Below are 57,671 nucleotides of genomic sequence, written 5' to 3' on the forward strand. Positions count from 1 at the left end.
TCATGAGTATTTGCCTATCCTTGACTCTCTATAGAGTACGTGTTGATAAGCAGTTACACAAAATTAGTTACAGTCTCCGCCATCAATATTATCTTATAACCGCAAAAGACATGAGGTTATTAAGCTTGAGCATATTCATATTGAGAGTCAGGTTGCTTATTCAATAATGAATTAATCACTTCTTGCTGACTAACCAACAACTTGCCATTTTCTTCATTGTATTGCTGACTTTCTTTCGCCAAGGTTAATAAATGACGCCACAGCAAAGAGACTTGCTTTTGACTAGCTTGAGGCAGTTTAGTAATTAAACTTTCCATGCCTTTGCTATTACCATTAAACCCAAGCGACACCAAAGTAATTGAGCGGTTTTTAGCACGTTCCATCAAGATATCAATTAATGATGTTTGTTCAATATTATGACGTTGCAAGCCATTATTATCGCGGCATTTCATCAACTCACGTTGACGAATTAATAATACTTTTAATTGCTTATAACCTTCAATATCTTGACGAACGCCACTCACTAAGCCCTGCACTTTTTCACGTGTAGTTTGTTGTTCACTCGTATTAGCCATGGTTTTGCTTCATCGCCTCTGCAATTTTTGCTATATCAAGACTAAAAGAGCCCTCTTTTAATGCTTGGCGTAATTCGGCCACTTTATCAGCATCAAAATCACTCACTTGTGCCAGTTGAGGTTGAGTTTTCTCAATTAATTGCCAGTCGTCACTCACTGCATTAGGCGTTGGCATTTGACGGGGTTTTAATTCTGCAACTTCTGGTTGAGGCGTATTACTTGCCTTACTTTTAGTCGTCCCCATATCTGCTGTGACTGGACTTGATATTTTGTTGATATCCATTATGGTTCACCATTAATGTCGTCGATAGTTCTAAAAGGCGACATCATGGTTTGGATACTGAAATAAAAAGCTTAGAAATGTGTACTCACTCTTCCTGGAGATATGGGATAAGCATGAATAACTTTACCAGAACTCAAATTACGTACTCTAATTGTCGCCCCTTCACCGCCAGACTCTAATGCTTCACCCGTCATATTGGCATAAAAGCCATTCAGCTTAGCCTCAATAACAACCCTATCGCCAATATTGACCCATTGTGGAGAGGTGATTTGAGAAACTTTAATTGCCCGATATCGCCTGACTTTATGACTAACTTGATTGCCTATTAATTGTTGGGATTGGGTAATTAAATCTCTATCTGACGCGGTGAGCTTTAGCCATTGTAATTCGATGTCTCCAGCAGCAATATGCTCACCTCTTGCTAATGGCCGATTGGCTACTGGGACTTTAGCGTTAACAGTCACTCGAGCACGAATAAATAAACTCCAACCTAGTGCCTCACAGCTCGCGCGTCGTTGCACATTTCCAAAAGGTAAGCGAGTACCAACCCCAATTGAAACCTGATTTGGACAGGCCGCTAATCGGCTTGCTCCTGAAGGTATGGTGACCTTAATAGATTGTTTAATCGAAGCTAATCCAGCTTGTCGCTGCCATTGCTGCAATTCAGCATCCAACACCTGTAATAATGCCATTTTTAATTGGTTGGTTGCATCCGTGTGATCTTGCGCACTGACCCATTGCGGAAACAAACAGGAACACACTAGCACCATGTAGGAAACACCAGTTCCGATCTTATGCACAAACCTACTGCAAATCATTGAAAAGCCTTTGATAAAATTGTTGGCACGTAAATTGGATAGATAAGACATATATTGAAATCATACACACCATACTAGGAGTTTTAATGGCTATCAACCTCGACGCCGCCTTAGGTATTCATCCTCAAACATTAGATTTTAGGGTCGAACGCAGCAAGATGCTCGCAGGCAATTTAGCCAATGCTGAAACCCCTGGATATAAAGCAAAAGATTTAGATTTCAAAGCAGTCATGAGCCAAATTAATGCGGGTATGGATGTCGGCCAAGAGTATCAAACGGCCTATCGCGTGCCTTATCAAACCTCTGCGGATCAAAACACCGTTGAGCTAGGTAAAGAGCAAGCAAGGTTCGCACAAAATGCCATGGATTATCAAACCAGCTTAACCTTTTTAAATATGAAAATTTCCGGCTTACGCACAGCCATTGAAGGACAATAGGACCCCATATGTCATTTGGTGAAATTTATAATATTGCTGGCGCGGGTATGAATGCGCAAACCATTCGTTTAAACACTGTCGCCAGTAACCTTGCCAACGCAGGTGCTGCCGCAGAGACGCCAGATCAAGCATACCGTGCTTTAAAACCTGTATTTTCGACTATCTACAATGAAGCACAGCAAGGCAAAGCAATGGGTGCCCAGGTTGAGATCACTGCGATTGTTGAAACTGATGCGCCACTTGATATGCGCTATGAACCTGACCATCCATTTTCAGATGAGCAAGGCTACGTTGCCTACTCAAATGTGAATACCGTTGAAGAAATGGCCGACATGATGGCAGCGAGTCGCTCCTTTGAAACCAATGTTGAAGTGATGAACCGTGCTCGCTCAATGCAGCAAGGTTTACTCCAGTTAGGAAACAAATAATGAACGTCACCCCAGCCAGTAATGCTACGGCATCAACAACTAGCACCTCAACCCCAGATGTAATGACATCGCCAGGTAATGACGCCTCATCGATTCGTAACGAATTTATGACCTTGATGATTGCACAAATTCAAAACCAAGACCCTACTAACCCAATTGATGGTACTGAATATGTCAGTCAGCTGGCACAGTTTTCCCAAGTAGAAAGTCTTGAATATATGCGAGCCAACCAAGCCACCAGCATGGTGATGATGGAAAACCTTGCCATTGTGCAATCAGCACAGCTTGTTGGAAAAACCGCCATGGTGCCAGCATCTGAACTGGAACTAGATGATGTTGCTGTGGAAGGTAAAGTTTACTTAGAAAATTCAGCTGAATCGCTCAGCATCGATATCTTAGATGATCAAGGCGAAGTGGTGCGCACCATAGAGCTGGGGTCTCAAGAAGCGGGTGATGTTGCCTTTACTATCGACCCTGAAGCATTAGAACTACCCGCTGGCGAGTACAGCATCGAAGCCAATATCACCGCTGATGACGTGACTGAAACAGCAGACACCTTCATTGCCGCCACCATTGAAAAAGTACACTTTGTCAGCGCATCAGGCGTCATGATGGCAGAGCTAGCTAATGGACTCGGTACTGTATCAGTGCTTGAAATTTCTGAAGTCTCATAACTAACAATAATTAGGATTAACCATGTCATTTAATATTGCCCTAAGTGGATTACAAGCAACAACTCAAGACTTAAACACCATCAGTAATAACATTGCTAACTCATCAACTGTGGGGTTTCGCAGTGGTCGTAGTGAGTTTTCAGCAATTTACAACGGCGGCCAACCAGGTGGGGTGAACACCATGTCCACCAGCCAGAATTTCTCAATGGGTGGCAGCTTAACCTACACCGGCCGCGATTTAGATATGGGCGTACAAGGCGATGGTTTTTTTGTGTTAAGTGGCCAAGATGGTAGCACCATGTATTCACGTGCCGGCATGTTTAACCAGGATGCTAATGGTTATATTACTGACCCTTCAGGTAACCGCTTACAAGGTTACGGTGTTGGCACAGCTGGCCAACTGCAAAACGGTAATGTGACAGACTTGAAAGTTCAAGCAGGCTCTTTACCAGCAAAAGCAACCTCTGATATTGGCTTAGTGTCTAACCTTGATGGCCGTGTTGATGCCATTGACCAAACTGCAACGCCTTTTGATGCTGAAGATGCTTCGACTTATCACTCATCAAGCACTGTCACTACCTATGACTCACAAGGTAATGAACATGCCTTAACTCAGTATTACGTCAAAACAGATGATAACGAATGGCAAGTGCATTACATGGTGGGCGATGAAGATGTAACCCCAGCAGGCGGGCATTCACTGGAATTTGACCAAGATGGCCTTCTAACTGCTGGCGCAGAATTTGATTTAGACATTCCAGCAAGTATTACAGGTGGTGCAGCGGCGATGACACTTGCGCTTAGCTATGACAAAAGCACGCAATACGCGGCTGATTACAGTAACTCAAGCCTAAGCCAGAATGGTTACACCTCAGGCGAGTTAAACGGCATTCGTTTAGATGATTCAGGTAACTTATACGGCACCTACACCAATGGCCAAGAACAAGTACAAGGTCAAGTGGTGTTAGCTGATTTCACCAATCCAAATGGTTTAAATCCAGTAGGTCAAAATGCTTGGGTGGCAACCAATAACGCAGGACAACCTATGATAGGCGCACCTTCAACCGGCACCCTAGGTTCTATTAACGCTGGTTACCTAGAAAGCTCAAACGTCGATACCACAGCTGAAATGGTCAACATCATGTCTGCGCAGCGTAACTATCAATCCAACGCTAAAGTATTGGATGCTAACTCAACCATGCAACAAGCATTACTTAACGTAATTTAAGGCTGAATCATGGATAAGATGCTTTACACCGCAGCTGCTGGCGCAACAAGAATTATGGAGGCGCAAGCTATACGCGCCAATAACCTTGCCAACGCGGATACTACTGGCTTCAAAGCTGATTTAGAACGCGTCAATGCTAAAGCGATTACCGCAACAGGTAACAGCTTACAAACCCGCGTATTAGCGCAAACTGAAAGCAGTGGTTTCAGTCAGCAATCTGGCGTACTCAACCCTACGGGCCGCACATTAGATTTGGCCATCAGTGACCAAGGCTTATTCAGTGTCATGACTGCGGACGGTGAAGCATATACTCGCTCAGGTGTCGTTGTTCCTGATGCGCAGGGGCAACTCTCCATCGATGGACGCCTAGTCATGGGTGTAGATGGACCGATTGCTTTACCTGAATACCGCGAACTCTTTGTCGGTGATGATGGCCGAATTAGCATAATTGCAGATCAAAACGGTATTACAGAAGAAGTGGGCCAGCTCAAACTGGTAAATCCAGATCTAGACCAATTATCAAAAAGCCAAGATGGCTTATTTTACGGCGTTGATGGGCAACCACTACCGGCAGACAACACAGTGCAAGTGCGTAGTGGCTATCTTGAATCAAGCAACGTGCAAGCAGTGAGTGAATTGATTGCATCGATGGATTTAACTCGCCAGTTTGAAGTGCAAGTCAAACTGATGCAAAGCGCTGAAAAGCTTGCTGAAACCGGTAATCGCTTATTGCGCGACACTTAATGCTTCTTGATAAATAAAGTCGCATTAACCGCAGTTCAATTATCTCGAAAAGAATTTTAAAGGAACAACCTCATGCAGTCTGCATTATGGGTAAGTAAAACAGGTCTGGCCGCTCAAGACACCAAAATGACCACCATTGCCAACAACTTGGCAAACGTTAACACCACAGGTTTTAAACGAGACCGCGTGGCATTTAACGACCTGTTCTATCAAGTGCAACGCCAACCGGGTGGCCAAGTCGATGAGCAAAACGAACTGCCTTCAGGCCTACAATTAGGTACGGGTACACGTGTTGCTGGCACTCAAAAAGTATTTACCACAGGCGACATGTTGACCACTGGCCAGCAACTTGACTTAGCCATTCAAGGTCAAGGTTTCTTCCAAATTGAAGAAGCTAACGGTGATTTAGGCTTTACCCGTGACGGTCAGTTTTTCCGCAGCAGCGATGGTTTAATGGTGACATCACAAGGGTTACCTTTGGTGCCAAATATTGAAATTCCAGATGAAGCATTAACGGTCACTATCGCCAATGACGGTCAAGTATCGGCGCAAATGGCAGGTCAAGCAGAAACCCAAGAGTTAGGTCAAATTACCTTGGTTAATTTCACTAACCCTGCAGGTTTAGAAGCGCGCGGCGATAACTTATACCGTGAGACAGGTGCCTCAGGCGCTGCAATTGAAGGTATTGCTGGCGATGAAGCCATTGGCCAAATTCGTCAAGGTTCTCTTGAAGGCGCAAACGTCAATGTAGTTGAAGAAATGGTCGAAATGATTTCAACCCAACGTGCTTATGAAATGAATGCCAAAGTGGTCTCGTCAGCTGATGACATGTTGAAATTCTTGAACCAAGCACTGTAATCATATTTAGCTATTGAACCCGCACACTGATTGAATAAGGAATAACATGCGACATTGTTGGATAGCCATTGCACTGCTGCTTTCGGGTTGTGCATCACACTTCCCGGAACCAGAAACGGCGCCAGGCAAGCCTGAATGGGCACCACCAGAAATTGACTACAGTTTACCTGAAGCCAGTAATGGCAGTGTTTACCGTCAAGGTTATATGTTGACCTTATTCAAAGATAAACGCGCCTTTCGTGAAGGCGATATTTTAACGGTTTCATTAGAGGAAAAAACCTACTCCAGTAAGAAGGCTGACACCTCAACAAGTAAAGCAAGCTCGGGAGGTCTAAGTCTTGGTGCTTCCAATGGTAGTAGCTCTATTAGCGGCGATGGCAGCGTTGATTCTGGTCGCTCTTTTAATGGCACAGGTTCAAGCACCCAGCAAAACCAATTAACGGGTTCTATTACAGTGACGGTGGCAAAAGTATTACCTAATGGCGCACTGCTTATCCGTGGTGAAAAATGGCTACGCTTAAATCAAGGCGATGAGTTTTTGCGTTTGTTAGGCCTGATCCGTACCGAAGATATTGGTAATGACAACACCATTTCATCACAACGTATTGCAGACGCCAGAATTATTTATGGTGGTCAGGGCGCAATTTCAGACAGCAACCAAATGGGCTGGGCATCGCGTTACTTCAGCAGCCCATGGTTCCCGTTATGAAGCTAACTCACAATATACAGTCACACCAAATACTGACACTGCAAGAACACATTGCCTGTATTAACCGACAGGCAAGGAGCACAACATGAAACAAGCCATCGCGTTTTGCGCTAGCTTAATGATAGCGGTACTGTCATTTCAGCAAACCGCAGTCGCTCAAACAGAGCAGACGGTTCAACATCGTTATCTAATGGATATTGTCGATGTACAAGGTATCCGTGATAACCAATTAGTCGGCTATGGACTTGTGGTGGGTTTAGATGGCAGTGGTGATCGCAACCAAGTGAAATTTACCAGCCAATCTATTGTCAACATGCTGAAACAGTTTGGCGTACAAATTGATGATAAAACCGACCCTAAATTAAAAAACGTTGCCGCCGTTGCAGTGCACGCCAATATTCCACCATTGGCTAGCCCAGGCCAAAGCATTGACGTCACAGTGTCATCCCTGGGTGATGCTAAAAGTTTACGTGGCGGTACGCTATTAATGACCCCTATGCGTGCTATCGATGGTGAAGTCTATGCCGTAGCCCAGGGTAACTTGGTCGTTGGTGGTATTTCAGCTGAAGGCCGAAATGGCACCTCCATGACCATCAATGTACCTACGGTAGGTAAAATACCTAACGGGGCATTATTAGAAGCTGAAATTCACAGTAACTTCAATGAAGGTGAGCATATTGTACTTAACCTGCGTGAGCCCAGTTTTAAAACTGCCCGCAATATTGAGCGCGCCGTAAACGACTTATTCGGCCCCAATGTTGCTGAAGCAGATAACAGTGCCAAGGTGTTAGTCAGAGCGCCACAGTCAAACCGCGAACGCGTAACCTTCATGTCGATTTTAGAAGAGTTACAAATAGAGCAAGGGCGTAAGTCGCCTCGGGTTGTGTTTAATAGCCGTACTGGCACCGTCGTGATGGGCGGTAATGTCGTAGTGCGTAAAGCCGCGGTCAGTCATGGCAATTTAGTAGTTTCTATTGTTGAAAGTGAATTTGTCAGCCAACCTAATGCACCGTTTATGGGTCAAGGCCAAGGCGAGACCGTCGTGGGTAGCGACAGCGAAATCAATATCGATACCGGTGATGGACACATGTTTGTGTGGCCAGAAGGTATCGCACTCAACGATGTTGTTAGAGCGGTGAATAGCTTAGGCGCCTCACCAATGGATTTAATGGCCATCTTACAAGCGCTCAAAGAAGCGGGCGCCCTTGAAGCCGAATTAGTGGTGATTTAATGAAATTAGATAATAATCACGGTTACTTAAATAACCTCAATGCTGCAGAACTGATTGAAGCCAACGGTGAACTTGGTGCGCTTGAAGCTGTCAGTCAGCAATTTGAAACCCAGTTTTTACAAACAGTGCTCAAGCAAATGCGTTCAGCATCTGATGTCATGGCAGATAAAGACAGCCCGTTATCATCACAAAATGATGGCATGTATCGTGACTGGCATGATGCCGAATTAGCCGGCCGCTTAAGCCAACTACAAAGCACAGGTCTTGCCAGTGTGATGACCAAACAATTATCTGCCGGACTTCAGTCTGGTGCTGATGTTGTCGCTTCTAATAACCACATTAAGCCAATGAATACTTCTGCTGAAAATAGCGCAGAAAATACGCTTAAGCCAGTGGTCAATACCACGGCAATGCAGCCAGCACTAAATATTCCAGTGATGGCAAAATCGGCAAAATAGTGTCTACCCCCTAGAACGCGATAATCAGCCTTAAAAGGCGTGAAATAAGGATTACATCAATGAGCATGCTCAATATTGGTATGACAGGCATTAATGCCAGTATGGCATCGTTAAATGCCACATCTAATAACATTGCTAATGCAATGGTACCTGGCTATTCACGTCAGCAAGTGATGATGAGCTCAATCGGCGGCACCGCCTATGGCGGGGGTGCTGGTGTTATGGTCGATGGCGTTCGTCGTATTTCAGATCAATATGAAGTGGCTCAATTATGGAAGACCACCAGTGACGTAGGCTTTTCAAATGTTCAAGCCAGCTATTTTACTCAAGCAGAACAAATTTTTGGCTCTGAAGGTAATAATATTTCCGCCGGATTAGACTTATTGTTTGCTTCATTAAACTCAGCCATGGAGCAACCGAATGAGATTGCCCATCGTCAAAGTGTATTAAATGAATCACGCGCCCTCAGCCAACGTTTTAATTCAATTAGTGATGGTTTGAATGCGCAAATCAATCAAGTTGAAGGTCAAATTGGCGCATCAACCAAAGAGGTCAACGCATTACTGGATACGATATCCAGCTATAATGCCGACATCCAATCTGCTGGCAGTAACCCACCACTATCGTTACTTGATGCACGTGATGCCGCCATTGATGATTTAGCGGTCATCGTCGATATCCGCGTGGTTGAAGATTCACAAGGGATGAAAAATATATCCTTATCCGAAGGCCAACCTTTGGTTGCGGGGACAAAGTCGTCAACGCTTAGCACCACGCCAGACCCTGCTAATCCGCAATTTAGCCAAGTAAGTATTCAGTTTGGCCAATCATCATTCCCTATTGACGCAAGTACTGGCGGTAGTTTGGGGGCGATGCTGGATTATCGCGAAAGCAGCTTAGCTGAATCAACAGAATTTATTAATGAATTAGCGCAAACCTTTGCAGATGAATTCAATGACGTTTTACGTCAAGGTACAGATTTAAATGGTAATACCCCAACAATCGACTTATTCAGCTACGACCCATCAAACCCGGCAGGTACCATAAAGATCAGCAGCGATTTTACCGCTGAGATGCTGGCATTTGGTAAAGATGGTACCCCAGGTGATAACGACAACTTAAAAGACTTAGTTGAACTGGCCGATAAAGAGTTCACCTTTGACTCGATGGGCGTCACGACCAACATGGGAGATGCGTTTGCCAGTAAGATTGGCCAGTTAGGCTCAGCGTCACGTCAAGCGCAAATGGAGCAAGAAACGGCGGCAAAATTGCAAATGGAAGCGCAATCACAATGGGCCAGTACCAGCGGCGTCAGCATGGATGAAGAAGGGGTTAACTTGATCATCTATCAGCAGTCTTATCAAGCCAATGCCAAGGTCATTTCAACGTCTGACCAATTGTTTCAAACTTTATTAAACTCTATCTAATTAAAGGGAGTCGGTTATGCGCGTTAGCATGATGAATATGTACAGCAACAACCTGCAAAGCATGCAGCATCTAACCAGTGATGTTGCTAAGGTTAACCAGCAAATGGCCACGGGTAAGTCGATACTACGTCCATCAGACGACCCGATTGGCGCCGCTAAGGTGGTAACGACTCAACGTGACTTGGCTTCAACCTCTCAGTACTTGAAAAATACTGAATCGTTAAGTACCAGCCTAGACCGCTCTGAAACGTATCTTTCAAGCATGACTAACCTACAATCAAGAATGCGTGAAATTACCATTGGTGCCAATAATGGTTCGCTTTCACCTGAAGACAGAGCAGCGTATGCCGCTGAATTAGAAGAACTATTAGAATCATTTGTGGATGTCACCAATGCCAAAGATGATGGCGGCAACTACTTATTTTCAGGTAACAAGACCGATACTCCACCCATTGGTGTTGATGCAAATGGCGACTATTTCTATCAAGGTGATGATTCACAACGTGAAGTACAAATTTCAGGGTCATCATGGATGGCTGGTAATGTCACCGCAGCAGACTTTATGTTCTCTACTGGTGGCACTGATATTTTAAACCAAACTAAGCAGTTTATTGATGTGCTTAATGACCCTAGTTTAGCCCCAGGCGACCCCGCATTTGGTGATGCTGCTGATGACATGATGCAAGCATTAGATGACTCATTAGCCGGAGTCAGTGGCGCTATTACTGACATTGGTGGCAAGCAAAACGCGATAGCGTTAATGCAAACCTCTCACAACGAGCGGATTTTATTCAATGAAGAAGTCATTGGTGAGACCGAAGGCTTAGATTATGCCCAAGCCACCGCTGAATTTAATTTGAAGTTGACCACACTCCAAGTAACCCAACAATCATTTGTACAGGTAAGTCAGTTATCATTGTTCAACCACATCTAAATTAGCTAGAAGACACAATGCTTAAAGGAATTTCGGAAAGCCTCAACGTACTGCAGCGCAACCAAACGGTCGCGCCTGCACCTACTGCTGTGTCTGATAGTCAACCGGCTAGGACTGCACCTAGCCCTTCAATATCGAGTCACCGTTTAGCCAGTTACCAAAAGTGGGCTAAAGTGACTCAAGGTCAACATGCGATTTCGGCTAACCAAGTGGCAGAGCAAGGCTTAATTAAAGTGTCGCAATTACTGAAAAAGCTGCAACAACCATTACAAAAGTCTAGCAGTCAAACCGGCTTAAATGAATCCCAAAGTGAGAGTGCTAAGCAAATTCAACAGCAATTAATCGCCGTTGATATTAGCTACCAACAGCAACCCTTAGTGGATCATCAGTTCAACCTGATTAATGCTAATCGCCCAGCTGCGAAACATTACTTTCAGCTAAAATCAGTGGATTTGCTTGGGGTTAAAACCCGAGATGAACGTATCACAGTACAATATGGCGACCAGCACGCACGGGCACATTTACCTGCCCATCAAAATAGTTTGTATCTTGCTAAGCAATTAACCACCGCCTTTAAAGACATCGGCATTGCTGTCCAAGCGCCTGCGCGCGATTCGGCCATGCTAAGCACTAACCACCAGAACTGGCAGCAAATTCAATCTGGCTTACTCATGTCAGGCCAAGGACAGCGCTTACCCGCAGGCGATGCGAGAACCGTTAAAGTGGTCGAAATACTCTCATGGCAAGACCCCAAAGAGTGGCGCTTTAACACCCCACAAGACATTAAACAAACCACCGCTAAAGTGGCTAAAACCCAGCAAAAAGTCAACCAACAAATTGGTGAGCTGCGCTCCAGTCAGCTCAATATTCAGCAGCAACTTAAACGCGCCCATCAGCATCAGCTGCAACAAGGCTCTGTTGAGCACAGCATGGCCAAATTAAACCAATTAATGCAGCCAACGCCATTTTATTCACAAGTTACTTCACTGATGGCGCAAGCCAATGTCAGTCGCGACCATGTGTCTTCAATATTAAAGGACTAATCCTTTAGGTCTCACTGCTTTTAAGTGGCTTAATGATTCATTAATCAAGCCACTCACATCAAATAAATAGCCTTAGGTTAACTATCGGCTCATACATTATCATAGTTCAGACTCTTTACTCATTGAATAATATTTGTTTATAAATCATCAACTCAAGGCACTGATTTTATTAGGTAATAAAAAAAGTAATGTGATATTTTTCAAGTTTGATTCAGTTTCGATTTATAGGGTCGTTTTAATTATTTAGAGCAACAACACAACCTGAAACTTTTAAGGAATGAATCATGTTATCTGTACATACCAATAACGCTTCAAACATCGCGCAAAACTCTATCTCTAATAACAACAACTTAATGACTAACGCGATGGAGCGTTTATCGACAGGTCTGCGTATCAACAGCGCATCTGATGATGCTGCGGGTCTGCAAATTGCTACTCGTTTAAACGCTAACGTAACCGGTATGGAGCAAGCGAGCCGTAACGTTAACGATGCAAGCTCTATGCTACAAACTGCTGATGGGGCACTTGAAGAGCTAACTAACATCGCCATGCGTCAAAAAGAACTGGTTACTCAAGGTTCAAACGGTGTTAACTCATCAAGTGATTTAGCTGCAATTGCGGACGAATACAATCAATTGAATGCTGAAACGGCACGTATTCTCGACGACACTGAATACTCAGGACAGTCATTATTTACTGCTTTAGAAACTGGTGTTAAATTCCAAATCGGCGCTGGCGCTGGTGAAGAATTAACAGTATCACTTAATGCTATTACCAGCTTAGCTGATATCGCTACTGGTGGTACTTTCGGCTCAGCACAAATCCGTGCTGTCGATGACTTTATTGATGCTGTCGGTGCTGAGCGCTCAACTTTAGGTGCTAACATTAACCGCTTAAGCCACACTTCAGCTAACCTTGCTAACGTGACTGAAAACACCAAAGAAGCAGCAGGTCGTATTATGGATGCCGATTTCGCAGTTGAATCAGCCAACATGACTAAAAACCAGTTATTAGTACAAGCAGGTACTACAGTACTGTCTAACGCTAACCAAAACACTGGTTTAGTAATGGGTCTGCTATAATAACCTTAGAGTAAACCTAAGATTATTATAATAAAAGTGCCAACAGTGATACTGTTGGCTTTTTTATTACTTGATTAAGTCAATAAATCCATTTTGGTATTAATCGCTTGCAATAGCGCCACTAAATCATACTGGATATAGTCGGCCATGCCGCACCAGTCTCTTCTTTCATGGGCTTCGGTTATCCGTAACAGGGCATTAGTAAGCAATGCTAACAGGCTAGTTTGCACCTGAGCTTGTAATTCACTTTGTTTAATCACTTCACCCAGTTCTAGAAATCGCTCATTGGCATAATTCTTAATTTCCATTAAGCCTTCCATTTCACGGCCAATCCGCAAATCATTACCGATGTTGATTAATTGTTCGATTAAAGCGTCTTCAGCTAACATCTCCATTTATATGCACTCCTTAAATTGACTACCGGAAATTTTTGCGCCTTTTAAACTTGCTTGAAAATAGCGCACGTTAGGCGTTTGATGGATGTAATATTCTAAGCTACGCAAATACCCTCGAAAATTAAGATCTGTCCCAACTCTCTCACCGAAACCATTAATGACCCAGTGCTTTTTCTCAGTTTTAGCACTAGGCCCCAGTGCACCATCTTCCCAGTGGGCATGGGTTTTATTATCGGGATAACAAAAATCGGCGCCGAATAAGGTGATCTTTTTAGCCCCCAATTTAACCGCAAGATCCACTGCAGGATGAATAACACTGCCATTGGTATATAAACGCATTTTGTTGTGCTGCTGGCAAAGATCGTCAAACAAAGGCAGTTGCGAATAAGCCATATATTGTGGCCCCGGCCAGTTTGCCAGTAAATCGGTGGTTACGGTAGGAAGGCTGACAAGAATGGTTTTTTTATCAATATGCTCAGGAAAATGTCCCATGCTAATTAATGCATCCATACTAACCACAATATCAGGTATTACCCCATTGTGAGCCAAGGCCATATAGGCGGTATCTACCGCTATCAGCAGTGGTTTATTGTGTTTTAATGCTTGTTGCTTTTTTAGGAAATCGTAGCTGTCTTCTAATGTTGGCCCTGCACCAATAACAAACACTTTTTTAGCTTTATGGGTTTTGAGTAATAATGCCGCATCATCCATTTGCTCAATAAAGGTCGCATTGTCGTTAAAACGCTGCAGGGTTTCTGGCAATTTTTTATCATGATATTGATTATTGTACGCGCGAACATTGTCAGACACGAGGACATCTCTTATTGCAGCATGCGCATCATCAACCAACTCTAAATCAGGGGTAATGGCAATCCGCGGCCTCTTCAAACCGATAGAATTATCAGCAAATATCAGTGATACTCTCTTATCCATCAGCCATTGGCTTTGATCGGTATAAGTGATTAGCATCGCAAATAAGGCATAATTTAACGGATGCACATCTATTTGTTCGACATCTGTGAGTAACAGTACTGTCGGTACGTCCCCCATACCGAGGCCATAAACCGCCACCTTTTTTTGCGAAGAGAGTTGATAATGCTCAATCAACAATTTGGCTTCACCGACTCTGTCATAACAGCTGCTAAGCTGAATACCATTGACCCGAATGGTTTGTTCAGTTGCACTCACTAGATTTGTTTCTAAATGCGCAAATGATTGTTTGGATATAACCGCGGCGATGGCAGGCCAACGCTTGTTAATGACCTGCATGTTTTTCGCAAATAATTCTGACATCTACCTTACCTTTGTGCTTAGTGCTCATTACTCGTACTGGGGTTAACGCATGCTATTGCGCTATCGCGGCTTATAGCCATTGAACTCCTGTAGGGCGACCATAAACGGTTTTTGCTGAAATTTTCGAGAACGTTTACGCCGATTTAAATCATTGCAAATGCTTCAGTCACCCCCTTTTAGAGTCGCCTTCAATGTTTAACTACAGCTCACTAGCAAGAGTAACTGTCGTAGCGAGCTTGCATTGCGGAAAAGTGCGTTCCATACCGCTCAAGGAGCCGGAACCTACCCTTCCGCAAAATATAAACAACACTTTATTAAACAACATCTTAATTGTTGGCACAAAGATTGCCATTCATAAAGATAGACTATAGGAGTTGCCATGATTTCAGGTATGAGTGCCGCATCATTTGCTGAGCAATTAGTGTCTGCAGACCGAATGGGAAAAGATGCCCTGTTCAAAACCAATTTAGATAACAGCAATTCACAAATTGATGCTTATAAAATTCTTGAAACCACCTTAAGTAAGATGACCACTAACCTGGACAAATTAAATGGTGATGGTTTTGACGGTAAAGATTCTGAGATCAGTGATGGTAGTGCCGTTATTACCGTGGATAATGATGCGCCTACAGGGGTGTACGACCTCCATGTTAAGCAGCTAGCCCAAGCCCATCAAATCAGTCAGAGCTATGCTAGCGAAGATGAACTGTTGCCGACCACGGGTATTTTCAGCCTTGATGTCGATGGCGAAAGCATTGAAATTGATATGGCCGATCTTAACGCCAGTGGTAGAGCCACCGTAGCCGACCTGCGTGATGCGATTAACAAACACCCTGATAACCCTGGCGTGCAAGCTTCACTGGTGAGAACCGGTGGCAATGTTGAGCTGATGCTGACATCCACAGAAACAGGCAAAGACTTTGAAATAGATGCACAAATGGATGGCGCAGCTTGGGGCACTGAACGCGTGTCAGCCCAAGATGCTCAGTTCACCCTCAATGGCATCGACATTAGCAGTAATTCAAACTATCTCGAAAATGTCATCGATGGCGTCAACATCGAACTTAAAAAAGCGCACGCCGTGGGTGAAAGTGCCACCATTACTATTGCCTCTGACACCGAAGGTGCTGAAGGCGCGGTAAACGACTTTGTTGACTCTTTTAATGATTTGATGACCAAACTGAATGAGCTTACCCGCTCGATGGGCAGCTCGGTTTTAGACGATATCAATAAAGACAAAGACGATGATAAGGATGACGATGATGACGATGATGACGATGATGACGATAAAGACTCATCGGTCGGCGAAGATCAGATTGGTATTTTAAAAGGCGATTCAAGCCTAAGAATGCTCCAAGGCAACATTCGCAATGCTGTTTTTAAAACCGCGCCAAATGGCATGCGTTTATCTGATATTGGTATTGAAATGGGCCGTGATGGTCAACTTTCAATTGATGACGAAAAGCTGTCTCAAGCCATCTTAAGCGACCCTGACAGCGTGAAAGAGATGTTCACTGGTGATGGCAGCATCGTTGACACCATTAACACCAGCATAGACCCATTTACTAAATCAAATGGCTACATCGATTTAAAACAAAAAAACCTCGACTCAAAAGTAGAAGGCATTGAAGACAGTATGTCACGTCATGACAACTTGATGTCACAGCGTTACCAAATCTACCTCGGTCAATTCACTGCCATGGAAAATACTATTAGCAAGCTCAGCTCTGCCAGTACTCTTTTTTACTAGGAATTAAATATTAAATGTTGAACGAATACGATCCTTTTAACGCATACAAGCAAACGACCCTTGATGCCCGCGTTGCAGCGGCAAACCCACATGAAATGGTGCGTATGCTGCTGGACGGACTGCTAGAAGAAGTACAAAGAAGCAGTGGTTTTATGGAGCGCCGTAGTTTTGAGGACAAGGGCAAAAGTATCAATAAATGCCTCAACATTATTCATGGTTTAGATTCAATGTTAGACCTTGAAAATGGCGGTGAAGTCGCCACCACACTTAACCGTTTATATGACTATTGCAGCCGTCAATTGGTGACTGCCAGCGTTGAAAACAGCATTGAAGCACTTACTCCCGTTATTAAGGTAATTACAGATGTCAGAGCCGGTTGGGCCAACCTCAACTAATCAATGGCACCAATTTGAAGTGGCATTGCTGAAATATGCACAGCTTAAAGATTGGCAAAAAGTTGAAAAAGTGAATGAGTTAATGATGTTGGCGCTAAGTGCTCAAGGGAAACCTAAAACACAGCAGCAACTACTTGCACGTCGTTCTCTAGCAAAAGTGCATCAAAAGGTCATCGGCATCGCAACCGCTGAAAAACAAGCCATTGCCACTGAAATGAAACAGTTTCACGCGCAACAAGATGGCCTTGCTGCATACGAGTTAACCAATATCAGCGGAAACGTTTATGATAAATAATATGGCGAGTTTTGCAGCTGGGAACAGCTCAATATATCACTCAGCAAACAATCCGCAGCAAAATAACGCCGACACTCAAGGTGATGAACTTGGGATTATAGGTTTTGTGATGCCGACGGTTGAAGCAAGACCCGAAAGTGCCAATACTAGTGCGCCCTTAAACCAAGGAGTACAGTCTTTTAGTGGCACATTTTTGGCTTCTGACTTACCTGCAAATGTACTGACTGAGTTAAAGCAACATCCGCAGCTAAAAGGAATGTTAACCCAAGATAGCAGTGGTCAATTACAGTTCCAATTACCTGCAGATGCAGATACTGCGTCTAAAGCGGTTAACTCAGATGCACAAGCGTTATTGGCGTTAATTCAGCAGTTTGCTGAAAAAGCGACGACTCAAGCCGGTGACTCGGTCAATAATACAAATGCCCAAATTGGCGCTTCAATATCAACAACGGCTGTGCCCATTGCGCCGCTATCAATGCAACAGTCAACGCCAATATCAACACAAAAGTCATCGACACCATTATCAAGCTCGCCAATGTTACAACAAGCGTCGGCACCTGCATCACACTCTCCGATGTTGCAGCAAGCGTACAGCCCTGCAATAGAGCCACCAATATCAGCAACCAGCTTTGCTGCTATTCAGCCTGTTACTACCGAGGCGGCTAACAGCGATATTGATAGTATTAATCAAGTCATTCAGCAGTTAACTGCCACCACCCAAAAAAGCCAAAATCCGGTGAGCCAATGGGGCCCTGTATCGGTCACCCAATCAGCCCCTTTATTGCATCAAGCAAATGAAATGATGTCGCCTTTACGGGACCAGTTACGTTTTCAAATTGATCAGCAAATTAAGCACGCTGAGCTGCGCTTAGACCCACCAGAGCTTGGCAAGGTTGAACTTAACATTCGACTAGATGGAGACCGTTTACATGTACAAATGCACGCTGCAAACCCTGCAGTAAGAGATGCATTACTGATGGGCTTAGACCGTCTGCGAATGGAGTTAGAAATGGATCATGGTGGTCAGGTGGATATTGATATGGGCCAGCAGCAATCTGAGCAACATGCTCAACAGCCGCTACCACTGACCAACGCTGAATCAGCTATTGAACATCAAGCAAGTGAGCAACAACAAACGGCTCATCGCACGCAACAAGATCAAGTTGACTTGCTCGCCTAACCAAGGAATACAAGATGGCTATTGGAAAAAGTAAAATAATTAAAATTAGTATATTCGCAACTCTATTTTGTGGTTGGTCTGCGGGTATGTTTTGGGTTGGTTGGAAGTCACCAGAATTGATTGGAAGCCCTTTCAGCGAGTACGAACCTGCGCCAAAAGTGGCCAGTTATTACCCGCTGGAAAAGTTTGTATTTTCTATTTCTGGCAAAGAAACCAACCATTATTTGTTATTGGAGATGGCGCTTAAAAGTACTTCTGAAGATGCTAAAGAAACACTCACAAGTGCTGACCCACTGATTAAAAATACCCTTATGAAAATGTTTTCTCAAAAAGACTTCGAGCAACTTAGCGCCAGTAATCAGCTTGATATTTTACAAACTGAGGCTCAGGTATTACTCGCGACAGTACTTAACGAGAATAACTTCACCATCGAACTTGATGACGTACTGTTCACTAAAATGGTTATTCAATAAAGAGAAATTGTCATATGCAATCAGGTCAACTCGCTTATCAAGCCACTTTTGATGATCAAAGTGTCAATCGTTTAACCGAAGCGCAAGTTATGCAGCAATATTTGCCATTAGTGAAGAAATCGGTATCACACCTTAGAACTCACTGTGGTGCTGCACTGGCGATCGAGGACATGGAGCAAATAGGGTTAATGGCATTGCTGGAGTCTTCAAGGCGCTACCCTGGTGAATATGACAATGGTTTTCTCTCTTTTGCAGGACAACGCATCCGCGGCGCGATTCTCGATGAATTGCGCCGTCAGGATTGGCGTCCACGTCCTGTAAGACAACAAGCACATCAACTCAATGATGCGGTTCGTAAGTTGATTCGAGAGCTTGGTCGTGAACCCACTGATACGGAAGTTGCTGAAAGTTTAGGTTTATCCAAAGACCAATATCGAGATCGCTTATTTGCAACACAATCAGAATCAATGAAAAGTTTGGATGAACTCCTCGAAGATGGTGCTAATTTCAAAGACAAAAGTTGTTTTATTGAGCAAATAACCAATAAAGACACCTTATTCAAAGCAATTTCGAAATTAAACAAAAGAGAACAAGTAATTCTGTCGCTTTATTATCAGCATGAACTTAATTTAAAAGAGATCGCTGCAACCCTAGGATTAACTGAAACGCGCATTTGTCAGCTGCATAAGCAGGCTGTGGTGAGCCTTCAGCAAATCTATCAACAGTGGGAGCGATAAAACCAGGCAGGAAATATGAGCAAGTTAGTAGGTATATCAATCATTCTTTTCTCAGTATTTGGTGGATATATTTGGGCAGGAGGCATCCTAGCTGCTTTATGGCAACCTGCTGAGCTTTTGATCATTTTTGGCGCAGGATTCGGCGCTATTATTATCGCTTGTCCAAAAGCAGTTTTAATGGACATGATTGAGCAAATTAAAGAAGTTTTTACCAAAGAATCTGAAGACCCCGAGTTATACCCGCAGTTATTTGGCTTAATGAATATGCTGATGACTCAAATTCAATCACAAGGCTTAAAAGTCCTTGATGAGCATATCGATAAACCCAACGAAAGCTCACTCTTCCTGATGTATCCAGCAGTACTTGATCACCCCAAGGTAATGCAATTTTTAATCGATAACTTGCGTATGCAGTCAATGGGTAAGATTGCTCCCCACGATTTAGAACATATCCTCGATGAAGAAATCGAGCGTATTGAAGAAGACAGCTTACGCCCCTCTCATGCAATTGGAAAAACGGCAGAAGCCATGCCTGGTTTCGGTATTCTCGCTGCAGTGTTGGGTATTATCGTTACCATGTCACACATTGACGGTCCTATCACCATGATTGGGGTAAAAGTGGCCGCTGCCTTGGTGGGAACCTTTATTGGTATTTTCGCCTGTTACTGCTTTTTTGACCCATTAGCAAAGTCACTTGAACACCTTGTGGAGAGAAAGAGCGCCCAACTTCGTTGCGTTGCCGCAGGATTAGTTTCCTTTGCCAAAGGCAAGCCACCGATGTTGGCACTTGATGCAGGCCGCAAACAAATTCAATCAGAAAACCGCCCTTCATTTATCGAGCTTGAACGCTGGATTGAGGAGCAACGCGGCTAATGGCTATTCATCAAGAACAAATAATTATCAACCGTAAGAAACGCAAAAAAAAGCATGCGGCCCATGGCGGTGCTTGGAAAGTCGCCTTTGCTGATTTTACCTTAGCCATGATGGCGTTATTTATGGTGTTGTGGATCATGCAGGTTGCCGATCAAAAAGAGCGCACCCTAATTGTGCAGTACCTTAAAGGCGATATGAATTCATCGGGTCCACTCAACCCGTTTGATTTAAGTCACCCATCTTCAATTATTGATCTTGATGGCAGCTTATCTATTGAAACATCTGTAATGCCTATTGCTGGCCAAGGTAAAAACACACTCTCAGTCAATAAGCGCCATGCGCTTGGTGAGCAGGACTCAGCAGCAGGCACAGGTAATAAACTCAATTCATTGTTACCAGGTGAATTTGAAACCCAAATACAACTTGAAGTGCTTGCTCGAGAAATTGAGGAAATTATTACAAATGAAGACATGAACGCCAATGTGAATTTGCAAATTGTTCCCCAAGGTATTCGTATTCTGGTTCATGACAATGTGGAGCAATTTATGTTTACCCGTGGCAGTGCTAACGTGCAAACTTATTTTGAAGATCTGTTACTGGCATTAGGAAAGTTACTTGGACAAATTAATAATGGTTTGAGTATTTCAGGGCATACAGATTCTTTGCAATTTGCTGGTACGAGTTTTACCAACTGGGAGCTATCTAGCCAGCGAGCATTATTGGCCAGACGAATACTAGAAGCCGGCGGGGTTCGCTACAAACAAGTCGTGCAAGTAACAGGAATGGCAGACCAATCACCTTATATATTAGATGACTCTGCAGCTGCAGCCAATAGACGTATAGAGCTGTTAGTCCTCACAAAAGAAGCAGAAAAAAGTCTCCGCATGATGACAGGCTTACAAAGTAGACATAGCGAAGGCAATAGCCAAATCAACAACAAAGTCGATAAAGCAATTCAAGCGGCTGAAGATAATATCCCTCGAGCACGGTATTCCATTAATGACTGAAGAATACAAAGAAGTGGGCCAGTTTGCACCGCGTGAAAGCCGTAAAGAGCTAGCAGAAACAGCCACTGTAGATCATCGCGAACATGCACGAATAAGCCTTAGAGAGTCCCAAGAGGAGCTATCAAGAGCCTGTGATGGCATCAGTGTCAAATTACACCAGAAAAGCTGGTTTCTTATGGAAGAGTTAGGCATTGCCAATATTAAAGATATCAGCCTAAGTGGTGTCGGTTTAATAACGCCATTAACTCTTGAATTAGAATCCATCGTTTGGGTCGAGATTAAACAGCAGTTTTTTGAATTCGCCATCAAGCGACAATATCCCATTAATCAAAGATTAACTTTCATTGGTGGCCAATGGATCTCTGACAATCAAGCTAAGCTCACCAAGCTGCTAGCTGAGATCAATAATCTAAAAATCACGAATGATTTAACTGAATAATATTATTCAACAAAATAATAATATTCAGTGAAGTAATAGGGACATTAATATGCAAACCAGAGATAAAAGAAAAGGGCCAGATGGTTTACAAAAGCTATTTCTGTACTTGATTTTGATCGAATGGTTTTTGCTGATCTACACAACAACGACAATCAGTAGAATGACTTTTCGCCAAGGCTTAATGACCCTAACACTGCTACTGGGTTTTAATTTAATACTCGCAAAACTAGGCAGAAAACGCGCTAAGCGATCAACCGATGGTTATATTATTTATCCCATTCTCTGTGGTGGTTTACTGTCTTTTATATTACTAATTTATTTTATTTTTTAGCCGTAACATCAAATAATAATGTTAAGCCATTGTTTAACTTAAACTTAATAAGCAGTCTTTATTTTACTATTCTTGGTGATGATTGCTTCTTTATCGATGCAAACCTTACCCTTTTCAGCGCAAGCCTGTAGCGTCACTTCAACACTTGAGGTGGTTTGATGCTTATTAATGGTTAAGCCATGAGCTAAAGCCAAGTTTGACATAGCTTGATAGGCTTGCGTTTCAGTTGAACTAAATTGGAAGCTATCGCCACTAGTAAGTAATGACGTTCCAGTCATTGATAGTTGATTATTGCTATCTTGCAGCGTTAACACGTTAAAATGTAAACGCTGCTCACTATCAAAGCCGCTAACGACCGAAGTTAACCTCGACTCATCTGCAAATTCAAATAAAATATCCGGCGATAAGTTAACAATAGGCGTATTCAAATCTCTTCCTTTGATATACGCCTCGAACCACATTTTTTTAAATTGGTAATAAGTTATGTTGCGTTTCCAATCAACATGAATTTGCGCCATATCCTCTTTAGAATTCACCAATGCCCATGCGGTAGCGGCTATTTCAGCGCTCACTTTTATTTGCTGTGGTTGAAAGAAATTCAGCTGATATAAATGCTCTGCATAAGCTATAAACTTTTCAAACTCAATATTTTGCATAACTAAAGGGATAATGGTAGAACGGTCTTCTAACTGGCACACGCCTTGGCTGGCAGAATGATTGTAGTCACTGCACACTTCAACCATTAGCTTACTGATTTCAAACTTCCGTATCTCAAGTGGGCTAAAATTCACCACATTAATATAAGCATGTTGCCGATTAACTAACGCTGACAGTGCCTTCGCTTGATATTGTTGTTCTGAGCGGCACTCGTTACATTGCAGGTTTATGGTGCCAATTTTATTCTCTTCCGAAAAAGCATTACCAGTGGTAAACATTAACATTGATAACACTGCTAATCGGTTTAAAAATCCATTTTTCAAACTAATCCATCTCTATATAAAATTGTACATATAAAAGCGCTTGATTAAGCCTGTATTAACTCAAATCAATCACTCAACAAGCTATCTAACAGCCAGCAATATCTTTCTCTATGAGAGGCTGCTCAATAGCATTTAAAGGTTCTGAATACCGAATTTCACAATCGTTAACCGAGTAATCAGCTGCAGGTCGTATACGTAAGCCACTGCGACCTGCTGAGGTAAAAGTGGTAATTTTAAAATCATCGCCGTCAACAATGTTTATCGCTCTAGCAATGCCGGCTTCTGTATGGCGAGGATAACCATATGCGAGAGTAATTCGCTCCCCTTGAACCACAATCGTGTTAGTCCCTGACGGCGCAGCCGTTGAATCACAATCTTGGCTTATGATGCAAGCTGAATGAACTAACTCTTTGGCGCTACCTATAGCTCCTGATACACCTCGCATTTGGCCAACATATGCGTCTGCTTTTAAACTGGTAAATTTGGGGGCTGCAATGACAGCCAATATGGCCAAAACAATAATAACCACAACGAGTTCAATTAAGGTAAAACCTTGCACTACTTTTTTAGATGTTGTTTTAGACATACTGATAGTCGATTCTTTTGTCATATGAGCTCAATCACATTTTTCACACGTAAAATAAATTCCCTCTAAATAGCGCAAAGAGATTCGATATTTTCAACATCAACTAAGCCAAGACATTGATTGCAAATGAAACATTATTGTCACATGTGTTTTAATTTTGTTCAACAACAAAGCGAGATAAGGTTACTATTAATATTGCCTTTTATCTCATATCAGCTGGTAACCGCGTTAGTTTCAAACTCAGTTTATATAGTGCTTACCATTTATTCGTTCAATAATTTGAGTGGCGGTTAAGTCATGTACCACATTAATGACGGTCGACGCTGCATCGGTAATTGCCCCTAATACCACTAAAATAGGGATCACTTCGACGGGTAAACCTAAGGTGGTCACAATGAAAATCTCCCCTAAAAATGCTCCGCCCGGCACACCTCCAATAACAAATGCTGACAGCACTGATATCAAAATGGTTAGCATGAATATTTCACTGGTAAATTCCAGCCCAAGCAATGAATAGATAAACACGATTTTAAGCGCGGTAATCATTGCTGCGCCGCCTTTATTTAAATTTACCAGTAACGGCAAGCTAATCTCTGAGATTTGCTCATTTAAGCCCATTTTACTGGCTGTACGGATATTTACCGGCAATGTGGCTAACGATGAACTGGTTCCAAGAGCTGTTACAGCAGGTGTTAACATATGCTGCCAAAAGTTTTTCACCCCTTTGACACCGCCACCAAGCCAAGCATAAAAGCTTGAGCCTAGGGTCAAATAAAGAAAACTAGCAACCAAAAATATTGCCACTGCTCGGGCAAATGTGCCCATTAACTCAGCATCTTGACTGGCCATAGTTGCGGCAAAATAAGCCCCTAAGCCAATTGGTGCTAAGTACATTAAGATGGCTATGATTTTCATGATCACGGTATTAAAGCTATCCAATAATGCCGAAACTTTGAGGCCGTCTTCACCTGATTGACCAATCGCTATTCCGGTGATCAGCGACATAATGATCAGCGCTAAAATATTCGATTTAGACATTAAGCCCACAAAATCATTGGTGGTTAATAAGCTCACAAAATCCATACTGCCAGTGGTTTCAACGGTATCGGCTAAATCAAGTGTCACTCCTTGGGCAGGGTCAAATGCTAGCGCCAACAAGGTAATGCCTACAGCGGGGATCATCGCCATGACAATGGACACGCCCATGATGGTGGCAAGTATGGAGCCAAGCTTTTTTAAATCGGTCATTTTGGCAATGGATGACATCACGCTAACGGCCACCAAAGGCACAATAATCATAAACAACAAGTTGAGAAATATTTGCCCTATGGGTTTAAGTTTAATGGCAAACTCAGGGGCAACTAAGCCCAACATGCCGCCCAGCATCAGGGCTGTGAGTAAAATAATCGATGAGCGATACGCGCGAAGGGCATTCCACATGGTGAGGTTCCAATAATTAAGATCTAGTGAGCATATGCTGATTTTTAATCATAGCCGAAAAGCCGTTACTATGAAGGCTGGGCTTACTGCAGCGCATTGATGACGAGTAACTTATCTGCTGTAAACTTGACTCTGAACTAATGCGCCCAAGCAAAGCCCGCGACTGCGGGCTTTGGCTAAATTGCGATAAACAGCTATCTTCCTCTGCTTCGCCCTTCTCTGGTCATTCCTGACTGACGCGCTTGTCGAGAACGATTCAGACTTTGATGATCTATGCTACTCGAGCGAGTTCGATTAATTGAGTGACTCATATTACTCGACTGATTACGGCTCGGTTGGCTGTGGCTAGTTTGATTTCGACTCGGTTGAATCGAGGTTGATGGCCGCGTACTTGTAACAGGACGAGTATTATTGGCGGGACGGGTATTACTCGCCGGACGAGTAGTGCTAGATGGCCGTGTCGAAGGAAAACTACTACTATTGCCCTTTGACGGTTTATTTACATTGCTAGGTTTAGACCCTTGAGCTTTTGATGGCACATTATTCCACTTACCATCGCTACGATTTTCCCACTTGCCTTTATTATCACGGGCAACATTACCGTGCTTATCGGCAAACACATCATTAGTGCGCTTTTTATTTACCTTCGCTTTATTAAAATGCTTATTGGCTACACTTGGGCTGGCTAAGCGTTTACGATTCGCCTCGCGATGGTAAAGGTTATTGGGTCTAGCGCGATTATTAGCTAATTTGTTCGAACGCATATGATTATGCATTTTAGTGCGATTACCGACACTGATACTGTTACCAATATTGATACGACCGGTATTGATCACCACTGGTCGTCTATAGCCACCGCCATAATAGCCACCACAGCATGGGCGACGATAACCATAACCGCCTCCCCATACCACACCAGCATTGAAAAAGCCGTTGCTCCAGCTCACGCCAACATTCCAACCTGTCCACGGATTATAACCAACATGTAATCCCCAGGTCGGTGGGCGAGGATAATAATAACGGCCTCGATACGGTGGGTAATACCAGCCGGTACCGTAAATTGGCACCCCATAATAAGGGTATGACCACATATAACCCGGCGTATAACCTACGTAAACCACTTCAGGGGTTGAATCATAAACCTGCACGTAAGTGGTGTTATAAACCGGCGAACTTGCGGGTATCTTGGCAATTTCTTCATCAGGAATATTATCAGCAACAATCCACGGGCCTTTGGCAGTTTTTGAGGTAAACCACACCCCATTATCAACAGCGTAATAAGCTTGATTTATCAACAATACTTGTGTGGCGGTATTAACAGCATAGGAGACTGATGTTCCTGTTACCGCTTCAAATTTAGGCTCGCCATCGTATTCAACCTCCAGTGTGGCTTCATCACGCTTAATCGCTGCAGTTTGCGGGATTTGCGCATCTAGCACTGCTTGATTGGCTTCATCAGTGCCTGCAACTGAGACACGTAAGCCACCAATATCAGATTCGGGAGGGATATCGTTAAAGCTTTCAGGCAGTTTGTCAGCCCTAACAAACTGCCAAGGTCCGGCCTGCTTTTTAGATTTAAACCAACGCCCAGATAAAAGCACATACATATCGCCAGAGGAGGTCTCTCTTACCCATGGGGTTTCGGTATTGGTGACATAAAGTAACTTACCATCAATCAGGCTTTGCCAATTGGGTGAGCCATCAGTGGCCACTAACTCAGTCGGTTCATTAGTGGTAATAATCTGCGGCGCATTGACGGTGCTTTTAGCGGCTTCATCCTCGGTATTCACCATGCTGACCAAATCTTCAGGAGGATACAATGTGACTTGCCATGGCCCCATAGGATCATCTGCCACATACCAAAAGGTACCACTGCTTAAATACAGCTTGTTCGTTTGCGTATTACGGGCAACGGCAAAAGGGGTATTTAACACTCGCTCATAGGGACTATTTTCAATTTCACTAAATTGTGGCTCACCATCATAGGACAGCAACACGCTCAAGTTATTACTGAAGACGATTTCTGGCGCATCGTTGTTAATATTATCTAAGCTGCGTTTTACCTGCTCAGCATTTTCAAGGCTGGCTGATAAGCGCTCCATGGAAATTTCGAAGCTAGTTGTCGCTAGCGCTTCTGAGACTGTATCGGTGAACGTTTGCTGGTCTTCGGCAGTGGATGATGGCCAGCGCACTTCGGTCACTTCAATATTACGCACCAATGCGACATCGTCATCGGTATCAACTCTAGCGCTAAACCAAAAAGCGCCAAATACAGGGTCGTCTTGACCTTCCACTTCAAATGACATCGCAGCGCGGCTCATCAAGATATTGCCATCTAACGATTCTGGCTGCGGCTGATAAACCACTAAGGTGCCGAGTTTCGTTTCAACATCTTGCGGCCATTCAATTGCTACTGCCGAAAAGGGTAATAGCAACAATGCTATCCATACAGTTAGCACTTGCAGCCAGAGACGTTTGATATTGGTTATCATCATGAGTCCTTATTTTGCAATCATTTGCTATTAATCATGCGCGACTAATAATTAAAAGCGTGTATTTAAGTATATGTAGTAAAATCCATTTATTGCCAATTTGGTCATGATTAACAAGTTAGCATCTATTTGTTCATTTAATATACCGACAAACACATTGAATTTGTAAAATAGATTGTAGAAAAATCAAACAGCCACTTTGCTAAATATCCATCCACCCTGCCGTTTTATGAATATGCAAAGATCAAAAAAGCCCTTACTGGAAACCAGTAAGGGCTTTTTACTAACTGTTATTTACTACTATAAAAGCGGTCTATAAAGACGTCTTATAGTGAGTAGTAAAGTTCAAATTCAACTGGGTGAGTAGTACGTGCAACACGCTCTGCTTCACCTTGCTTGATAGCAATATATGAATCGATAAAGTCATTAGTGAATACTTCACCTTTAACTAAGAACTCACGGTCCGCATCTAAGCTTGCAAGTGCATCTTCTAGTGAAGTCGCAACTTGTGGGATCTCAGCCGCTTCTTCTGCTGGTAAGTCGTATAAATCTTTATCCATAGCTTCACCTGGGTGAATCTTGTTTTGGATACCGTCTAGACCTGCCATTAATAGCGCAGCAAAACCTAAATATGGGTTTGCATGTGGATCAGGGAAACGTGTTTCAATACGACGACCTTTAGGGCTTGGTACCACTGGGATACGGATAGAAGCACTACGGTTACGTGCAGAGTATGCAAGCATGACAGGCGCTTCGAAATGTGGCACAAGACGCTTGTAAGAGTTTGTGCTTGGGTTAGTAAATGCATTCAACGCTTTAGCATGCTTGATGATGCCACCAATGTAGTAAAGAGCAGTTTCACTTAAACCAGCGTACTTGTCGCCTGCGAATAAGTTAACGCCATCTTTAGCTAAAGATTGGTGAACGTGCATACCACTACCGTTATCGCCCATTACTGGCTTAGGCATAAATGTCGCTGTTTTACCGTATGCGTGTGCCATGTTATGCACAACATACTTAAGGATCTGAACTTCATCAGCTTTAGCAGTTAGCGTGTTAAAGCGTGTCGCGATTTCGTTTTGACCGGCTGTAGCAACTTCATGGTGATGCGCTTCAACAACTTGACCCATTTCTTCAAGTACTAAACACATAGCACTACGTAAGTCTTGTGATGAATCAACTGGTGCTACTGGGAAGTAACCACCTTTAACGAATGGACGGTGACCAGTGTTACCATCTTCATAGCCAGTACCTGAGTTCCATGCCGCTTCTTTTGCATCAACTTTAGCAAAACAACCTGACATGTCAGCACCAAACTTAACATCGTCAAATAAGAAGAACTCTGGCTCTGGACCAATTAATACTGTGTCAGCAATACCAGTAGACGTTAAGTATTCTTCAGCTTTTTTAGCAATAGAACGTGGGTCACGGTTGTAACCTGTCATTGTGCCTGGCTCTAAGATGTCACAACGGATTAGTGCAGTTGTTTCTTCTGTGAAAGGGTCAAGAACAAACGTGCTCGCATCTGGCATAAGTACCATGTCAGATTCGTTAATGCCTTTCCAACCCGTAATAGACGAACCATCGAACATTTTGCCGTCTTCAAAAAAATCTTCATCAACCTGATGAGATGGGATAGAAACGTGTTGTTCTTTACCTCTGGTATCGGTAAAGCGTAAATCAACAAACTTAACTTCCAATTCTTTAAGTTGCGTTAAAACAGATTCAGCTGACATTCTTAAGCCTCCGGTAGAGTAAGGGTATTCCCTTTTATAATTCAAGTTCACCACTATACTACGACATTAAAGACGCGTATGTGTCGAAATATCACATAATTGACAATCTTAAAGCTATTACCATGCCAACTAAATAAGTATATGATTTTTATATATTTGACTTAATAGCCAATTATCGAAAACACAATTTTGCATCATTTTAGTGCAAGCGCACGCACTATTATGGTTCAACTTCTATTTTGGTGCGCGGCTAAAAACACTGCGCTGATTGTTTGTCACATTTCTGAATCGTTACTATTATATGATGCTATAAATGCCAAAATTGATGGTTATTTTTTAGCTAATCACAAAGTGTACAAAAATAATCCTATCCGCAAAGCGTCTCGTGGAGTAGAATGGCACGCTTTTTTATGGTGGCTAAACTTAATGCCGCTATAAACTCCTATTTATTTGTTTGATGGTATAGAGGTTTTATCCGTGTTAGAGAATTTACGTAACATCGCCATTATTGCTCACGTCGACCATGGCAAAACGACCTTGGTAGACAAGCTTTTGGCACAGTCAGGCACCCTTGAAAGTCGAGGCGAAGCCGCAGAACGTGTAATGGATTCTAACGATCTTGAAAAAGAACGTGGTATCACCATTTTGGCTAAAAATACCGCCATCAAATGGAACGACTACCGTATTAATATCGTAGACACTCCTGGTCACGCCGATTTCGGTGGTGAAGTTGAACGTGTTCTATCTATGGTAGATTCAGTATTACTTTTAGTTGATGCAGTTGATGGCCCAATGCCACAAACTCGCTTCGTAACTAAAAAAGCGTTTGCTCAAGGCCTTAAGCCAATTGTTGTAATCAACAAGATTGACCGTCCAGGCGCTCGTCCTGATTGGGTTATTGACCAAGTATTCGATTTATTCGACAACTTAGGTGCAACTGACGAACAGTTAGATTTCCCTATCGTTTATGCTTCTGCATTAAATGGTTTCGCGACCCTTGATCCAGACGAAACTAGCGAAGACATGACACCTTTATTCCAAGCAATTGTTGAAAAGGTTTCTTTCCCTGATGCTGATGCTGAAGGTGAATGTCAAATGCAAATTTCTCAAATCGATTACAACTCATACGTAGGTGTTATCGGTATTGGTCGTGTTAAACGTGGTAGCGTTAAGCCTAACCAACAAGTAACTATTGTTGGTGCAGACGGTAAGACACGTAACGGTAAAGTTGGCCAAGTATTAGGTTACATGGGTCTTGACCGTCACGAAGTTGCTGAAGCTAACGCTGGCGACATCGTTGCAATTACCGGTCTTGGTGAGCTAAAAATTTCTGACACTATTTGTGCTCCAGGCGCTGTTGAAGCCTTGCCTGCTCTTTCTGTTGACGAACCAACGCTAACCATGACTTTCCAAGTAAACACTTCTCCGTTTGCTGGTAAAGAAGGTAAGTATGTTACTTCACGTAATATCCTTGAGCGTTTAGAGCAAGAGCTAATTCATAACGTTGCATTACGTGTTGAAGAAACTGAATCTCCAGATCGTTTCCGTGTTTCAGGCCGTGGTGAATTACACTTAGGTATCCTAATTGAAAACATGCGTCGTGAAGGTTACGAGCTAGCGGTATCACGTCCAGAAGTAATCGTTAAAGAAATTGACGGTGAAATGTGCGAGCCATTTGAAACCTTAACCGTTGATGTTGAAGAAGAACATCAAGGTGCTGTAATTGAAAAATTAGGTACACGTAAAGGTGACATGAAAGACATGCAGCTAGACGGTAAAGGTCGTGTACGTATCGACTTTATCATTCCTAGCCGTGGCTTAATCGGTTTCCAAACTGAATTCATGACAGCGACTTCTGGTACTGGTCTTATCTACCATTCATTCGACCATTACGGTCCAGTGAAAGGCGGTGACATTGGTCAACGTGCTCGTGGTGTATTGATTTCAAACGCTACTGGTAAAGCACTGACTTTCGCATTGTTCGGTTTACAAGAACGTGGTCGTCTATTCATCGGCCATGCTGCTGAAGTATATGAAGGTCAAGTTGTTGGTTTACACGCTCGTGCAAACGATTTAACAGTTAACTGTTTGAAAGGTAAGCAACTTACAAACATGCGTGCATCAGGTACTGATGAAGCACAAGTACTGACTCCGCATATCGAAATGACCCTTGAGCAAGCGCTTGAGTTCATCGATGATGACGAATTAGTAGAAGTAACTCCTGATAACATCCGTGTTCGTAAGCGTTACTTAACTGAAAACGAGCGTAAGCGTCATAACCGTAGCGCTAAGTAATCGTTTTGATTAGTTAACGATTTCAAATTTTGAGAACCAAAAAACCCGCTTATGGCGGGTTTTTTATTGGCTAAATATACTTAGCCGCAAAACAGCACATGACTTAATTTCACTTTTAACTCACTTAAATCGACTATATATTTTCTCTCAATAATTAATCAACAGAGAATAATATGACCGTCATTAATCACGTTAACGTAGCCAAGCAAGCCAATGTTTATTTTGAAGGTAAAGTCATCAGTCGTACCATTCATTTTAATGACGGAAGCCAGCAGACTCTCGGAGTAGTGTTGCCGGGCGAATACATCTTTGACACTGCTGTCGCTGAAATCATGAATGTGACTTCAGGTTCATTTGAGGTGCTATTACCCAACAAGAGTGAATGGCAAACCGTTCCAGCAGGTCAACTGTTTACACTTGATGCGAAAGTCACCTTTAAAATTCGTACCCATGAAATTAGCGAATATTGCTGCGAGTACAAGTAATTAGCCTATGTTAATCAGCAGTTAATACTGATCTTTGATTCAAAAGAGGCTAATATTATAAAGTTTAAAGCTGAAGGTGAAGGAACCCCAAATGCGTTTAACCTTATTAATAACTCTTATTTTATGCAGTGTTATCTTTTCTATCAGTCATGCCACCGTGTATCGCTGGGTTGATGAACAAGGAAATGTACATTACAGCGACCAACCACGAGAAAATGCTGAACAAGTAGAATTGAGTGAAAATACCCAAAACAGTGTTGCTGCGCCCACCGTCATAGAAACAGACAGCAGCCCAAAAGAAGCTAAACCAGTAGAGTATCGGGTACGTATTGTTAATCCGACCCAAGAAGAAACCATTCGCAATAACAATGGCAACTTTACTGTGGTTGCCAGTGCTGCACCAGAATTACCCAGTGGCTTTTTAATGGCGCTGTATATCGACGACTTACTTTATGGTCAGCCGCAATCAAGCAGTATTTTTAATGTTACCGAAGTGAATCGCGGTGAACATAATCTCGTGGTTAAAGTTTTGACCCAAAACGGCAAAGTCCTTGCATCAAGTTCTCCAAGAAAGATATTTCTACACCAAGCATCTGTTTTCTCAATCGCAAAGCCTCGACCTTTGCCAAGTAAAAAGTGATATATATCAAAAAGATAAATATTATAAATTTGAGATTGTTTTAACAAGTTGCCAGTGTAGAACAAGTTGCGCATCGCACCGTATTGGTGCAACATAGTAGTGCAACTCTACTTTGCAGGACACTTGATGGACATGAACAATCTGCTGAATCATTTGGTTACCGCTGTATTCGTTATCGATAACGAATTACGGCCGCGTTATGCCAATGCTGCAGCTGAACAACTTCTTGGTATTGGCAGCAATAAATTACTAGAGCAGCGTTTACCTGAGCTATATCAGTTCATGGGCGTTGAAGCCGAGCTCCTCCAAGACTCGGTTAACGCAAATCAAGGGATCACCGTCAACACTGCGGCGTTAATTACTCTTGATGGCGTGCACCACATCATCGATATCACCCTGATACCGATGGAAAGTGAAGACAACATCAGCCTGCTAGAACTACGTCAAGTTGATCAACAACATCGTATTCATCAACAACTTAATTTAGATGCTCAGCAACAGGCGGCACAATTTTTAGTGCGTAACCTCGCCCATGAAATTAAAAACCCATTAGGTGGCTTAAGAGGCGCGGCGCAACTATTATCTCGGGAACTAGAAGACCCAAGCCTTAAAGAATTTACCGATCTGATTATTGAGCAAGCCGATAGACTACGAAATTTAGTTGATAAACTATTGGGCCCTCAGCGCCCGACTCAACATGAAACCCACAATATTCATCAAATAGTTCAAAAAGTGCTGCGCTTAGTCGAGCTAACCCTACCAAGCAATATCCGCTTGGAGCGAGATTATGACCCTTCAATCCCCGATATGGACATGGATGCTGATCAATTACAGCAAGCGGTGCTCAATGTGGTGCAAAATGCCGCGCAAGCATTAGATCCTAATGGCGGAGAAATACTCATCCGCACTCGCACCCAGCATCAAGTCACCATAGGCACTAAGCGTTTTAAGCTGGTACTGGCATTGTCGATTATCGATAACGGCCCAGGGATCCCTGCAGACCTATTAGATACCTTGTTTTATCCCATGGTCACCGGCCGTGAGGAGGGCTCAGGATTAGGATTATCCATCGCCCATAATATTGCACGATTACATGGAGGTCGGATTGATTGTATATCGGCACCAGGACAAACAGAATTTACGATTATTTTGCCATTACAATAATTTGCCAATGATGGCTCAAGAGGAAGTGATATGAACATAAGCGAGCAAGTTTGGATCCTTGATGACGACAGCTCGATTCGCTGGGTTTTAGAAAGAGCCTTAGCGGGAGCTAAACTGACAACGGCAAGTTTTGCCGCTGCAGAGTCGTTATGGCAAGCCTTAGAAATATCTCAGCCTATTGTCATCGTATCTGATATCCGTATGCCGGGTACCGATGGCTTAACCTTGCTTGATCGCTTGCAAATGCACTATCCGCATATTCCGGTGATCATCATGACGGCTCATTCGGATCTGGATAGTGCCGTCAGTGCCTATCAAGCAGGGGCATTTGAATATTTGCCAAAGCCTTTTGATATTGATGAAGCCATTGCGCTGGTAGAGCGCGCACTGACCCATGCAACAGAGCAAGTACCGCCGCCTGTAGCTGAGCCAGAAAAGCTTAAAACACCAGAAATTATTGGTGAAGCGCCTTCAATGCAGGAGGTGTTTCGCGCTATTGGCCGTTTATCTCGCTCATCAATTAGTGTGCTTATTAACGGTCAGTCTGGTACCGGTAAAGAGTTAGTTGCTGGGGCGCTGCATAAACATAGCCCCCGTAAAGAAAACCCTTTTATTGCCCTTAACATGGCAGCAATCCCCAAAGATTTGATTGAATCTGAATTATTTGGTCATGAAAAAGGTGCCTTCACCGGTGCCGCTAATGTGCGCCAAGGGCGCTTTGAGCAAGCCAATGGCGGCACACTATTCTTAGATGAAATTGGTGATATGCCATTAGATGTGCAAACCCGTCTATTGCGGGTATTGGCTGATGGGCAATTTTATCGGGTTGGTGGTCACATTGCCGTGCAAGTTGATGTACGTATTATTGCCGCAACCCACCAAGACTTAGAATTATTGGTGCAAAAAGGCGATTTCCGTGAAGATTTATTTCATCGTCTCAATGTTATAAGAGTACATTTACCACCGCTTTCTCAGCGCCGTGAGGATATTACTCAGTTAGCAAGCCATTTCCTTGCCACTGCCGCCAAAGAAATCGGCGTTGAGCCTAAAATTCTCACTAAAGAAACCGCTAAAAAACTTGAGCAACTGCCGTGGCCGGGTAATGTGCGTCAGCTTGAAAATACCTGCCGCTGGTTAACAGTGATGGCATCGGGGCAAGAAATCCTGCCTCAGGATTTACCGCCTGAGCTGCTAAAAGATCCCATCAGTGCCAGCGAGCGTGTTAATGGTGTTTCTGATTGGCAAATGGCGCTGACCCAATGGATTGATGAAAAGCTCTCTGCCGGTGAAAGTGATTTATTAACTGAAGTGCAACCTGCCTTTGAGCGAATTTTACTTGAAACCGCACTAAAGCATACTCAAGGCCATAAACAAGAAGCCGCTAAACGTTTAGGCTGGGGGCGTAATACCCTCACCCGCAAGCTAAAAGAGCTTGAAATGGATTAAAGTCCTGCTGATTTCAGCCTAAAAGGAGTCCTATTTCGATAATGAAATGACTCCTTTTTTATGACTATATTGATTTAGTTTTGTAGTTTAAGCACTATTAACTCAGAGTATAAGCATTATTCAGAGCTTCGAATATGGAGCGAGTAACAACCCTCAATTACCACAAACACATGAGCTGTAAAGCTGCGAAGTATATCGCTCAACATAACTGCAAGGACTGAAAATGGCCGCAAAAAGCATTATTGTCATGGGCGTATGTGCCAGCGGAAAAAGTAGCATTGCTGCGCGCTTAGCTGCTGTTATCAAGGCTAAGTTTATTGACGGTGACGATCTACATCCTAAAGCCAATATCATCAAAATGGCCAAGGGCGAAGCGCTCAATGATACCGACCGCGCCCCTTGGCTTGAGCGCATAAGGGATGCTGCATTTAGCATTGAACAAAAAAACGAAACTGCAGTGATTGTCTGTTCAGCATTAAAACAAAGCTATCGCGAGCAAATACGCGAGGGCAATAATCATGTGGTATTTCTGTATCTTGAAGGCAGTTACCAACTAATTTTAAAAAGAATTCAAGCCCGTCATGGCCATTTTATGAAAGCTGACATGCTTGATAGTCAATTTGCCACCTTAGAAGATCCAAGCAATGAGCCTGACGTGATCACTGTCAATATTGATAATTCTATTGAAGCCATTGTCCAGCAAGCTTTAAAAGCTTTAACCGAGTTAGAATCAAGTTAATTTCGACCGCAACATTATCAAAAACGCACTCATCACTTGGCTGCAGATGTAAAAAAGCCTTAACTGCATATAACAGTTAAGGCTTTTTATTTGGCTAATATTGCCCTTGATAGCAACAGTATTATTAACTGCGGTATCAACTGCAATTGATGTCATCAGCCATTAAATCGGGTCTTGGTGAATAATCACTTCGGCATCTTCAAACTCTGCCCGTAAGCGATCTTCAGTGCCATCAGTAATTTCGTGGGCTTCAAGTAATAACAGTTGCCCATTTAATTCAATATGAAATTGAATGAAGGTGGTTTTACCGGCCTGACGCGTCCGTAAATCATGAATACCATTCACCCGCGGATCCGCGGTGGCAATGGCAACAATCTGCGCCCGAGTCTCTTCATCCAGCTCCCTGTCTAATAACGACTGAACCGAGCGATACGCTAAATCAAATGCTTGATGACCAATGTATAAGGCAATCAATACTGCAAACAAGCCATCAGCCCACCACCAGCCATATTGTGCTAATACCAATGCCAGCAATACTGCACCGTTTAAAAATAAATCTGATTTATAATGCAATGAATCCGCTTCGACTATGGTGCTGTTGGTCTTGGCTAAGGCTTTTTTCTGCAGTATCACCAAGGCAAAAGTCATGACTAAGGCAATAATGGAGACAATGACCCCAAGGCCTGCATGGGCCACTTCTACCGGATTAATTAACCGTTCGCCACCATAAAACATCAACAAAAATGCTGAGCCTAAGATGAAAGCAGATTGGGCAAGTGATGCAAGAGGTTCGGCTTTACCATGACCATATCGATGGTCGTCATCAGCGGGTAAAATGGCATAGCGAATAGCTATGAAATTCACTATGGATGCTAAGGCATCAGCAAAGGAGTCAGTAAGGGAAGCTAACATACTCGCCGACCCTGAATAGAGCCAAGCGAGTAGTTTTATCACGATCAGGATTAATGCTGTTGCCACCGCGGCTCGGCTGGCAAGTTTTACCCAAAAATCGTATTCAGATTCTGCAGTCATAATAGAGAAAACACTAGTAATTAAGCCATTTAGTTAATCTCTATTATAGCGGAGTCTTGGTTTATTTAACGAGAACCTTTACCTTTTACCTTGGTAAAGCGTGATTCAAATTTCTGTTGCTGCTCTTCTGTCAAAATTTGATAGATTTCATTTTGCATTTTGAAGAAATTCATCATTTGTTGTGTTTGCTTCGCCTGCTTAGCAGCAATGATTTGCTCAGCTTGAGACTCATTAAAGTTGGCATCAGTAATTAACGCTAACATGTCTGCTTTATGTGCACTGCGCTCTTCTGCTGAAGGACGCTCGCCTTTTTCAGCTTTGTACTTAGCCATAATCGCTTTAACGTCAGTCTTTTGCGCTTCGGTAAGATCTAAAGAACGTAGCATTTTACGTACGCCTTTATGCATGCTTTTACCGTGATGTTTGCCGCCGTGAGCACGTTCACCTTTTTGGGTTTGCTCAGTTTTAACTGAGGTATCTGCAGGCTCTGCGGCATAAAGTTGACCAGCTAATAATGCTGATGATGCTACTAGAGCTAAAACGCTGCTTTTCATCTTTAATCGTGTTTTCATAATCTCACCTTTTATCTCAAGTTATTGAACCCGCTAAGACCGACGGTTAACCATTTAATCCATCAAATGTAACCAATCAAAAACTCACCTTAGGCTCAAAATCGTTTGTGTTGTCAGCATGAAAATGAACATCGCACTGATAACGGGATCTGGGGTCACCTACATACTGTTTCGTAGGAATGAAACAAGTTTAGCGAATGCAATGTCAATGAGGGTGTTGGCTCAGTAAAAAAATGTAAAGACCATTTTTTAATCAACACACATCTTGTTATTCAATAAAATTGCCCATAATCACGACCTCGATGCAGAGAATGGGAGCAAGCTCACGTATTAAAGGTTTGATCATTTTCATAATGAACAAAGTTACACTTGTAACATCAAAGTTAGCGCTAAGTAGTTAACATTATGAGACATTAGCTTTATAGCGAGTGCGACTTATCAGAGATAATTTAAGCGCATGTGACAAAAGACTGCAGCTAAGAGTGAATGACTGATGTTATGAGTGACGAAATGCGGTAAATGATTGAATTGAGGTTATGGATGAACAAAGTTGTCAGCAATATCATTTTTATTAGTAGTTTATTATTTTCTGTCTGTGGTTTTGCACAAAGTAACGTGACACCCAGTCCTCACGAACCCAATGCCAGTATTTGGGTTAATCAAACCCAAGCCGGCCCCGAGATTAACTTACACTTTTTTTGGTCTGCGACCTGCCCACATTGTAAGGAGGCTCACCCTTTTATAGATGCCTTAGCAGAGCGCTATAGCTGGATTCATTTACAAGATTACCTTATTAGCGAGCCTGGCAGTGTCGACAAACTCATGGCCGTGGGCGAATTAACCGGGGTTGAACCCAAGTCAGTGCCTTATGTCGCCGTCTGTGGCGAAGCCATTACTGGCTACAACAGCCATGATGTCACCGGACGCTATATTCTGCAGCGCCTAGAGGCTTGTTATCAACGAAATGCAGGCAGCTTGCCAAGCAAAGACTTAATGGCTGATTTCTATACCGAAAAAACCACTGCTAGTAGCCCGCTTTTTGAAACCTGTGCTGATGATTCAGATCCAAATAACCCCAGCACTTGTGGGATGAACTTTAGTACGACTACTAGCGAACAAGCAAAGCTCGATTCAACGCCACATATCCAGCCCGTTGATATTCCGTTAATTGGTGCAGTACAACCAGAGCAAATGTCACTTCCTGTGTTGACCTTAGTCCTCGCCGGCGTCGATGCCTTTAACCCTTGTGCCTTCTTCGTATTGCTATTTTTGCTTAGCATTATGGTGAATGCCGGTAGTCGTGGCCGCATGTTATTAGTGGGCGGTATCTTTGTGTTTTTCTCGGGCTTTATTTACTTTATCTTTATGAGCGCGTGGCTAAACTTATTCCAGTTACTTGGCGGTGGTGATGGCGGCTGGATAATTACTAGCGCAGGAGTTATCGCACTGGTGGCGGCAGTAGTGAATATTAAAGATTTCTTTTTTGGTAAAGGCGATGTCAGTTTGTCTATGTCAGTTGAAAACCGCGGCAGCTTAATCAAACGCATGGGCAAATTATCTAAAGCTAGCTCTTTACCAAGCTTAATATTGGGTTCGGCATTACTGGCAATTATGGCCAATGCTTACGAGCTACTCTGCACCGCGGGTTTCCCGATGATTTACACCTCAGTGTTATCAATCTCAGGGGTAGATACCGTGCAGCGCTATTTATACCTCATCGCTTATAACCTTATCTATATCATTCCATTAGCGACGATTGTCATTGTTTTTGCTGCCACATTAGGTAAACGTAAGCTCACTGAAAAAGAAGGTGAAGTACTTAAGTTAATGTCTGGGATCATGATGCTAGGCTTAGGCAGCATGTTGGTCCTTAACCCTATGGCACTGCAAAACGTGGTGTTCTCTGTTGGGTTAATTGCCGGCTCAATTTTACTTACCTATATTGTGGTAAAAATTAAGCGCTATAAGCAAAAAGCCGTCTAATTTTTTATCTGGTAACATTATCAATGCGAGTGCTATTAAGTGGCACTCGCTATTGGCTATTTTGATTAGACTGACCAGCTTGGTTTATTGCTTGTTCCAGCCCATTTATAGCTATCACTAAACAATAACCACAGCTTAGTTGGCCAATATGTAAAAGAGTGCAATGTTGCTAAACTTGGCTATTCATTCGTTATATAGTGAATGCTTATTATTGAGCGAGGATCCCATGAGTCGAATTTTATTAGTCGATGATGACGCAGGTTTATCAGAGTTATTAGCCCAGCTTTTAGAGCTAGAAGGCTTTGAATTAACTCAAGCATTTGATGGTCAGCAAGGGCTAGACTTTGCGCAGAATCAAGATTTTGATTTAATCTTATTAGACGTCATGCTGCCAAAACTCAATGGTTTTGAAGTGCTGCGCGCCCTGCGCACCCAAAAGCAAACTCCAGTGCTGATGCTTACCGCCAGAGGCGATGAAATTGACCGAGTAGTAGGGTTAGAAATTGGCGCTGATGACTACCTGCCAAAACCGTTTAACGATCGTGAATTAGTGGCCCGTATACGCGCTATTTTACGCCGTTCTAGCCTCACTCAAGCAGATGCAGGCGCCCAAGATACCATTAGCTTTGGTGATTTAAGCTTAGATCAAGCCAGACAAGAGCTGTACTGTAATGATCAGCTTATTATTCTTACCGGCACTGAATTCTCATTGCTTCATAGCTTGATCACTCAAGCAGGCGATTTGGTCACTAAAGAGCAGCTCAGTGAAACCGTTTTGGGTAAAAAACTGATGCCATTTGACCGCAGTTTAGACATGCATTTATCCAATCTGCGCAAAAAATTACCTGAACGTCACGATGGTCGCCCTCGAGTAAAAACCATCCGTGGTAAAGGCTATATCTGGATCCCATAATGATTAAGCTATCTTCGTTAAATCGTTTATTTGTCAAATTACTGCTGGGCTTTTGGCTTGGCAGCTCTTTAATTATTGGCTTTGTGGCTGTACTGCCTTTATTGCAGCAAAACCACGACAAACAGCCAATGACAGCCAAGCAGCAACAGCTACTTAAACGCACAGCTAAACCATTTATTGAAGATCCTAAATTACTCGAAGATCACAAAGCTTTAAAACGCTTGCATCGCCATCGCAGTCCAAATGGCAAAATGATTAAGTTCTATATCACCAATGACCAAGACCTTGTGATTAATAGCAGGCAAGTCCCTAGAACCTTTAGAGAGTTCTTGCTGATTAGTGAAGAGTTTAACGCGCCAATGAGCCATCAGTTCCGTGATGAATTGATTTTTGGACCTTACACTTTTACTGCTGGGGAACAAGAATATCGCATCTACAGTCGCGTACCAGATAACCACCCTAGACCTTGGTTCTTTTTCTTTAATGACCATAAATTATTAACCACTATTATCGCCATGATCTTATCTGGCATATTATGTGGCTTTTTAGCATGGTATTTAGGCAAACCACTTCGCTCACTCAAGCATAGCTCTAACGCTCTTGCTAGCGGCGATTTAAGCGCTCGAGTCGATGACAGTATTGCCGCCAGAGGCGATGAAATGGGCGAGTTAGCACAAGCATTCAATACCATGGCGCAATCCATTGAAACCATGATGCATAACCAGCAGCGCCTAATGGGTGATATCTCCCATGAACTGCGTACCCCCTTAACGCGCTTACAACTCTCTTTAGCGCTGGCTCGCAAAAAACAACAAAGCAGCGTCGAGATTGAGCGCATTGGCTATGAAGCTGAGCAGCTAGAAGCTTTGATTGCAGAATTGCTGACCTTATCGCGAGTGACCATCAGTAATACTGAAAATAAAGTCCACTTAGAACTTGCCGAGTCTCTCAGTCAAATTCTTGATGATGCTGAATTTGAAGCCGAGCAACAACAGAAAAGATTACTCATTGATATACCAGAAAACATTAGCCTAGATCACTACCCCAAAGCGCTTTCTCGGGCGATTGAAAATGTACTGCGTAATGGCATTCGCTATGCCAATAGTGACATTTCAATCACTGCAATAAAGCAACACCAACAGGTCGTCATTACCATTAAAGACGATGGTCCTGGTATTGAAGACGTTGAGTTAGAGAAAATATTTAAGCCTTTTTATCGCCCTGATAGTTCAAGAGACAGAGAATCAGGTGGTTGGGGCTTAGGTCTGGCGATTACCCAAGCCGCCATCAAGCTCAATAAAGGCGAGATACATGCCAGCAATATTGCCCCCCATGGGCTCAAGGTGGTGATTAGCCTGCCTGAGCGGATCTGCCGTTCGAATTGAACATTGTGAATTGATTACCACCAGCAGCTGGTTTTGCGTATAATTCCCAGCTCAATCAATGAAGGTAGCTATCCATGTTCCATATTGCGCTTTATGAACCAGAAATTGCCCCTAATACCGGTAACATTATCCGTCTTTGTGCCAATAATGGCGCTAAGCTACATTTAATAGAGCCATTAGGTTTTGATTTAGAAGAGAAAAAACTTCGACGCGCCGGCTTAGATTACTCAGACTTAACCAATATCACCCGTCATAAAGATTTTGCAGCCTTCCTTGACGTCATGGCAGGTAAACGTATTATGGCCTGCACCACCAAAGGTAGTCGTCCTCATACTGAGCTGTCGTTCGCTGCTGATGATGTATTGTTATTTGGGCCCGAAACCCGTGGCTTACCTATGGATGTCATTGAGTCGATTCCCACTGAGCAGCGCTTACGTATTCCGATGACGGCTAACAGTCGCAGCTTAAACCTGTCTAACTCAGTGGCGATTATTAGCTATGAAGCTTGGCGTCAATTGGACTTTGCTGGCGCCAGCTAGGTTTTAGGTTTTAGGTTTTAGGTTTTAACCACGGTAAGTTTCAAACATCAATCTGGCTTAAGTGGTTCAGACTAAGTGGTTCATCCCAATCACATAATGCAGCCAACAAAAAGCCTCGCAATAATGCGAGGCTTGTTTATTTAACCTGTTCCGCGCTGAGATAGCTTATTGGCCAAAGCCCACATCGGTAATATTCACCTTAGTAACCTCACCATACTCTTTGGCAATATCGGCAATCTGAGCCGCGTTACCAACAAGCACATACTGCAAATTGTCTTTTGGAAAGTAACGGTTAATGAGACGCTGGGTTTCGGCTAATGTCAGCCCATCGACCTTGGCTTGAAACTCATTAATAAATGCATCATCAAAGTTATAGATATACATATCAGCCAGTAACTCGCCCAGTTGGCCACCGGTTTCAAACTTAGGAGGGTACTGACCTTTGACATAAGCTTTGGCTGAATCTAGGGTTTGTTGATCAATGCCTTGCTCCCATAAACGGCCATAGGTTTTTAAAGCTAAATCCATGGCTTCTTTGGTGGTGCTGGTTTTAGTAAAGGTGCTGATAGAGAACACCCCTGCAGCAGAATAGGCACTAAAGCCAGAACGCGCCCCATAAGTGAGCCCGGCGTTAACCCGTAACTCATCATTAAGCCATGAGGTAAAACGGCCCCCTAAAATGGTATTTACTACCGTTAGCCCCACATAATCAGGGTTATCGCGCTTAATCCCCAAACCGCCAATAACAAAAGTGGTTTCAATGGCATCGGGTTTATCAACTAATAACACCTTACTGGCAGTTAATGGCGCTAGCCCTTGTGTTAAATCAGGCTGCACCGCAGTGTCAGTGTTTTTCCAGCCACCAAATGCCGTTGTCAGCTTGGCTTTCATGGTTGCGATATCAAAGTCACCCACCACGTTAATGGCGGTATTTTTAGGCTGAAAATAACTTTGATGAAAGGCCCGTAGCTGAGTGACATTAATATCAGCTAATGACTTACTGTTGCCTGATATCGGATTGGCGTAAGGATGCTCACCAAATATCAACTTATTGTAGTAACGACCGATTACCGCCCGTGGGCTTTCTTTCGCTTGTGACAAGCCAACAATTTCGCGCTGTCTGAGTTTTTCAAATTCACTATGGTCAAAGTCAGGGCTTATGAGCACTGGCTGAATAATATCGAGCATGGTATCAAGATCTTTACTCATAAAATCCGCTTCCAGCATCATGCTTTCACGCCCTGACGCTGTAGATAAGCTTGCACCGAGAAAGTCCACCATCTGCTCAATTTCAGCTTTGCTTTTACCGCCGGCGCCCAGTAATAAACTTTTCATTGTCATATACGACACCCCAGATGTGGTGTCGTTTACCGCCCCTGCGCGCACAACGGCATTAAAGTTAATTATCGGTACTTCTTGTTGCACCATCAAATTAACCAATAAGCCATTTTTAAGGGTAATGGATTGATATTGCGGCATACTGAAACTGCCAGTATCGAGGGGCTTGCTTGACTCAGTCGTGGCTTTGCAGCCCGCCAACCCCACACCACAAGCAAGCGCTATGGCTGATACCGTTAAGGCGCTGGTCTTTTTAAGCTTTATCAATGACATCATTAGTCAGCTCCCTCTGTGGCGGCTAACACACCCACGGTGCGATTGGCCTTACGTAAATAGGTTTGCGCAACACGCTGAATATCAGCAACGGTTACCTTATTGTAGGCTGCAGGCGCACTAAATAGTTTGTCATAACTGCCAAAATACAGCTCATAACGACCTAAAGTATTAGCGCGGCCATTGATGGTTTGCATGGTGCGATAAAAATCCATTAGCTTGATGTTTTTCACTTTTTCAAGCTCTTGCTCGCTAACGCCTTCAAGGGCAATACGGTTTATCTCGGCAATCATTGAGGCTTCTAATTGCAATGCATCAATCCCTGCATTGGCGACCCCAAGAAAGTAAAACAGATTAGGGTCAAATGACATGGGCAAATATGACATCACATCGGAGGCCAGTTGCTTATCCACCAAGCCTTGATAAAGCCGTGAGCTATTACCTTCACTGAAAATAGTGCTGAGTATATCTAGCGCATAATAATCGGCATGTTTCGTGGATGGCACATGATACGCCAGCAGCACATTAGGGGTAGTGACAGAGGCTTTTTCAACAAAGACTCGGCGCTCACCTTTTTGCAGCGGCTCTACAGTGCGAACGGCTAATGGCGCGGGCTGGGCGGCAATGACGCCAAAATATTGCTTCGCTAGACGCTTCACCTCCGCGGTTTTAACATCACCTGCGATCACCACCACAGCATTGTTGGGCGCATAGTAAGTCTTATGGTATTGCTGTAAATCCGCTAGCGACCAGGCGGCAATATCTGACTCATGGCCAATCACAGGCCAGCTATAAGGGTGAGCTCTAAACGCCGCCCCTTTTACTTCTTGTTGCAAGGTGCGCCAGTTGGAGTTTTCAAGCCCAGTGGTGCGCTCTGATTGCACCACACCGCGCTCGCTTTCTACCATCTGCGAATTAATATCTAAGTTAGCGATGCGATCAGCTTCGAGATCAAAAATGGTTTCTAACGCATTGGCAGGAAACCAATTGGTGTATACCGTGGTGTCTTCAGTGGTATAAGCATTATTAGCGCCACCCGCGGCTTCCATGGTGCGGTCAAACATCTTAGGGCCATACTTTTTTGAGCCGTTAAACATCATGTGCTCGAAAAAATGCGAGATCCCAGTAATGCCCGGTGCCTCATTACGAGAACCCACTTTCCAAAACAAATACATGTTGGCATTGGGTATGCTGCTATCTTCTAGCACCATAATTTTCATGCCATTATCCAGAGTAAAGCTATTGATATCCTCGACTGTGGTGGCCATCGCCGCGGTACTCACCCAGCAACTGAGTAATACCCATAACGCGCTGATGTTGCGTTTCATAATGGTTTCCTTGTAAGTCATTGCAATGAACAACAGGCCTGCTACAACCCGTTGTTAGTATTTTTATCGCTTAATTCACCGCGCCTAGCGCAGTTAATGCCAGCTGAGTCATGGTTTCAACGCCCACTTTTAAGGCTTTTTCATCAACAAAAAATGCTGGCGAATGATTACTGGCGACAGTGGCAGGATCTGTGCCTGCTGGCGTCACCCCTAAAAAGTAAAACAGCCCCGGCGTTTCAAGCGCATAGTAGGAGAAGTCCTCAGCGCCGGTGATAAGCCCTGGCTCAATGAGATTATCATCGCCCACAACCTCACGAATAACCGGACGCATTTTTGCGACTAATTCAGGGTTATTAACCGTAACTGGATAACCTGCATCAATCTCTGTGGTGGCTGTGGCGCCGAGGGTTTGAGCAGAAAGCGTCGCGATTTCAGCTAGTTTTACTTTAATGTCGGCGCGCATATCTTGATCAAAGGTTCGGATAGTACCAATCAACTCAACTTCATCAGGAATGATGTTCGAGCGTATACCGCCATTAATGGCGCCAAAACTCACCACTGCCGGCGCTTTAGTCACATCAACGCGGCGACTAATAATGGTTTGTACGCTATTAATTATTTGCGCTGAAGCCACAATCGGGTCCACCCCGCCCCAAGGACGAGAACCATGGGTTTGGCGACCCTTTACCGTAATCGTAAATGAATCTTCTGAAGCCATCGCAGGGCCTGCTCGCAAACCAATCATCCCTGTGGGCATACTTGAGGTCACGTGCATACCAAACACTTGATCAGGTTTACGACTAGCAAATAAGCCTTCTTTAAGCATTAACTCTGCACCGCCTTCTTCACCCGCTGGCGCGCCTTCTTCTGCGGGCTGAAAGATAAACATCACATCGCCAGCGAGGCTGTCTTTAGACTTGACCAGATTCTCTGCCACGCCCATTAACATCGCCACATGAGTGTCATGACCACAGGCATGCATCACGCCGACTTTTTGGCCACGATAAGTATCAGTGGCTTTGGAGGCAAAAGGTAAATCAACCTCTTCTGTGACTGGCAACGCATCCATATCTGCGCGAATGCCGATTAGCGGCCCAGACTTTGCGCCTTTTAATATCGCCACTACACCAGTGTGCGCAATGCCGGTTTGTACTTCTAAGCCTAAAGACTCAAGGTGTTTGGCAATCACTTTACTGGTTCTAAACTCGCGGTTAGACAGTTCAGGGTGCTGATGTAAGTCACGGCGCCACTCCAACACCTTAGCTTCAACATCGCTTGCAAGTTGTGCTGCGTTAGGGGTTTGAGCCATTATCGAACCAGAAAAAGTGCCAGAGGCAACCGCAAGGCAAGCTGCAAGTATCGTTAAGCGCATAAATCATCCATGTTTTTATCATTTTTGTAGTATTTCAATCTACAGCGTATCCCTTGAATTGTTAAATATTTTGTTATCCAAAGCACATTTGAAATTGTGTCGATTTATGTAGAGTGGCTCAATAAACACTATGGTTGATGACATTGTGTTGATAATCTATGGCCACTATTAAATTTAAATCGAGAGTCCAAGCCCATGAAAATCACCTTTGAGCAATTAACCGCAGCCGGTGCTAGTAACTCATTGGAGATTGAACAGTGGTTAATTGAAGATCGCCAATCCTGGGGAGTATTCAGCGCCCACAGTGATATTGGCGCCATGCTCGGTGACTTATTAGCAGATGTACCTGTGGGCGTTGGCTCTGACACATCAAATACATCAAGCATTGAGGTCACCGCAGGTTCGATACATAAAACCTCAGGCCGAGTTGCTCAGGTCTCACTCGCTGAGCAACAAAGGTTATTAGCACTTGAACTCGCCAATGATGACAGTGACTTTTTAGATTATGCCGATAAAGGCACTACGGTCGCGGGATTAATTTTTGCCCATTGCCATAAGCAAACATTAACCGACAAACTGCTTGAGGAGCTTGATTTAGTTCAGCTGCAACAGCGCGGGTTTCGTGAACTTTCAACGGGCGAAACCCGTCGCGTGATGCTAGCCATTGCCCTTGCTAGCGAGCCGGATTTTTTAGTGTTAGATAATCCCTATTCAGGGCTCGACATTAGCCATCGTAAAAGCTTAACGGCTTATCTAAGTCAGCTTGATATTCAAATGATGGTGATATTTTCTCGCGAGGAAGATATGCCCACATGGATAGATCAGATTGCTATATTCAGCCACAGCAAACTTGATAGCATCATGGATAAAGCCAGCTGGGAGCAACACCCTGTTATAAGCCAAATTACCGCCCAATCTAAAGTCCAAAGCGAGCAGATGCTGGCTATCATGCAGCGCCACCGCCATCAAAGCCCATTTGATAACCCCATCTTTGAACTTAAAAATGGCAAGGTGGCTTACAGTGATAAAACCATTTTTACTGAGGTTAATTGGCGCATTGATAAAGGCCAACACTGGCAGGTAAAAGGGCCCAATGGCTGTGGTAAAAGTACCTTGTTAGGGCTTATTTTTGGCGACCACCCACAATGCTACAGCAATGATATTCATATCTTTGGTAAGCAACGTGGCACTGGAGAAAGTATTTGGGAAATAAAGCAGCATATCGGCATGGTGTCATCGGCATTACACTTGCAGTATCGCGTCGGTTGCAGCGCTAAAGAGGTCATTTTATCCGGCTTTTATGACTCTATCGGCCTGTACCAAAAAGCCACCCAAGCCCAGCAAGATATCGCCCAAGATTGGCTCAGCATTTTGCATATGTCCCACTATGCCAAAGTCTCGTTTAAGCAACTGGATTACAGCCAACAGCGACTATTGTTAATTGCCAGAGCATTAGTGAAACAGCCGACATTATTGATTTTAGATGAACCCTATCAAGGGTTAGATTATCTGGGTATTCGCTTAGTCAAAAATACCCTAGAACTGATCGCCAGAGAAAACCTCAGTCAGCTGCTATATGTGTCCCATTACCATGAGGACAGTTTAGACAGTATTAATAACTATCTGGAATTTGTTGCCGATGCAAAAACCGGTGGCTATAAAGCGCTAATCAGCTAGTTAATAGTGCTGCATTGCCAAAGCGCTTACTTTTCTTCGATTTTACGCTCTTTAGCTGCAGCTTCTTTAGCCTCACGCAAATATTTATCCGCCCGAGATTCTCGCTGTTGAAACTGCGCTTGAGATTTCTCTAACTGCTGTTGTTGCCACTCACCAGGCTCTTGGCGTTCAATAATTTCTTGCTCACGACTGCTGGTGTCGCTGGCTGCTTGGCGGGCTTTTTCAAGCTGACTTTGCTCCGTCTTTTTCGAGTCGATTCGACCTTGCTCAGCTTGTTGCGACAAGGTCAGTCGCGGCTTATCAGATGCCTGAGCAGCCACGGCAATAACGCCTAGCAAACTTGAAAGCAGTAATAGCTTGCTCATTAGCCTTAATAGACTGTTTGAATATAAGTTTAGCGACATACAATTAACCTTCCTGGTTGTTTTTAGACTCAATATAACGGGCTCGCACCTCAGCAGGCATGGCATTGAGCTTATGTTGCACCATGGCATCAAAGGCGCTAAATAGCGGGCTGATATCAAGTTCGCTATCGATTGCTTGCAATGTATAAGCGGTGGCTTCCAGTGTTGATAAACTGTCGCTACGTTTGGCCTTGCGAATAAGATATTGTGAAACCCCTTCAAATTCAATATGCAATGCCGGAAGCTCCAATAACCACGGATTAAGCTGCAACATTTTGAATGCTTTTCGCCAGGTGCCATCAATTAATAAAATGCAGCAATCTGCTGGTACTGACGAGTCCGCTGCATTTTGACTATTTTCACAGGGATACACCAGATACACAGGTTTATTGGCCCTTGCCAGCTGTTGTCGCAATGGCGCAAAGTCATCAGCGCTCTCACCCACCACCACTTGAGTTTGCGGCAGGGTTAAACTCAGCAATTTAACAGTATTTTTTGCATGCTCAACTTCAGAGGGGTGCTGCAGCACAATCACCTCAGTTTTAGCCTCCATCTTAGTCACGCTATCACAGATACAAGCCGACTGTGGGTAGCCACAACTTTTACAGATAATTCTAATAACCCACTCCTTGAACATATCAATACAATTAAAGACCATTTTATACCAATTACAATAAATAAGAATGCTGTGTAATTAAGAGCCTGTAACTGAATTTTATAATCTAAATAAATTAAAACGCCGCAAACTAATTTGCGGCGTTGACTGATTTATTGACTTAGCACCCTTTAAATCATAACACCATGATTTAAATAAGACTTACCTATAATTTAAGGATGAACTTGCTCAACATGTAAATGATTCAAGCGTTTTGATGACATAATAATGAGTAGCACCAGTGACAAGCCGCCCATTAATATCGCTACCGCATAAGGTGCGGTGATATCGGTCATTTGAATTAACGCCGCCAATACTGATGCGCCGCTCATTTGAATACAACCTAACATAGCTGCTGCCGTACCGGCGCGCTCACCAAAGGCTGATAATGCCATTGAAGTTGCTGGGCCGAGTAATATCGCAAAACCAATACATAGCAGCATCATAGGTAGCATAAAGCTAAAGCCTGCAGCTAAACCGGTTTCAGGTCCTACAAGTTGCATCACCACCTCAAGGACTGCCGCGATGAGCATCAAGGTTAATGCCACCACCACACCTGGGCGATTACCAATGCGCTTAACTAACACTGGCGCAGCAAAACAAGCCGCAATATTGACTGCCGCATTGAGGCCAAATAAGCCACTAAATGCCAACTCACTGACCCCTAGATGGCCAATTAACCACATAGGCGAATATGATACGTAGGTGATGATAGATGCCATTGCTGCCATACAGGTTGCAGCATAAAACATGAAGTGTGGGTCGCTTAATACTGGCTTGTAACGTCCCCAGCGATAAAGCTTACCGCTAGTGTCTGTGCTTGCTGGGCGAGTTTCAGGGAATTTAAAAATAACGATAGCCAATACGATGATGGCGTACAGCGCCATAAAGATAAAGGTTGAACGCCAGCCAAACTGCAGGGCTAATAAGCCGCCCAATGTTGGTGCCAGTGCCGGAATAACGCAAATAGCGCCATTTAAATAACTGTACATTTTGACGCTTTCTTGACTGGTATAACAGTCTCGAACCGCACTGAATACCACAATCGAAGTAGAACAAGCTGCCAAGCCTTGCAGAACACGTGCAAGTTGCAATACTTCAAACTCCACCGCCATCGCGCCAACTAGGCTGCTCACGCCATATAACACAATACCGAATAAGGCGATTGGCTTACGGCCAAAGCGATCGGCTAATGGCCCAATAAGGATTTGTCCAAGCCCCATAGCAAACAAAAACAACACCAGTGTCGACTGGATTTGACTGCCGCTGACCCCATACTCTAATGCCATGGTTGGCATTGATGGTAAATATATATCGATGGCTAATGGGCTCAATAGCACCATAAACATCAGTATCGGTAGCAGGTTACGTCTCATTTAATTGGTCTCTTACATTGCATGATAATCATTAATTGGGCGGCATTTTAGACTACTCATGGTATGAATAGAAATGGTATTATTTCCTAAGTAAATTTCCCTTGAGGAATATCACATGAATATTGATAATCTCGCTAAAATAGACTTAAACCTGCTGGTCATTCTACAAGTCTTACTTGAAGAACAATCGGTCACTCGCGCCGCAAACCGCCTGCATTTAAGTCAGTCAGCGTTAAGCAAAAGCCTTAACCGACTACGGGCAACCTTAGACGACCCGCTATTTCAGCGTACAGCTCATGGGTTAAAGCCCACTGCCCATGCGGTAAATCTTGCCCAACAATTACCTCAACTTCTGCAAAGTTTGCATCAAATAGTGCAGCCACCAAGCTTTATTGCTGCCAGTAGCCACCAGCATTTTTCATTTGCCATGGTCGAAAGCGCCTACGAAACCTTGCTACCGTATTTTATCGGCACCATTTTAAGAGAAGCACCCAATGTAAAGTTAGACTCTTATGTGTGGACTGAAAAGTCGATGCAAGACTTACAGTTGGGGCAAATCGATTTTGGCATTGCAGGTCGTGATACTCATCCTCAAGCTGATTTGAAAATAGAGCAACTGCCTGATGGGATTAAATATCAGACCTTATTTAAAGATAGGCAAGTGTGCTTAATCCGCCAAGATCATCCGCTAATGGCACAAATTAAAGCCGGTCACTGGAATAGAGAGCTGTACCTGCAAATGGCTCATGTGCAGGTGCGCTGTGAAGGCAATGATTGGTGGGCGCTGGATTACCATCTTGCAGAGAAAAACTTACATCGGCGTATTAGCTCTACCGTGCCAGATTTTTATGGCGCTGCCAGTATTTGCGCCCACAGTGACTTAATTTTTACTTTGCCATCGAGCTTTGCAAGGCATGCTGCACTACTTTATCCACTGGTTGAAATTCCGCTACCATTTGAGTTTATGCCCATGGCCTATGTACTACTGTGGCATGAACGCAACAGCCAAGCGCCGGGTCACCTTTGGTTAAGAAATATCATTTGTGGCAGTGTAGAAGAAGCGATAAAACAAACGGCTGTCACGCAGGTTTAATCGCCCAATACTGCAATATAAGCCAGCCCATTTTTCATAACACAATCACTGACGATAAAATTTGGCTCAAATTGCTGCCCAGATTGCCGCAAAAATGCACAAACATTAACCATGATTAACGTGACCTAGGCGCTGGGATCATCGATAGTCATGCTTCAAGTATTAAATTCATCGTCATCCAGTGCTATTTTGATGACGATGTTCAAAGGTTATTTTAGGAGTAACAATGAACTTTAACCAAATGTTTAATCAAACAAATTTAAAACAGCGCCTAGGGAATTTTCACCCACTATTATCATTGCTATTAGTGATCGGGATTTCGTTGACCTCGTTAGTGTTATTACCGTTTTTACTGATGTTTGCTCTAGTCAGCTTCATCGGATTGAACTTATTAGGGCGTAAATACCTAGCCCCTAGAATGCAGCCTATTTTCAGCCAGCAGTCTCAAGCAAATGAGTTTTATCGTAGCAATCCCAACATGCAGCGAGAATCATCTATCTACAAATCAGAGATGTTCCGAAAAGCCAAACCCAGCAACACGGGTCGCACTTTCGAGCACAATCCTGATTAACAAGCTGCTTACCGTTTAGCTATACCAATGAAAACACCGCCAGCTGGCGGTGTTTTGGTATCTGGGATGTATGAAACGATTAAGCCAAAATATGCTGCGCATATTGCAATGACTTTAACTCTTGTTCACTGGGCTTAAGCCCAATCACATTATCAATTTGAATTTGCAGCGACAACCAAATGGGGTCAATAATTTCAGCTTGTTGTTCATTCGCATGCTGTTTTGCCAGCTTTAACAAGGATGCCGATTCCACCACATCAATGCGGCCTAACATGCCATCGGCCAAAGCGACACTCAGTTCAATCATAGCAGGGACACTGCGGCCATAATTGATCACATCACGTAAGTAGCGCTCGGCTAAACAGCCATCGCTACCCAAACCAGCATCGTCATTTAACATGTGCTGCGCGCGGGCAAACATGGCATCAAGCTGACCTTGCTCAGCCGCTTCTGCCAACCAATGCTCACTGGTATTAGCATCAGCCTCACAGCCTTCACCATTATGGAGCATTAAGGCTAAATGGTATTGCGCATGGGGATAACCTGTCTGGGCGGCTTTACTAATCCACTCAAATGCATCGGTTAACTGTTGCTGCTGATAATACAGCACCCCCAAATTCGACATCGCTTCTGCATTTTCTGCCACGGCGGCCTGTTCAAGCCAATTCGCGGCTAATGCCATATCCTGCGGAAACTGCTTAGAGCCCACTAAATAGAAATAACCCAATAAGGCTTTAGCTTCAATCACACCTGCTTGTGCTGCTTGCTCAATGGCTTGCTCGCCTTTTAGCGCGTCTTTATGACCACTGTAACCATGCAGTAGCGCCACACCGTGTTCAAATAAACCTTGATGATGCGCCGTTGCCGCAAGCTCAAACCAGTAAGCCGCCTGTTTAAAGGTGCTGATTGACTCGGCCTGTTCAAGTTCAGGTTGCTGCAGTGATTGCTCCTGCTCTTGTTGCATTAATGCTTTTGACTTGAGCGACATCCCCACCAGATATTGCGCTTGGGGATCATTATGCATGACAGCTTGATAACACAACTCTCGCCCAGCAAAAGAATCAAAAGCTTCAAATTTATATGCTGGCGCAGCTTTTTGGTGGACTTTCGGATATAGCAGCTCAATTAACCCTAAGCTATTTTTAATGGTTTTTTCAGCGAGCGTAACCAATTGCTCTTGGGTTAGATGGTATTTCTCAGGATGAGCGCCACGATTACCGTCACTACGAAGTTTATGTAGCGCGCGCGTCGTAGGCACATCAATCAAGCGCATGCGATTTAACTGCTCGATGCGATCATATAAATTGGGGCTAGTGAATTTTAGCGACTGCTTAGCCGCGATTAACGCAGCAACTTGATGGGTAAAACTTCTGACAAACACCAAAGCCTGGGTGGGAATATCTCGCACATAGCTCTTGGCTTTAGTGTAATCTTCAACAATGTCAGGAGAGAAGCTGCCTATCAGCTCAATATCATTTAACACTTCGGGCAACTCCTCAAGGCTATCAACTCACTTAATTAGATTTCGGTATGATCGCTGTTGGTATCATCTTCGCTAACATCAGTGCTGCGATTAACCATATACAATCTGAATAAAGCCACGTTTACAAACAGGCCTAAGAATGCGAATACAGTGTCGATGATCACCTGTAGTGGAAAACCGCCAAATTCAGCGAGAGATAATACCGTACCGCCCACTAATGACAATGGAATATACATCATCAAAATAGCCATTGTTTTCAGCACAATAGGAGATGAAAACTTAAAGCTGTTCTTAATGGCTTCTAGTGGCGTTAGGCGCTCTACAATCACCATAAAGTTTACGTAAGCTAAACGGGCAAATAAATAGAAGCTTATCGCCAAACCTACAACCCAAAACGGCCCAAACACAGCAAACAGCATTACCGGCGCTAAAATCGCTAAACCAGAAAACACCCCAGCTAATAATAGCGGCGGCACGAAAGTGAAGCTGTTTTTCAATATCATCCCAGGGGTCACTTCATGACCACGAGATCGCACCTCTAGGTACAAGGTTAGCGCCGAAATCAACAGTGAAAAAATCAGCAATAACGCCATCATCGCAGCGCCATGCATTGCACCAAATTGTGGTACTTCTACTTCTGCTTGGGCTGCCAGTTCACTGCCTAACCATAATTGGATCACGACTTGGAGTAGCAGCAACGGTACTGTTAATGATGCTAATTGTACAATGTGGTTACGAAAGAAATTATATGCTTCAGTCAAAATTGCAGACAATGACATGGGGGTTCCAATAATCAAAAAAAGATAAATATACTGCTAAGGATACCGAAAAAAGCAGTTTTTTGCACAATTGATATCGTCATTAGACTGAAGTTCCCTAAATCAATTGTCACAATTTTGTTAATAGCGTTACAATGTTAACCAAAGTATCCAATTATTATTACCTACAGGACGGCCACAATGAAAATGACTCCCGCAGTAAGCCTTTTATTAACCGCATTTGCAGTCACCACACCCGCTCAAGCTGGATGGTTAGATAACATTTTTGGTAGTGATGAAGAAAAAGTTGAAACCGTCGCCGCTACTGAAGCGGTTGCTGATGCACAATCAACTGATTTAGTTGGTAATGTCATGTCACAGCTGGGGTTAAACCAGCAGCAAGCTGAAGGTGGTTTAGGGGCATTGCTAAGCTTAGCGCAATCTAACTTGGGCGATTCAGACTTTAGCCAAATTTCAGATAGCATTCCCGGTACTGATGCGCTATTGGCAGCAGTGCCAGCACTATCTTCAGATTCAGGTATGACAGGGTTATTGTCTCAAGCTGGTGATATTGGTAAGTCACTTGAAGGCGCGAGCATGGTATATGACACCTTTGAAGCACTTGGAATTAAAAAAGAATACGTGGCGCCTATGGTCGATATTGCCAAGTCTTATCTAGAAAGCAACGGCTCTGAAGGCACAGTTGATATGTTGATGAAAGGCCTTGGTTCAATCATGTAACATTTGCGGTATCGTTAATGGATTAATTTTAATTAATGCCGAGCCATTCGCTCGGCATTATTGTCTCTGTTAAGCTAAAGTCATCACATAGGCTGACACAGCTGCATACATCGTTTTGTTTATTGGAGGCAATATGATTGCTAAATTAAAACAGTTCTTACAATCCCATACCCAAGCGACCACCCCAGAAGATCAAGCGCGTCAGCTTAATCTCGCTGCTGCCAGTTTATTACTTGAAGTCATGTACGCAGATGAAACCCTTGATGAGCAAGAGGTGGCCATGTTGCCAGCTATGCTCACTAAGAATCTCGGTTTGACTCTGCAAGCCGCTGATGAGCTCATCGCTGAAGCCAAATTGATTCAAGGCAATGCCACCTCATTGTACGAGTTTACCGCTGAAATAAACGCCCAATGCTCCATCGCCCAAAAACAGAAACTGTTACTGGGGATGTGGAAGCTTGCCTACTCCGACGGCAAACTGTGCCGCAATGAAGATCAAATCATTCGCCGCACCGCAGATTTGCTGCATTTAAAGCACAGTGAAGTTATTCAAATGCGTAATATCGCCATGGAGCAACGTTAAGGGCTCTTTGAGGGCCTAACTCGCGTCGAGGTAGCCTCACAAAATTAAGCTCTTATAGCTAATCACTTATTAGCGCCTTACGAGTTAAATGATTTTTCTGCCAATAGATGAAGGGCGCAACGGTCAGCACTAAGATGCACGAATACCACATATTCTCAGCGAGTGCGTAGCCCACTCCAATACAAAATACACAGCCCGCCACCACCAAAGGTAAGTAAGCTTTACTGAGTAACTTTGCCGCTGACAACATGGTTAATAAATAGATAATCACAAACACCCCATTACTCCAGGCAATCAGATCTTCAAGTTTCTGCTCAGTGATAAATGTCAGTACAATAACCATCACCATAGTCACTAAAATGGTCACCAATGCCCGCAAAGGTACGCCGTATGAGTTCAATTTTTCAAAATACTTGGGCAATATTCCTTGCTGGCTAAAACTCCAAAGTAGCCGCGCTGCACTGGCACAATATACATTTACCGTTGCCAAGCCACTTGCTATGCCTAATACACCGATAACTTGCGCCCCAATGGCAGGCACACCCAAACCGCTCAATAGCTGATTAAAAGCATGCACCATTGCAAGGCCCTCAGCTTCAGCTGGCACAATTAATAACAACAAGGTGCATACCAGATAAATAATCCCCACCAACACAGTGCCTAACATCATTGCTGGTAACATATCTTTTTTCGGGTCGCGAAAGTCATTGGCTAAATGGGTCATGGCTTCTATGCCTAAAAAGCTCCAAAAACCGATGCCCATGGCTAACATCACGCTCGCCGCTTCTGGTTTAGCGACTGCAGAGAGCGAGGTTAATTGCCCAAGGTTGGCGCCGCTGCTGCCAAATAGCACAGTCACTACAGCCACAATGGCCAGTGTTAGCCCAAACTGTAATTTGGCAGACACTTGAATGCCGCGATAATTAAGCAGCAATAACACAGCAACAATGGCGATTTCGGCGGCCAATTGCCCCCAACCTGTTATAGCAACCAGCGCATCCATAAATTGAAAGGTCATTAAAATGGCTGCGGGGGCGCCAATGGGGATCACTAATAAAAAAATCAGCCCTATGGTGCGCCCTGCTGTGATACCAAAGGCTTTTTCAATAAAATAAGCTGGCCCTGCGGCATGGGGGAAGCGACTTGCCAGCAAGCCAAATACCACTGCCACCGGCAATATGGCGACTGTGAGTATAATCCACGCCAGTAAAGCGCCACTCCCAGCCACCTCTATGGTCATCTGTGGCAATATAAATACCCCAGTGCCCAGCAAAGTGGTGGCCATCAGTCCTGCGCCTTGCCAGCGCCCTATGCTTGCTGTAATTTGATTCATTGTCTTTATCTATAGTGATATTTAGTAAGAGTATAAGCTGATAGCGCTTGTCAAACTGCAGCATATCACCTGCAAGATCACCGAACAAACCGACAAAATGACGGCATTTAGCTCAACAACCAACATAATGAGGGTTAGCCTTGGACAAGTTCGATCAATTAA

The 57,671-nt window shown here is 43.6% G+C and carries 60 protein-coding genes (1 of these 60 running past the window's edge); 39 read left to right on the forward strand and 21 right to left on the reverse strand.

The window, feature by feature from the left end; genetic code table 11:
• Positions 1-119: 119 nt before the first annotated feature.
• The 3 genes from flgN to flgA all read right to left on the reverse strand — a co-directional run bounded on the left by flgN (position 120) and on the right by flgA (position 1,658).
• Positions 120-575 (reverse strand): flagellar export chaperone FlgN, encoded by a 456-nt coding sequence (gene flgN / locus Q4546_RS13795; protein WP_102520366.1) that lies wholly within the window; start codon positions 573-575, stop codon positions 120-122.
• Complete coding sequence (gene flgM, locus Q4546_RS13800; protein WP_102520367.1) at positions 568-858, reverse strand: flagellar biosynthesis anti-sigma factor FlgM; 291 nt, start codon at positions 856-858, stop codon at positions 568-570. The genes flgN and flgM overlap by 8 nt, the downstream gene beginning before the upstream one ends.
• 71 nt (positions 859-929) lie before the next feature.
• Positions 930-1,658: a flagellar basal body P-ring formation chaperone FlgA gene (gene flgA / locus Q4546_RS13805; protein ID WP_241901065.1), complete on the reverse strand. Its 729-nt coding sequence runs from the start codon at positions 1,656-1,658 to the stop codon at positions 930-932.
• A 104-nt stretch (positions 1,659-1,762) separates the two neighbouring features.
• On the opposite strand from flgA, the gene Q4546_RS13810 reads away from it, so the two are divergent.
• From Q4546_RS13810 to Q4546_RS13870, 13 genes are all read left to right on the forward strand, one after another.
• Positions 1,763-2,113: a flagellar basal body rod protein FlgB gene (locus Q4546_RS13810; RefSeq protein ID WP_102520369.1), complete on the forward strand. Its 351-nt coding sequence runs from the start codon at positions 1,763-1,765 to the stop codon at positions 2,111-2,113.
• Positions 2,114-2,121: 8 nt separating this feature from the next.
• Complete coding sequence (flgC, locus tag Q4546_RS13815) at positions 2,122-2,541, forward strand: flagellar basal body rod protein FlgC (RefSeq protein WP_102520370.1); 420 nt, start codon at positions 2,122-2,124, stop codon at positions 2,539-2,541.
• Positions 2,541-3,215 carry a flagellar hook capping FlgD N-terminal domain-containing protein gene (locus Q4546_RS13820; protein ID WP_303446441.1) on the forward strand — a complete coding sequence of 225 codons (675 nt, stop codon included), beginning with the start codon at positions 2,541-2,543 and terminating at the stop codon, positions 3,213-3,215. Before flgC ends, Q4546_RS13820 begins: the two co-directional genes overlap by 1 nt.
• Positions 3,216-3,237: 22 nt before the next feature.
• Positions 3,238-4,443, forward strand: coding sequence for a flagellar hook protein FlgE (gene flgE / locus Q4546_RS13825; RefSeq protein ID WP_303446442.1), 1,206 nt, complete (start codon positions 3,238-3,240; stop codon positions 4,441-4,443).
• Between the two features lie 9 nt (positions 4,444-4,452).
• Positions 4,453-5,187 carry a flagellar basal body rod protein FlgF gene (locus Q4546_RS13830; protein WP_303446443.1) on the forward strand — a complete coding sequence of 245 codons (735 nt, stop codon included), beginning with the start codon at positions 4,453-4,455 and terminating at the stop codon, positions 5,185-5,187.
• A gap of 72 nt (positions 5,188-5,259) precedes the next feature.
• Positions 5,260-6,045: a flagellar basal-body rod protein FlgG gene (gene flgG / locus Q4546_RS13835; protein WP_102520374.1), complete on the forward strand. Its 786-nt coding sequence runs from the start codon at positions 5,260-5,262 to the stop codon at positions 6,043-6,045.
• A gap of 46 nt (positions 6,046-6,091) precedes the next feature.
• Positions 6,092-6,754 carry a flagellar basal body L-ring protein FlgH gene (gene flgH / locus Q4546_RS13840; RefSeq protein ID WP_102520375.1) on the forward strand — a complete coding sequence of 221 codons (663 nt, stop codon included), beginning with the start codon at positions 6,092-6,094 and terminating at the stop codon, positions 6,752-6,754.
• A gap of 190 nt (positions 6,755-6,944) precedes the next feature.
• Positions 6,945-7,985 carry a flagellar basal body P-ring protein FlgI gene (locus tag Q4546_RS13845; protein ID WP_277870014.1) on the forward strand — a complete coding sequence of 347 codons (1,041 nt, stop codon included), beginning with the start codon at positions 6,945-6,947 and terminating at the stop codon, positions 7,983-7,985.
• On the forward strand, positions 7,985-8,443 hold the full coding sequence (locus Q4546_RS13850; protein WP_303446444.1) for a rod-binding protein: 459 nt from the start codon (positions 7,985-7,987) through the stop codon (positions 8,441-8,443). Before Q4546_RS13845 ends, Q4546_RS13850 begins: the two co-directional genes overlap by 1 nt.
• A gap of 59 nt (positions 8,444-8,502) precedes the next feature.
• Positions 8,503-9,870, forward strand: a complete 1,368-nt coding sequence (gene flgK / locus Q4546_RS13855) for a flagellar hook-associated protein FlgK (protein WP_303446445.1) — start codon at positions 8,503-8,505, stop codon at positions 9,868-9,870.
• Positions 9,871-9,886: 16 nt separating this feature from the next.
• On the forward strand, positions 9,887-10,804 hold the full coding sequence (gene flgL / locus Q4546_RS13860) for a flagellar hook-associated protein FlgL (RefSeq protein ID WP_303446446.1): 918 nt from the start codon (positions 9,887-9,889) through the stop codon (positions 10,802-10,804).
• A gap of 17 nt (positions 10,805-10,821) precedes the next feature.
• Positions 10,822-11,847 carry a hypothetical protein gene (locus Q4546_RS13865; protein ID WP_303446447.1) on the forward strand — a complete coding sequence of 342 codons (1,026 nt, stop codon included), beginning with the start codon at positions 10,822-10,824 and terminating at the stop codon, positions 11,845-11,847.
• Positions 11,848-12,131: 284 nt separating this feature from the next.
• Complete coding sequence (locus Q4546_RS13870) at positions 12,132-12,929, forward strand: flagellin (protein WP_303446448.1); 798 nt, start codon at positions 12,132-12,134, stop codon at positions 12,927-12,929.
• Between the two features lie 74 nt (positions 12,930-13,003).
• Here Q4546_RS13870 and Q4546_RS13875 read toward each other — a convergent pair whose 3' ends face one another.
• Both Q4546_RS13875 and Q4546_RS13880 read right to left on the reverse strand, forming a co-directional pair.
• Positions 13,004-13,324 (reverse strand): hypothetical protein, encoded by a 321-nt coding sequence (locus tag Q4546_RS13875; protein WP_303446449.1) that lies wholly within the window; start codon positions 13,322-13,324, stop codon positions 13,004-13,006.
• Positions 13,325-14,617 carry a motility associated factor glycosyltransferase family protein gene (locus Q4546_RS13880; protein ID WP_303446450.1) on the reverse strand — a complete coding sequence of 431 codons (1,293 nt, stop codon included), beginning with the start codon at positions 14,615-14,617 and terminating at the stop codon, positions 13,325-13,327. It lies immediately after the preceding gene.
• 379 nt (positions 14,618-14,996) lie between these two features.
• On the opposite strand from Q4546_RS13880, the gene fliD reads away from it, so the two are divergent.
• Genes fliD through Q4546_RS13930 form a run of 10 tightly spaced genes read left to right on the forward strand, consistent with a single transcriptional unit; the run spans position 14,997 to position 22,097 of the window.
• Positions 14,997-16,367, forward strand: a complete 1,371-nt coding sequence (fliD, locus tag Q4546_RS13885) for a flagellar filament capping protein FliD (RefSeq protein WP_303446451.1) — start codon at positions 14,997-14,999, stop codon at positions 16,365-16,367.
• A gap of 14 nt (positions 16,368-16,381) precedes the next feature.
• Positions 16,382-16,762, forward strand: coding sequence for a flagellar export chaperone FliS (gene fliS, locus Q4546_RS13890; protein ID WP_303446452.1), 381 nt, complete (start codon positions 16,382-16,384; stop codon positions 16,760-16,762).
• A complete protein-coding gene (locus tag Q4546_RS13895) occupies positions 16,731-17,057 on the forward strand; it encodes a hypothetical protein (protein ID WP_303446453.1) in 327 nt (108 codons plus the stop codon). The genes fliS and Q4546_RS13895 overlap by 32 nt, the downstream gene beginning before the upstream one ends.
• A complete protein-coding gene (locus tag Q4546_RS13900) occupies positions 17,047-18,237 on the forward strand; it encodes a flagellar hook-length control protein FliK (RefSeq protein WP_303446454.1) in 1,191 nt (396 codons plus the stop codon). The genes Q4546_RS13895 and Q4546_RS13900 overlap by 11 nt, the downstream gene beginning before the upstream one ends.
• Before the next feature lie 14 nt (positions 18,238-18,251).
• The gene (gene fliL, locus Q4546_RS13905; protein WP_102520386.1) at positions 18,252-18,710 is read left to right on the forward strand and encodes a flagellar basal body-associated protein FliL; all 459 of its coding nucleotides are present in this window, start codon (positions 18,252-18,254) and stop codon (positions 18,708-18,710) included.
• Positions 18,711-18,724: 14 nt separating this feature from the next.
• Positions 18,725-19,447, forward strand: coding sequence for an RNA polymerase sigma factor FliA (locus Q4546_RS13910; protein ID WP_102520387.1), 723 nt, complete (start codon positions 18,725-18,727; stop codon positions 19,445-19,447).
• A 15-nt stretch (positions 19,448-19,462) separates the two neighbouring features.
• Entirely contained in the window at positions 19,463-20,320 is an 858-nt protein-coding gene (gene motA / locus Q4546_RS13915) for a flagellar motor stator protein MotA (RefSeq protein WP_102520388.1), read from the forward strand.
• Positions 20,320-21,327, forward strand: coding sequence for a flagellar motor protein MotB (locus Q4546_RS13920; protein WP_303446455.1), 1,008 nt, complete (start codon positions 20,320-20,322; stop codon positions 21,325-21,327). The genes motA and Q4546_RS13920 overlap by 1 nt, the downstream gene beginning before the upstream one ends.
• Positions 21,320-21,766 (forward strand): hypothetical protein, encoded by a 447-nt coding sequence (locus Q4546_RS13925; RefSeq protein ID WP_102520390.1) that lies wholly within the window; start codon positions 21,320-21,322, stop codon positions 21,764-21,766. The genes Q4546_RS13920 and Q4546_RS13925 overlap by 8 nt, the downstream gene beginning before the upstream one ends.
• Before the next feature lie 49 nt (positions 21,767-21,815).
• Positions 21,816-22,097 (forward strand): hypothetical protein, encoded by a 282-nt coding sequence (locus Q4546_RS13930; protein ID WP_102520391.1) that lies wholly within the window; start codon positions 21,816-21,818, stop codon positions 22,095-22,097.
• 44 nt (positions 22,098-22,141) lie between these two features.
• Here the strand turns inward: Q4546_RS13930 and Q4546_RS13935 are convergent, their stop codons facing one another.
• From Q4546_RS13935 to glnA, 5 genes are all read right to left on the reverse strand, one after another.
• Positions 22,142-23,038, reverse strand: a complete 897-nt coding sequence (locus Q4546_RS13935; protein WP_303446456.1) for a hypothetical protein — start codon at positions 23,036-23,038, stop codon at positions 22,142-22,144.
• Positions 23,039-23,162: 124 nt separating this feature from the next.
• Complete coding sequence (locus tag Q4546_RS13940; RefSeq protein ID WP_102520393.1) at positions 23,163-23,687, reverse strand: type II secretion system protein; 525 nt, start codon at positions 23,685-23,687, stop codon at positions 23,163-23,165.
• Between the two features lie 216 nt (positions 23,688-23,903).
• The gene (locus Q4546_RS13945) at positions 23,904-25,103 is read right to left on the reverse strand and encodes a dicarboxylate/amino acid:cation symporter (protein WP_303446457.1); all 1,200 of its coding nucleotides are present in this window, start codon (positions 25,101-25,103) and stop codon (positions 23,904-23,906) included.
• 194 nt (positions 25,104-25,297) lie between these two features.
• Positions 25,298-27,598, reverse strand: a complete 2,301-nt coding sequence (locus Q4546_RS13950; protein ID WP_303446458.1) for a carbohydrate-binding family V/XII — start codon at positions 27,596-27,598, stop codon at positions 25,298-25,300.
• Between the two features lie 323 nt (positions 27,599-27,921).
• The gene (glnA, locus tag Q4546_RS13955; protein WP_076538111.1) at positions 27,922-29,331 is read right to left on the reverse strand and encodes a glutamate--ammonia ligase; all 1,410 of its coding nucleotides are present in this window, start codon (positions 29,329-29,331) and stop codon (positions 27,922-27,924) included.
• Positions 29,332-29,808: 477 nt separating this feature from the next.
• Here glnA and typA point away from each other — a divergent pair, with 477 nt between their 5' ends.
• The 6 genes from typA to Q4546_RS13985 all read left to right on the forward strand — a co-directional run bounded on the left by typA (position 29,809) and on the right by Q4546_RS13985 (position 36,100).
• Positions 29,809-31,626: a translational GTPase TypA gene (gene typA / locus Q4546_RS13960; protein ID WP_303446459.1), complete on the forward strand. Its 1,818-nt coding sequence runs from the start codon at positions 29,809-29,811 to the stop codon at positions 31,624-31,626.
• A gap of 173 nt (positions 31,627-31,799) precedes the next feature.
• Complete coding sequence (locus tag Q4546_RS13965) at positions 31,800-32,111, forward strand: pyrimidine/purine nucleoside phosphorylase (RefSeq protein ID WP_303446460.1); 312 nt, start codon at positions 31,800-31,802, stop codon at positions 32,109-32,111.
• A 91-nt stretch (positions 32,112-32,202) separates the two neighbouring features.
• Positions 32,203-32,751, forward strand: a complete 549-nt coding sequence (locus Q4546_RS13970) for a DUF4124 domain-containing protein (protein WP_102440174.1) — start codon at positions 32,203-32,205, stop codon at positions 32,749-32,751.
• 126 nt (positions 32,752-32,877) lie between these two features.
• Positions 32,878-33,915: a nitrogen regulation protein NR(II) gene (gene glnL / locus Q4546_RS13975; RefSeq protein WP_102440173.1), complete on the forward strand. Its 1,038-nt coding sequence runs from the start codon at positions 32,878-32,880 to the stop codon at positions 33,913-33,915.
• Positions 33,916-33,945: 30 nt separating this feature from the next.
• Positions 33,946-35,361, forward strand: coding sequence for a nitrogen regulation protein NR(I) (gene glnG / locus Q4546_RS13980; RefSeq protein ID WP_102440172.1), 1,416 nt, complete (start codon positions 33,946-33,948; stop codon positions 35,359-35,361).
• 223 nt (positions 35,362-35,584) lie between these two features.
• On the forward strand, positions 35,585-36,100 hold the full coding sequence (locus Q4546_RS13985; protein WP_303412399.1) for a gluconokinase: 516 nt from the start codon (positions 35,585-35,587) through the stop codon (positions 36,098-36,100).
• Between the two features lie 162 nt (positions 36,101-36,262).
• Here Q4546_RS13985 and Q4546_RS13990 read toward each other — a convergent pair whose 3' ends face one another.
• Both Q4546_RS13990 and Q4546_RS13995 read right to left on the reverse strand, forming a co-directional pair.
• The gene (locus tag Q4546_RS13990) at positions 36,263-37,132 is read right to left on the reverse strand and encodes a cation diffusion facilitator family transporter (protein ID WP_102440170.1); all 870 of its coding nucleotides are present in this window, start codon (positions 37,130-37,132) and stop codon (positions 36,263-36,265) included.
• A 65-nt stretch (positions 37,133-37,197) separates the two neighbouring features.
• Complete coding sequence (locus Q4546_RS13995; protein ID WP_102440169.1) at positions 37,198-37,704, reverse strand: Spy/CpxP family protein refolding chaperone; 507 nt, start codon at positions 37,702-37,704, stop codon at positions 37,198-37,200.
• A gap of 540 nt (positions 37,705-38,244) precedes the next feature.
• On the opposite strand from Q4546_RS13995, the gene Q4546_RS14000 reads away from it, so the two are divergent.
• The 4 genes from Q4546_RS14000 (at position 38,245) to trmL (ending at position 42,524) form a co-directional block, all read left to right on the forward strand.
• Positions 38,245-39,687, forward strand: a complete 1,443-nt coding sequence (locus Q4546_RS14000) for a cytochrome C biosynthesis protein (RefSeq protein WP_102531191.1) — start codon at positions 38,245-38,247, stop codon at positions 39,685-39,687.
• 226 nt (positions 39,688-39,913) lie between these two features.
• Complete coding sequence (locus tag Q4546_RS14005) at positions 39,914-40,600, forward strand: response regulator (RefSeq protein WP_102440184.1); 687 nt, start codon at positions 39,914-39,916, stop codon at positions 40,598-40,600.
• Positions 40,600-41,985 (forward strand): ATP-binding protein, encoded by a 1,386-nt coding sequence (locus Q4546_RS14010; protein WP_102440167.1) that lies wholly within the window; start codon positions 40,600-40,602, stop codon positions 41,983-41,985. Before Q4546_RS14005 ends, Q4546_RS14010 begins: the two co-directional genes overlap by 1 nt.
• 74 nt (positions 41,986-42,059) lie before the next feature.
• Positions 42,060-42,524 (forward strand): tRNA (uridine(34)/cytosine(34)/5-carboxymethylaminomethyluridine(34)-2'-O)-methyltransferase TrmL, encoded by a 465-nt coding sequence (gene trmL, locus Q4546_RS14015; RefSeq protein WP_102476589.1) that lies wholly within the window; start codon positions 42,060-42,062, stop codon positions 42,522-42,524.
• Positions 42,525-42,689: 165 nt separating this feature from the next.
• On the opposite strand, the gene Q4546_RS14020 is transcribed toward trmL, so the two are convergent.
• From Q4546_RS14020 to Q4546_RS14030, 3 genes are all read right to left on the reverse strand, one after another.
• Positions 42,690-44,138: a pitrilysin family protein gene (locus tag Q4546_RS14020; protein WP_303446461.1), complete on the reverse strand. Its 1,449-nt coding sequence runs from the start codon at positions 44,136-44,138 to the stop codon at positions 42,690-42,692.
• Entirely contained in the window at positions 44,138-45,463 is a 1,326-nt protein-coding gene (locus tag Q4546_RS14025; RefSeq protein ID WP_102476591.1) for a pitrilysin family protein, read from the reverse strand. Before Q4546_RS14025 ends, Q4546_RS14020 begins: the two co-directional genes overlap by 1 nt.
• 70 nt (positions 45,464-45,533) lie before the next feature.
• A complete protein-coding gene (locus tag Q4546_RS14030) occupies positions 45,534-46,772 on the reverse strand; it encodes an amidohydrolase (protein ID WP_241901070.1) in 1,239 nt (412 codons plus the stop codon).
• A 258-nt stretch (positions 46,773-47,030) separates the two neighbouring features.
• Between Q4546_RS14030 and Q4546_RS14035 the strand changes: the two genes are divergently transcribed.
• Entirely contained in the window at positions 47,031-48,512 is a 1,482-nt protein-coding gene (locus tag Q4546_RS14035) for an ATP-binding cassette domain-containing protein (RefSeq protein ID WP_303446462.1), read from the forward strand.
• Between the two features lie 26 nt (positions 48,513-48,538).
• On the opposite strand, the gene Q4546_RS14040 is transcribed toward Q4546_RS14035, so the two are convergent.
• From Q4546_RS14040 to Q4546_RS14050, 3 genes are all read right to left on the reverse strand, one after another.
• On the reverse strand, positions 48,539-48,916 hold the full coding sequence (locus Q4546_RS14040; RefSeq protein WP_241901066.1) for a hypothetical protein: 378 nt from the start codon (positions 48,914-48,916) through the stop codon (positions 48,539-48,541).
• Positions 48,917-48,920: 4 nt separating this feature from the next.
• Positions 48,921-49,553, reverse strand: a complete 633-nt coding sequence (locus Q4546_RS14045) for a tRNA-uridine aminocarboxypropyltransferase (RefSeq protein ID WP_303446463.1) — start codon at positions 49,551-49,553, stop codon at positions 48,921-48,923.
• 191 nt (positions 49,554-49,744) lie between these two features.
• Complete coding sequence (locus Q4546_RS14050) at positions 49,745-50,947, reverse strand: multidrug effflux MFS transporter (RefSeq protein WP_102476595.1); 1,203 nt, start codon at positions 50,945-50,947, stop codon at positions 49,745-49,747.
• Between the two features lie 115 nt (positions 50,948-51,062).
• On the opposite strand from Q4546_RS14050, the gene Q4546_RS14055 reads away from it, so the two are divergent.
• Both Q4546_RS14055 and Q4546_RS14060 read left to right on the forward strand, forming a co-directional pair.
• Complete coding sequence (locus Q4546_RS14055) at positions 51,063-52,040, forward strand: LysR family transcriptional regulator (protein WP_102440158.1); 978 nt, start codon at positions 51,063-51,065, stop codon at positions 52,038-52,040.
• Between the two features lie 226 nt (positions 52,041-52,266).
• Positions 52,267-52,611, forward strand: a complete 345-nt coding sequence (locus tag Q4546_RS14060) for a hypothetical protein (RefSeq protein ID WP_102440157.1) — start codon at positions 52,267-52,269, stop codon at positions 52,609-52,611.
• Between the two features lie 79 nt (positions 52,612-52,690).
• Here the strand turns inward: Q4546_RS14060 and Q4546_RS14065 are convergent, their stop codons facing one another.
• Positions 52,691-54,094, reverse strand: a complete 1,404-nt coding sequence (locus tag Q4546_RS14065; RefSeq protein WP_303446464.1) for a tetratricopeptide repeat protein — start codon at positions 54,092-54,094, stop codon at positions 52,691-52,693.
• A 35-nt stretch (positions 54,095-54,129) separates the two neighbouring features.
• Entirely contained in the window at positions 54,130-54,873 is a 744-nt protein-coding gene (locus Q4546_RS14070) for a hypothetical protein (RefSeq protein ID WP_102440155.1), read from the reverse strand.
• A 180-nt stretch (positions 54,874-55,053) separates the two neighbouring features.
• On the opposite strand from Q4546_RS14070, the gene Q4546_RS14075 reads away from it, so the two are divergent.
• A complete protein-coding gene (locus Q4546_RS14075; RefSeq protein WP_102440154.1) occupies positions 55,054-55,593 on the forward strand; it encodes a DUF2780 domain-containing protein in 540 nt (179 codons plus the stop codon).
• Positions 55,594-55,726: 133 nt separating this feature from the next.
• Positions 55,727-56,176, forward strand: coding sequence for a TerB family tellurite resistance protein (locus Q4546_RS14080; RefSeq protein WP_102440153.1), 450 nt, complete (start codon positions 55,727-55,729; stop codon positions 56,174-56,176).
• A gap of 58 nt (positions 56,177-56,234) precedes the next feature.
• Here the strand turns inward: Q4546_RS14080 and yjeH are convergent, their stop codons facing one another.
• A complete protein-coding gene (gene yjeH, locus Q4546_RS14085) occupies positions 56,235-57,509 on the reverse strand; it encodes an L-methionine/branched-chain amino acid transporter (RefSeq protein WP_102440152.1) in 1,275 nt (424 codons plus the stop codon).
• Between the two features lie 140 nt (positions 57,510-57,649).
• Between yjeH and Q4546_RS14090 the strand changes: the two genes are divergently transcribed.
• Positions 57,650-57,671, forward strand: partial view of an Lrp/AsnC family transcriptional regulator gene (locus Q4546_RS14090; RefSeq protein WP_102440151.1) — the 5' portion only. It continues 413 nt past the right edge of the window; only the first 22 of its 435 coding nucleotides appear in the window; the start codon lies at positions 57,650-57,652; its stop codon lies off the right edge, out of view.

It is taken from the genome of Shewanella sp. 4_MG-2023, assembly GCF_030548015.1.
Classification (GTDB): domain Bacteria; phylum Pseudomonadota; class Gammaproteobacteria; order Enterobacterales; family Shewanellaceae; genus Shewanella.

Excerpts from the sequence above, each read along its gene's own strand:
- Q4546_RS13865 (WP_303446447.1), top strand. The coding sequence starts at position 10,822 with ATGCTTAAAGGAATTTCGGAAAGCCTCAACGTACTGCAGCGCAACCAA.
- fliL (WP_102520386.1), top strand. The coding sequence starts at position 18,252 with ATGGCTATTGGAAAAAGTAAAATAATTAAAATTAGTATATTCGCAACT.
- Q4546_RS13970 (WP_102440174.1), top strand. The coding sequence starts at position 32,203 with ATGCGTTTAACCTTATTAATAACTCTTATTTTATGCAGTGTTATCTTT.
- flgN (WP_102520366.1), bottom strand. The coding sequence starts at position 575 with ATGGCTAATACGAGTGAACAACAAACTACACGTGAAAAAGTGCAGGGC.
- Q4546_RS13920 (WP_303446455.1), top strand. The coding sequence starts at position 20,320 with ATGGCTATTCATCAAGAACAAATAATTATCAACCGTAAGAAACGCAAA.
- Q4546_RS13845 (WP_277870014.1), top strand. The coding sequence starts at position 6,945 with ATGGATATTGTCGATGTACAAGGTATCCGTGATAACCAATTAGTCGGC.
- flgG (WP_102520374.1), top strand. The coding sequence starts at position 5,260 with ATGCAGTCTGCATTATGGGTAAGTAAAACAGGTCTGGCCGCTCAAGAC.
- Q4546_RS13900 (WP_303446454.1), top strand. The coding sequence starts at position 17,047 with ATGATAAATAATATGGCGAGTTTTGCAGCTGGGAACAGCTCAATATAT.
- flgH (WP_102520375.1), top strand. The coding sequence starts at position 6,092 with ATGCGACATTGTTGGATAGCCATTGCACTGCTGCTTTCGGGTTGTGCA.
- flgE (WP_303446442.1), top strand. The coding sequence starts at position 3,238 with ATGTCATTTAATATTGCCCTAAGTGGATTACAAGCAACAACTCAAGAC.
- Q4546_RS13985 (WP_303412399.1), top strand. The coding sequence starts at position 35,585 with ATGGCCGCAAAAAGCATTATTGTCATGGGCGTATGTGCCAGCGGAAAA.
- Q4546_RS14055 (WP_102440158.1), top strand. The coding sequence starts at position 51,063 with ATGAATATTGATAATCTCGCTAAAATAGACTTAAACCTGCTGGTCATT.
- glnA (WP_076538111.1), bottom strand. The coding sequence starts at position 29,331 with ATGTCAGCTGAATCTGTTTTAACGCAACTTAAAGAATTGGAAGTTAAG.
- Q4546_RS14025 (WP_102476591.1), bottom strand. The coding sequence starts at position 45,463 with ATGAAACGCAACATCAGCGCGTTATGGGTATTACTCAGTTGCTGGGTG.
- Q4546_RS13965 (WP_303446460.1), top strand. The coding sequence starts at position 31,800 with ATGACCGTCATTAATCACGTTAACGTAGCCAAGCAAGCCAATGTTTAT.
- fliD (WP_303446451.1), top strand. The coding sequence starts at position 14,997 with ATGATTTCAGGTATGAGTGCCGCATCATTTGCTGAGCAATTAGTGTCT.
- Q4546_RS13945 (WP_303446457.1), bottom strand. The coding sequence starts at position 25,103 with ATGTGGAATGCCCTTCGCGCGTATCGCTCATCGATTATTTTACTCACA.
- glnL (WP_102440173.1), top strand. The coding sequence starts at position 32,878 with ATGGACATGAACAATCTGCTGAATCATTTGGTTACCGCTGTATTCGTT.
- flgC (WP_102520370.1), top strand. The coding sequence starts at position 2,122 with ATGTCATTTGGTGAAATTTATAATATTGCTGGCGCGGGTATGAATGCG.
- Q4546_RS14070 (WP_102440155.1), bottom strand. The coding sequence starts at position 54,873 with ATGTCATTGTCTGCAATTTTGACTGAAGCATATAATTTCTTTCGTAAC.
- Q4546_RS13925 (WP_102520390.1), top strand. The coding sequence starts at position 21,320 with ATGACTGAAGAATACAAAGAAGTGGGCCAGTTTGCACCGCGTGAAAGC.
- Q4546_RS13990 (WP_102440170.1), bottom strand. The coding sequence starts at position 37,132 with ATGACTGCAGAATCTGAATACGATTTTTGGGTAAAACTTGCCAGCCGA.
- Q4546_RS14035 (WP_303446462.1), top strand. The coding sequence starts at position 47,031 with ATGAAAATCACCTTTGAGCAATTAACCGCAGCCGGTGCTAGTAACTCA.
- Q4546_RS13910 (WP_102520387.1), top strand. The coding sequence starts at position 18,725 with ATGCAATCAGGTCAACTCGCTTATCAAGCCACTTTTGATGATCAAAGT.
- Q4546_RS13895 (WP_303446453.1), top strand. The coding sequence starts at position 16,731 with ATGTCAGAGCCGGTTGGGCCAACCTCAACTAATCAATGGCACCAATTT.
- yjeH (WP_102440152.1), bottom strand. The coding sequence starts at position 57,509 with ATGAATCAAATTACAGCAAGCATAGGGCGCTGGCAAGGCGCAGGACTG.
- fliS (WP_303446452.1), top strand. The coding sequence starts at position 16,382 with ATGTTGAACGAATACGATCCTTTTAACGCATACAAGCAAACGACCCTT.
- Q4546_RS13820 (WP_303446441.1), top strand. The coding sequence starts at position 2,541 with ATGAACGTCACCCCAGCCAGTAATGCTACGGCATCAACAACTAGCACC.
- Q4546_RS13870 (WP_303446448.1), top strand. The coding sequence starts at position 12,132 with ATGTTATCTGTACATACCAATAACGCTTCAAACATCGCGCAAAACTCT.
- Q4546_RS14010 (WP_102440167.1), top strand. The coding sequence starts at position 40,600 with ATGATTAAGCTATCTTCGTTAAATCGTTTATTTGTCAAATTACTGCTG.
- Q4546_RS14080 (WP_102440153.1), top strand. The coding sequence starts at position 55,727 with ATGATTGCTAAATTAAAACAGTTCTTACAATCCCATACCCAAGCGACC.
- motA (WP_102520388.1), top strand. The coding sequence starts at position 19,463 with ATGAGCAAGTTAGTAGGTATATCAATCATTCTTTTCTCAGTATTTGGT.
- glnG (WP_102440172.1), top strand. The coding sequence starts at position 33,946 with ATGAACATAAGCGAGCAAGTTTGGATCCTTGATGACGACAGCTCGATT.
- Q4546_RS13930 (WP_102520391.1), top strand. The coding sequence starts at position 21,816 with ATGCAAACCAGAGATAAAAGAAAAGGGCCAGATGGTTTACAAAAGCTA.
- Q4546_RS13935 (WP_303446456.1), bottom strand. The coding sequence starts at position 23,038 with ATGTTAATGTTTACCACTGGTAATGCTTTTTCGGAAGAGAATAAAATT.
- Q4546_RS14075 (WP_102440154.1), top strand. The coding sequence starts at position 55,054 with ATGAAAATGACTCCCGCAGTAAGCCTTTTATTAACCGCATTTGCAGTC.
- Q4546_RS13880 (WP_303446450.1), bottom strand. The coding sequence starts at position 14,617 with ATGTCAGAATTATTTGCGAAAAACATGCAGGTCATTAACAAGCGTTGG.
- Q4546_RS14030 (WP_241901070.1), bottom strand. The coding sequence starts at position 46,772 with ATGGCTCAAACCCCTAACGCAGCACAACTTGCAAGCGATGTTGAAGCT.
- Q4546_RS14045 (WP_303446463.1), bottom strand. The coding sequence starts at position 49,553 with ATGTTCAAGGAGTGGGTTATTAGAATTATCTGTAAAAGTTGTGGCTAC.
- Q4546_RS14005 (WP_102440184.1), top strand. The coding sequence starts at position 39,914 with ATGAGTCGAATTTTATTAGTCGATGATGACGCAGGTTTATCAGAGTTA.
- Q4546_RS13995 (WP_102440169.1), bottom strand. The coding sequence starts at position 37,704 with ATGAAAACACGATTAAAGATGAAAAGCAGCGTTTTAGCTCTAGTAGCA.
- Q4546_RS13875 (WP_303446449.1), bottom strand. The coding sequence starts at position 13,324 with ATGGAGATGTTAGCTGAAGACGCTTTAATCGAACAATTAATCAACATC.
- flgM (WP_102520367.1), bottom strand. The coding sequence starts at position 858 with ATGGATATCAACAAAATATCAAGTCCAGTCACAGCAGATATGGGGACG.
- Q4546_RS13830 (WP_303446443.1), top strand. The coding sequence starts at position 4,453 with ATGGATAAGATGCTTTACACCGCAGCTGCTGGCGCAACAAGAATTATG.
- Q4546_RS14020 (WP_303446461.1), bottom strand. The coding sequence starts at position 44,138 with ATGATGTCATTGATAAAGCTTAAAAAGACCAGCGCCTTAACGGTATCA.
- Q4546_RS14050 (WP_102476595.1), bottom strand. The coding sequence starts at position 50,947 with ATGAGACGTAACCTGCTACCGATACTGATGTTTATGGTGCTATTGAGC.
- trmL (WP_102476589.1), top strand. The coding sequence starts at position 42,060 with ATGTTCCATATTGCGCTTTATGAACCAGAAATTGCCCCTAATACCGGT.
- Q4546_RS13850 (WP_303446444.1), top strand. The coding sequence starts at position 7,985 with ATGAAATTAGATAATAATCACGGTTACTTAAATAACCTCAATGCTGCA.
- Q4546_RS13940 (WP_102520393.1), bottom strand. The coding sequence starts at position 23,687 with ATGACAAAAGAATCGACTATCAGTATGTCTAAAACAACATCTAAAAAA.
- Q4546_RS14000 (WP_102531191.1), top strand. The coding sequence starts at position 38,245 with ATGAACAAAGTTGTCAGCAATATCATTTTTATTAGTAGTTTATTATTT.
- Q4546_RS13950 (WP_303446458.1), bottom strand. The coding sequence starts at position 27,598 with ATGATGATAACCAATATCAAACGTCTCTGGCTGCAAGTGCTAACTGTA.
- Q4546_RS14060 (WP_102440157.1), top strand. The coding sequence starts at position 52,267 with ATGAACTTTAACCAAATGTTTAATCAAACAAATTTAAAACAGCGCCTA.
- flgL (WP_303446446.1), top strand. The coding sequence starts at position 9,887 with ATGCGCGTTAGCATGATGAATATGTACAGCAACAACCTGCAAAGCATG.
- Q4546_RS14040 (WP_241901066.1), bottom strand. The coding sequence starts at position 48,916 with ATGTCGCTAAACTTATATTCAAACAGTCTATTAAGGCTAATGAGCAAG.
- flgK (WP_303446445.1), top strand. The coding sequence starts at position 8,503 with ATGAGCATGCTCAATATTGGTATGACAGGCATTAATGCCAGTATGGCA.
- Q4546_RS13810 (WP_102520369.1), top strand. The coding sequence starts at position 1,763 with ATGGCTATCAACCTCGACGCCGCCTTAGGTATTCATCCTCAAACATTA.